Here is a 45,946-nt window from a genome sequence, read left to right on the forward strand (position 1 = left end):
ACTGCCCTGTTTCATCCGGATGGCAGCATTCAATGGATATGGTATCTACATTTCTGGAATTTGTGGCATAGGATATTTCTGAAGTGGGAATACATTGTACCACTTCTCCCTCCAAACCTATCACAAAATGACTGCTGACTTTGTTGTCCTGCGTTGTCGCAAGATTTTCAAAATAATTCCGGTTGGATATGGCAGTAGATCCCGGATTGGCCGTATAATGAATGGCTATATAATTTACCTGTTCGATAGAAATCTGTGGTCTGGAATAGGAATTCGGTGTCAGAAGCTCCACATCAATAAAAGGTGCTCCTTCTGCCTGCCATTGTTCCGGTCCGCCATTTCCGCTGGCATTCCCGGATATTTCTTCCTGTCCGGACTGAGTTTCACTCTGTTCCATGCGCATCTCAAAAAATGCGTATCCTAACGCACACGCAGCAAAAGCAACGATCACAATGATACATATCAGCACAATCCTCTGTAGGATCTTGATCGGGTTCTTTTTTCTCAAAGACTTCTTTTTTCTTCTGGAAGACCCGGAGGAAGTTTTCTTTACGGAAACAGGCCGCCCGCTATGGGACGGCCTGGGTGACTTTTTACCGGTCTTACCTTTTTTTCCTTTATTATTCATCTACACTGTAGTTTGGAGCCTCTTTTGTGATATGGATGTCATGTGGATGTGACTCCTTGAGAGATGCAGCGGAGATCTTAATGAATCTGCCTGTTGTTTTCAGCTTCTCAATGTTCTCTGCTCCGCAGTAACCCATACCGGATCTTAAACCGCCAATTAACTGGAATACGGTATCCTCAACGTGTCCTTTGTATGCAACACGTCCTTCAACACCTTCTGGAACAAGCTTCTTGGCGTTCTCCTGGAAGTAACGATCCTTGCTGCCGTTCTCCATAGCTGCAATAGATCCCATTCCACGGTATACTTTATATTTTCTTCCCTGATAGAGCTCGAATGTTCCCGGGCTCTCATCGCATCCAGCAAACATGCTGCCCATCATGCAGACATTGGCGCCTGCCGCGATAGCCTTGGTGATGTCTCCGGAATACTTGATTCCACCATCTGCGATGATCGGGATTCCGTAGCTGTTGGCTACTTCATAGCAATCCATAACAGCAGTAACCTGCGGTACACCGATACCTGCAACAACACGTGTGGTACAGATAGATCCAGGTCCGATACCAACTTTAACTGCATCTACACCAGCTTCGATCAGTGCCTTGGTAGCTGCTCCTGTTGCAACGTTACCTGCGATAACCTGAAGTTCCGGATATGCAGCCTTGATCTCGCGGACTGCTTTTAAGATATTCTCAGAATGACCATGTGCGGAATCAATTACGATTACATCCACATTCGCTTTCACAAGTGCATCTACACGTGCAAGTACATTGGCTGTGATACCAACTGCCGCACCACAGAGAAGACGTCCCTGTGCATCCTTGGCTGCAAGCGGATATTTGATCTGTTTCTCGATATCCTTGATGGTAATGAGTCCTTTTAAATTAAAGTCGTCATCTACAATGGGTAATTTCTCCTTACGGGATTTCGCAAGGATCTTCTTGGCATCCTCAAGTGTGATTCCTTCCTTGGCTGTGATCAGTCCTTCAGAAGTCATGCACTCCTTGATCTTTCTGCTGAAATCTGTCTCAAATTTAAGATCACGGTTTGTGATAATACCTACAAGCTTTCTGCCTTCTGTGATCGGAACACCGGAAATACGGTATTTCGCCATCAGATCATTGGCATCTTTCAGTGTATGCTCCGGTGAAAGATAAAATGGATCTGTAATAACACCGTTCTCAGAACGTTTAACCTTATCAACCTCTTCTGCCTGTGCTTCGATGGACATATTCTTGTGGATGATACCGATACCACCCTGTCTGGCCATGGCAATTGCCATTCTGTGCTCTGTAACTGTGTCCATTCCCGCACTCATCATGGGGATATTCAGCTTTACTTTCTTGGTTAAATACGTTGAAACATCTACCTGATTCGGAATCACTTTAGAATAAGCCGGAACCAGAAGGACGTCATCAAACGTAATGCCTTCACCAATAATAGTACCCATTGCATTTCCTCCCTTGTGTAAGATATTTTAAATTTGTGAACTAGTGTAACAAAAAACAAGATTCATGTCAATCCAAAAAAACTTTACTTGGTGCAGAATTTTTCATGGTATTTGCAAGTGCGTCATCCAGTTCCAGGATCACTTTGCAGGTTTCTCCACTGTCTCTTATGATCATTGCATAGCGTTTATGATCCTCAATTCCTGATGAAAAATCATACTCTTTCATCTTCTGATTGCCATTATAATAGTCCATTCTGTGGGACTTTAATGGTGCCACAAGGTCTGCCTCCGCAAGCTGGAGCGATTTCACTCTTTTCCTTTTTGATTTTGACATGATCATATCAATGTCCAGTTCTCCGTTAACAAACAGATACTCGTACTCCAGATCTGTCTTCGGTATTACAAAATAACATGCAATACCAAGTGCAATAGCCGGTACCAGCAAAAGTACATTCAGCACAAGGCCTCCCAGGACCATGATCACCGTCAGCGCTATCAGACCGTATTTCACAACCAGATCTTTCGCTGTCTGCTTCTTTTTTACCAGAAGCTCTGAATATAAGTCACTCATTTGTTTCTTCCTTTCGTAATTTACTGACTTTTTGATTATAACACAAAAAGAGAGCCGCGTCTATGGCGCAGGCCCTCTCATTTTGTGAATTAATTATTTCACCTGCTCAGCTGATAATTACATCATTCCCATTCCCGGGTTTGCAGCCGGAGCCGGAGTATCTTCTTTGATTGTGGAAACTACAGCCTCTGTTGTAAGGAGTGTAGATGCAACACTTGTAGCATTCTGAAGAGCACTTCTTGTAACCTTAGCCGGATCAAGGATTCCGTTCTCAACCATGTTTACGTATTTCTCATTGAGAGCATCGAAGCCTGTACCGATCTCAGACTCTCTTACTTTGTTGATAATAACAGCGCCTTCCAGTCCTGCGTTTGCAGCGATGTGGAACAGCGGAGCCTCAAGAGCTTTCAGGATCACATAAGCACCTGTCTTCTCATCTCCTTCAAGTGTTGTTGCAAGTTTTGCAACCTCTTTGGAAGCATGGATGTAAGCAGATCCGCCACCTGCGATGATACCTTCCTCAACAGCTGCTCTTGTTGCTGCAAGAGCATCCTCAAGACGAAGTTTTGCTTCTTTCATCTCTGTCTCAGTAGCAGCACCTACACGGATAACAGCTACGCCGCCAGCCAGTTTTGCAAGTCTCTCCTGAAGTTTCTCTTTATCAAACTCGGATTTTGTCTCCTCGATCTGCGCACGGATCTGTGCAACACGTTTTGCAATGGCATCTTTGTCACCGAGACCATCAACGATAACTGTGTTCTCTTTTGCAACTTTAACAGATTTTGCACGTCCAAGCTGCTCCATCTTAGCTTCTTTCAGGTCAAGACCAAGCTCATCGGAGATCACCTGTCCGCCTGTCAGGATCGCGATATCCTGAAGCATCTCTTTTCTTCTGTCACCATAGCCAGGAGCTTTTACAGCTACTACCTGGAAGGTTCCTCTCAGTTTGTTGACGATCAGAGTTGTAAGGGCCTCACCCTCAACATCCTCAGCGATGATGAGAAGTTTCGCACCGGCCTGAACAACCTGCTCAAGAAGTGGAAGGATCTCCTGGATATTGCTGATCTTCTTGTCTGTGATCAGGATGTACGGATCATCAAGAGTTGCCTCCATTTTCTCCATATCTGTGGACATGTATGCGGAAATATATCCACGGTCAAACTGCATACCTTCTACAAGGTCAAGCTCTGTATGCATGGTCTTGGACTCCTCAACAGTGATAACACCGTCTTTGGAAACTTTCTCCATAGCATCAGCAACAAGCTGTCCAACCTGCTCATCACTTGCAGAGATTGCTGCTACGTTAGCGATCTGCTCTTTGCCGTTGATTGCCTGGCTCATGTTCTTGATCGCTTCTACTGCAACATCTGTTGCTTTTTTCATACCTTTTCTGAGGATGATCGGGTTGGCACCTGCTGCCAGGTTCTTCATTCCCTCATGAACCATTGCCTGAGCAAGTACAGTCGCTGTTGTAGTACCATCACCTGCTACATCGTTTGTCTTGGATGCAACTTCCTTGATGATCTGAGCACCCATGTTCTCGAATCCGTCCTCAAGCTCGATCTCTTTTGCGATGGAAACACCATCGTTTGTGATAAGCGGAGCACCGAAAGATTTGTCAAGTACTACGTTTCTTCCTTTCGGTCCAAGTGTTACTCTTACTGTATCTGCAAGTTTATTTACACCAGCTTCAAGTGCTGCTCTTGCTTCTGCGCCATATTTAATTTCTTTTGCCATGATAAAATGACCTCCTATTTATATTGATATACGATAAGATGTTTATATTATTTAATAACTGCCAGGATATCTTCCTGTTTTACAATGATGTAATCCGTACCATCCATCTTAACTTCTGTTCCTGCATATTTGGAGTAAATAACAGTGTTTCCGACTTCTACTTCCATCTTTACTTCTTTGCCATTTACAACTCCGCCAGGACCAACTGCGATAACTTCTGCCTGCTGTGGTTTCTCCTGTGCCTGTCCCGGAAGTACGATTCCGGATGCTGTTGTCTCTTCTGCTTCAACCTGTTTTAATACTACTCTGTCGCCTAAAGGTACTAACTTCATGATCTATGTTCCTCCTTTATAAGTTTCATCTTCGTCTGCTAGCACTCACTTTATACGAGTGCTAATCACTATGGCTATATTAGTGAATTTCACATATTTTCGCAACCCTTTTAAGATATGGTTTTTCTATATTATTCTGGTTTTATCTCTTTTATGCTCTTGTTTTCTCTTGTTTTCTTAATTTCATTATTTATTTTAATTTTATGAAACAGACAAAAAAGAGACTCCCACGCTAGCGGGAAGTCTCTTTTGTCACGTTCTTTATCTTATATCAAGCATCTGACAGTGCTGATCACATTATGCCTTCTTGCTTCTCTGTGCTTTTATCTCCTCAAGCTCATCAAAGATCACTTCATTAAGAACTTTAATGTAAGTTCCCTTCATACCGGATGAACGGGATTCGATCACACCTGCACTCTCGAATTTACGCAGTGCATTTACGATCACGGATCTGGTGATACCTACACGGTCAGCGATCTTGCTGGCAACCAGGATACCCTCATCCCCATCCAGCTCATCAAAAATATGGATGATCGCCTCAAGTTCTGAGAAGGACAGTGTACTGAATGCCGATTTAACGATCTGCTGTTTTCTGTCTTCTTCTGCGTTCTCGTCATGAACCGCACGCATCATTTCCAGGCCAACAACTGTTGTACCATACTCGCTGACGATAATATCCTCAATATCATAGGGATGATCATTGCGGTACATGAATAACGTTCCCAGTCTCTCACCTGCAATATCGATCGGATTCACGATTCCCTGATAATTTCCGGGTACATGCTCAAAGCCAAGTGTCTGGAGATTGACATTCTCCTTTGTGGAAAGAACACCAAGAAATCTCTCATTCAATAACGGGTCGATATGTCCGCCGATCTTGTCATCGATCAGCTCTGTGATCTCATCCACACCCGGGCAGATACTGACTCCCAGAACCTTACCTTTCTTACTGAGTACCAGGATATTGGAACTTAAGGTTTCCATGAGCACCTGGCAAATGTCGTTAAACACTACCTTGCTTGAGCTGCTGTTATGCAGAAGCTTATTGATTTTTCTAGTTTTATCTAGCAACTGAACGCTCATTTTTCCTCCTTTCACTTTCGTACCTTGAAAGAAATCGTTTTTCTAGTCTAATATTACACGTTATTCTGGAAATTTACAAGACATTTTTATATTTTTTTTATTTTTAACGGGATTTTCTGAAAATTAATAGAAAAGCATTTATTCAATCAATCTTCATCTTTTGGTTTTTGTTCCACATATCCGCAGGTTTCCTGGCTGCAAACCAGCTTATTTCCCTTTTCGAGCATATAATTACCACATTTCGGACATTTCTTTGCAGAAGGTTTCTGCCAGGACATAAAATCACATTCCGGATTATTCTCACATCCGTAATATTTTCTGCCTTTTTTCGTTTTTTTCATGACAATTTCGCCGCCGCACTTCGGACATGCAACACCGATCTTCTCATAATATGGTTTTGTATTACGGCAGTCCGGAAATCCGGGGCATGCAAGAAATCTTCCATGAGGACCGTACTTGATCACCATGTTGCGGCCACAGTTGTCACAGATCACATCCGTAACCTCATCCTGTATATCAACTTTCTCAAGCTCTTTCTCAGCCTCATCCACATCATGCTTCAGATCCGGATAGAAGTTACGTACAACCGTTTTCCACTGTACGGTACCTGCTTCCACGCAGTCCAAAAGCCCCTCCATAGTTGCTGTAAAGTTTACATCCACAATACTTGGAAAAGCCTGTTTCATAATATTATTAACAACCTCTCCAAGCTCTGTGACGTAAAGATTTTTCTGTTCCTTGGATACATAGCGTCTGCTGATGATCGTTGTGATGGTCGGCGCATACGTACTCGGACGTCCAATTCCAAGCTCTTCCATAGTCTTTACAAGTGAAGCCTCTGTGTAATGTGCCGGCGGCTGTGTAAAATGCTGCTCCGGCTTCAGTTCTTTCAGCTTCAGCTCCATACCCTTTTCAAGACTTTGACTTAAAACATTGCCCTTTTTGTCATCGCCCTCTTCTGTGTACACAGACATAAAGCCATCAAAGGCAACCTTGGATGCTGCAACCGTGAACACATACTCACCTGCTCCGATCTTGACAGACGTGGTCTCATAACGTGCCGGTGCCATTCTGCTCGCCGCAAAACGTCTCCAGATCAGCTGATATAAACGGAACTGATCCCTGGTCAGGGATTCCTTCACCAGAACTGGTGTCCTCGCAATATCTGTAGGACGGATCGCCTCATGAGCATCCTGTATCTTCTGTCCGTTTTTGATTGCCTTCTCTGTCTGAGAAACATAATCCAAACCATACTGCTCAGAAATATAAGTTCTTGCTGCTGCATCTGCTTCCTCTGAAATTCGAGTAGAATCTGTACGCAGATAGGAGATCAGACCTACCGTACCACTGCCTTTTACATCCACACCTTCATATAACTGCTGTGCCAGGCGCATAGTCTTCTGCGTAGAAAAATTCAGTGTCTTGGCAGCTTCCTGCTGCAGAGTACTTGTGGTAAACGGAAGGGGAGCGTTTTTGATCCTCTCACCTTTTTTTACTTCTGTGATCTCATATTTACAGTCTTCCAGACTTTTCAGAATCTCATCCATTTCCTGACGGTTTCTGATCGGAAGTTTTTTATCTGTTCCATAGAACTTGGCTGTCAACGGTTTCTTCTCACCCTTTACCTGAAATTCACCCTCCAGGCTCCAATATTCTTCAGGAATGAATGCATTGATCTCATCTTCTCTGTCACAGATGATACGCAGTGCCACAGACTGTACACGGCCTGCACTTAAACCTCTTTTTACCTTGGCCCAGAGCAGCGGACTGATGGTATAACCTACCATACGATCCAACATACGCCTTGCCTGCTGTGCATCTACCAGATTCATGTCCAGTTCCCTGGCCTGCTTGATGGACGCCTTAACTGCTGTTTTTGTTACTTCATTAAATGTGATCCTGTGCATCTTTGCAGTATCTGTCTTCAAAGCCTGCATCAGATGCCAGGAAATTGCTTCTCCCTCACGGTCAGGGTCAGTTGCAAGATAGATCTTATCTGCTTTTTTTGCTTCTTTACGAAGTTTTGCAAGAAGCTCACCTTTTCCTCGTATTGTGATATACTTCGGTTCAAAATCATTGTCCACGTCAATACCAAACTGGCTCTTGGGAAAATCCCTCACATGACCGTTGGACGCTTCTACTGTATAATTTGCCCCCAGAAATTTCTTTACTGTCTTCATTTTAGCAGGTGACTCTACTATCACCAGATTTTTGGCCATTTTACCTCTCCTAATCTCATTCTGCCTTCCTGTCCGGCTTAAAAACTCCTGCTAAATCTCCGGGCAAAAAAGCATTTATTCAAGTCTGATATAATACTGTCTCCCGGTTTCCTTCACAAGCCCCATCAAAATAAGCTGTCCCAGGATCCCGGCTGTTTTTCCCGGTGAAAAACCGGTTTTTCTGATAATATGATCCAGATTTTTTGGTCGTAAATCGAGACAACTATACACCAAATCCAAATCCGTTGCAAGTCCCAACTTGCTTTTTTCAGACAAATTTGTCTTTTTTTTCACAGATAATCCCCACTCATCCAGAAGTATTTCCGGAGAGTATGCAATTCCTGCTCCGTCGTAGATCAGCTTGTGACAGCCTCTGCTCAGCGCATCATTTACCGCTCCTGGAATGGCGTATACCATCTTCCCCTGTTCCAGTGCACAGGCAGCTGTGATCAGTGATCCGCTCTTTTCTTTTGCTTCCACCACAAGCACCAGATCTGCCAGTCCGCTGATGATCCGGTTCCTTGCCGGAAAATAATATGCCCTGCCTTTGGTACCTGGTTCATATTCGCTGATAATCCCTCCGTTTTTTTCGGGGATCCTCCGGTAAATACCTCTGCTGGATGAAGGATAACAGATGTCCACACCATTTCCCAGCACGGCAAAGGTCGGGGTACCACCTTCCAGAGCACCCTTGTGGCCCTCAGCATCAATGCCGGCCGCCATACCGCTGATCACCTGTACCCCATGTTCGCTTAAGAATTTTCCGTAATTAAAGGCCTGTATCCGTCCGTAAGGACTGCACAGCCTTGCTCCCACGATCGCCGCTGTAGGTTTGGCATCATCCGGAAAGCTTCCAATGTAATATAATTGTTTTGGCATACCGGGAAGTTCCTTAAGTCTTGCCGGATAAACACTACTGTCCTTCCGGGCACACCGGATCCTTGTTTGCTGTATTTCTTCCATATAAAATACCTTCCTTTTTTCTGTTTTATGACCAGTATTTCTTATCATATGCCCGGTAAGCCAACGCCTCGCAGATATGTTCTTCCTTTATCTTTTCGGAAGATTCCATATCCGCGATGGTCCTGGCCGTTTTCAGGATCTTATGATATGCTCTGGTACTGAATTGAAACTGCTCATATGCCTGCTCCAGAAGTTTGTCTGCCCCTCCCGTCATTACACAGTATTTTTCCAGTTTTCTTCCGTCAAGCTCCCCATTGAAGCAAAATTTTTCCTTTTTGTAACGTTCTCTCTGGATCTCCTGTACTGCTTCCACCCTCTTTCTTATTTGAGCAGAGGATTCCCCTGCAATTTTCTTTTTCATTTTTGAAAAACTCACTGCCGGAACTTCCGTGCAGATATCAATACGCTCCAGGAGAGGCTGGCTGATCTTTCCAAGATAATGCGTGATCTCCCCTGATGTACAGCGACATCTGTTCATATCCGGGTAAAATCCGCAGGGACAGGGATTCATCGCTGCCGCCAGCATAAAACTGGCCGGAAAAACATAGGTTCCGGCAGCTCTGGACAGATGGATCTCCTTATCTTCCAGCGGCTGACGCAGGATCTCCAGGCTTTTTCTGGAAAATTCCGGCATCTCATCCAGAAAAAGAACACCTCTGTGTGCAAGAGTGATCTCCCCCGGCCCCGGTATCCTGCCGCCACCTGCCAAAGCCTGAGGGGAACTGGTATGATGCGGACTTCGAAAAGGCCTCTGCCGGATCAGCGGATCTTTTTCCGTGAGAAGTCCTGCCACACTGTATACCTTGGTGATCTCCAGGCTTTCCTCAAATGTCATCTCCGGCATAATGGTAGGCAGACGTCTTGCCAGCATGGTCTTTCCGGATCCTGGCGGTCCGATAAAAAGAATATTATGAAAACCGCTCACTGCGATCTCTGCCGCCCGCCTGGCTCCTTCCTGCCCGCAGATGTCCGCAAAATCAACCTTTGGTATTTCCGGTTTGTTTTCTATTTTTTCTTTTTCCTGATACGCAGCTGTATAAGTGATTGGGTCTCTCAGACACCGGATCATGTCATTCAGACTTTTTACTCCAAACACCGGCATATCCTTCACCAGATTCCCCTCCCGGATATTTTCCTCCGGAATAACGCAAAAGCGTAAGCCCAGCTCTCTTGCGCGGATCACCCGAGGCAAAACTCCGGCAACCCCATGGATCTCTCCATTCAGACTGATCTCTCCTACGATCATAACTCCTTCCAGAAGATCCGGTTCCAGAATTCCGGCAGCCGCAAGTACTGCAGCCGCCACAGGCAGATCAAAACCGGCTCCTTCCTTTTTCATATCGGCAGGTGCAAAATTTACAGTTACTTTTTTTGGTGGCAGACAAAGCCGGTTGTTCTTAAATGCAGTCCGGACTCTTTCCTGGGCCTCTCTCACCTGGGCAGAGGGAAATCCTACCATAGCAAAAGAAGGCAGACCATCACTGACATCTGCCTCAACCTGGATCTCACGTACTTCCATTCCGTAGATCGCTGCTGATAAAACACTCGCAAACAAATACATTCCTTTCTGCGAAAAAAACGGATCCCGATCTTCCATCTTTTCGTCTTTTCAGGTCAGTCGGATATTCGAAATCCGCATTGGTTAAAAACAAGGGAATTTTCAGATAGACATTTTCTGAATTTTAGAAGATAATAAATTTAGTATAGTCCATTTTGCTCTCTTTTGCAAGGGTGCATTTCGTTCTGTTTTATACTTTCAATAGAAAGAAGAGGTGAGCACAATGAAATTTCAGCGTATTCAGGATTTACGTACAGACGCGGATCTGTCCCAGAGAGAATTAAGTGAGATTCTTCATATCAGTCAGCGTTCTTATTCCCATTATGAAACGGGATCCCGTAATATTCCTATCGAAATGCTTATCCGGCTGGCAAATTATTACGACACCAGCATCGATTATCTCGTCGGCCGCACAGACCGCAAAAAAATGATCAAATAAAGAGATCCCCGGAAATGTGGAACAGTTTCGGGAATTCCTGTATCGGGATTCCCTGATTGCCAAAATCCGGGGATTCTTTATTTTACCGTGTTTTATTTTTTTTTGATCATTCCGTATAATAGGTTTCTTCTTCTCCGTAGGGAATCTCATATTCTTCTGTATTCTCATCAGAAGAATCTTCACTGCTCTCGCTGTAGGATTCCTGTTCATAGGAATTTTCGTTGCTTTCATTATAGGAAGCATCTTCTTCGGAATTTTCGGATACTTCCAGGGATGACTCCTGCCGGGTCATAATAGACTCTGTTTTCGGATAGGTCAGAGATCCATCTCCCCGTTCATATGTTTTTACCTTCACATAAAGCTCACCACTTTTATCGAAAACAAACTCTCCTTTTGCCTTATTCCCTTCGGAATCCTTAAAACGGAACTGTGTGGCATTTCCTGCTACCTCTGCAGTCACATCTGCTTCTGCGGTCATGGAAGGATCTTTTCCATTCACTCTCTTATAGGTAAAGGAAACAGATTTCAGACTGATATCATAAATATCGATCGTTGTCAGCCCGTCTTCGCTGTACCAGATCCCCTGATAATTTTCCGGTTCAAATGCCGGAAGGATTGTCGGGACCGGTGTCAATGACGGTGTCGGTGTCGCTGTCGGAACCGGTGTTGCTGTTGCTGCCGGAGTTGCTGTCACCTCCGGAATACTGTCCAATGCAGCCAATGCGGCCTCTCTTCGTTGTTCTTTTTCCACCTTATCCCTGTGGGAAACATACAGCATCCCTCCAAGTCCTGCCAGAATAAACAGGATGATCAACAGGACCAGAACCGCTCTCAGCCGTTTTTTTCTTTTTTTGTTTTTTCTCATCTGCATCACCTCTGTTTACTATAGCATACAGGAAACGCTTCTTGTATTTCTCAATTCTGCTTATTTTTTCTCTTTGATGATACCTTTTCTGTAAGCTTCCAGAAGCTGGATCAGCTCACTGATCCTTTCCTTCAGAGCAGTTCCGGTATCGGTATCACCGACCAGAGTACGTTTGTTATTGTAGTGAACTGCTACCCTGTTGGAAACAATATCCTGCTCCTGGGCTACCGCTTCTTCCGCAGAAGTAAAAGGCTCATGAGCAGACAGGATCAGCCCGTAGGAGTTATAAACCAGTGTATAGCCGGCAATCCCCGTAACCTTCTGATATGGTCTGGAAAAACCGCCGTCGATCACAAGAACTTTGCCATTGCATTTTACAGGACTCTCTCCCTCACTCTGGTGAACCGGCACATGCCCGTTGATGATGTGACCTTTTTCCGGATCCAGTTCAAATTCACGGAGCAGATCATCTACAACATTCTCATTTTCCAGAAGATGATAGTAGGCATTTTTAGTTTCTTTATGTGTTTCCTTATCTTTAATAAAATAACGTTCAAAGGTGGTCATTTTGTCTTTTCCGAACAGCGGTGAATTCGGAGCTGCCCAGATATACCACATAATATCCCTGCCTTTACGCTTTTCATCCTCATTTACAGAGAAAAACGCCCGGCGCACATAAGTCTCAAGAACATCGTACAATTCTTTTCCTTTGTAGGTTTTTCCATAAATCTGGACTTCTTTCAGACTTCCATCCTCATTAAGCGGAATACTTCCATGGAACAGAAGATTTCCATTATAAGTTTTATAAAGGCCTCCCTTGTCCAGAAGAAGCCGGACATGATTCTGCAGTTTCTCGCAGTTTCGGAACGCGGAATCCAAGCGTTCCATTACATCCTTTTCCTCTGTGGTAAGTTCATATGGCTTTTTCCAGTCAATAGTAGGAAAATATGTATCGGTCAGCTGATATTCTTTTCCGTCCGGAAGTGTGATCATTCCCTTTTTCGGATCGATCCTATGAAGCAAACAACGCTTTTCCATATGGAATTCTTTGTGCCGGCGGATCAGCTGACCCTCCAGCTTAAACTGGATAATGGCAATAGCCTTGTGCATTTTCCGTCCAAGCTCTTCTTCCAGAATACTATAGTTATTGGCATCTCCCTTCATCTCAAAAGCAGTACATGGATCATCCTTATAAGCCTCCATTGCAAAGGTTGCCAGAGGCATGAGATTGATCCCATATCCATCCTCAAGAATATCCATATTTCGGTAACGGATACTGTTCCGGATCACCGTTGCAATGCAGGCTTTCTGTCCTGTAGCAGCTCCCATCCAGACCACATCATGATTTCCCCACTGGATATCCAGCGAATGATATTTCATCAAACGATCCATGATGAAATGCGGGCCCGGACCTCTGTCATAAATATCTCCCAGCACATGAAGATGATCCACAACAAGACGCTGGATCAGTTCTGCCAGGGCAATGATAAAATTCTCTGCCCGGCCGATCTCAATGATCGTATTGACGATGGCATCGTAATATGCTTCTTTGTCCAGAACTTCCGCTTTCTCTGTGATCAGCTCCTCGATCACATATGCATAGTCTGCAGGAAGTGCCTTACGGACCTTGGAACGGGTATATTTGGATGCCGTTGTCTTGCATACTTCGATCAGACGATAAAGTGTGATCTTGTACCAGTTCTCCATGTCTTCTTCCTGTTTTTTTACAACCTCCATCTTTTCCTTCGGATAATAGATCAGTGTGGCAAGAGAACGTTTGTCGCTGTTGCTTAAGGTATGTCCGAATACATCATCGATCTTTTTTCGTACAGCCCCTGATCCATTCCGAAGAACATGGGAAAACGCATCGTATTCTCCATGAATGTCCGACATGAAATGCTCGGTACCTTTCGGAAGGTTTAATATAGACTGCAGATTGATGATCTCTGTTGAAGCCTTTGCTATAGTAGGATACAGCTCCGCAAGTCGCTGCAGGTATCTTAATTCTTCTTTTTTCATAGTATCTGGTATCCTCCTGGGAGTTCTCACTGCCAGATCAGCCTTCAGGATAAACGGCAGTATTTTTTATTTATTGTAAGCCCTTCCGGTATCATATATCAACCCGTAAAATCAAACAGTGACATCTGATTGGACTGCGGGATATCTCCGAAAAGATCCATATCATCCATCAGATCGATAACGGTCTTGCTGACCTTGGTACGATCACGGAAATCATCCTTGGAAAGGAATCTGCCTTTTGCGGCAGCATCCACAACTGCCTCTGCTGCCTTATCTCCAAGACCCTCTATGGTATCCAGAGCAGGCATCAGTTTATCTCCGATGATCTGGAACCGGTGTGCCTTTGCCTTATAAAGATCGATCGGCACAAAATCAAAACCTCTGGCGTACATTTCCTGTACGATCCTCATATCCTTCAGTGTATCCTGTTCCTTCTTGGATGCCTCATCACCTTTTTTCCGGATCTCCGCCATATAATATTCCAGACGTTCTTTTCCCATGCACATCAGTTCATAGGAAAAGGATGTGGCACGGATACTGAAAAATGCTGCATAATAAGCCAGTGGATGAAACACTTTATACCAGGCGATACGATACGCCATCATAACATAGGCTGCCGCATGGGCTTTCGGGAACATGTACTTGATCAGCTTACAGGACCAGATATACCAGTCCGGAACATCATGCTCTTTCATAGTCTGGATCCATTCCTCACGAAGACCCTTTCCCTTACGGACACTCTCCATGATGGTAAACGCCAGACCACTTTCCACTCCTTTTCCGATGAGATAGATCATAATATCATCTCGCGTACAGATTGCTGTAGAAATGGTAGCTGTACCATTCTGGATCAATACCTGGGCATTTCCAAGCCATACATCCGTGCCGTGGGAAAGTCCAGCAATACGTACCAGGTCGGAAAAATATTTCGGCTTGGTATCGATCAACATCTGCATGGCAAAGTCTGTACCAAACTCCGGGATCCCGAGGCATCCCAGCCTGCAGCCGCCGATATCCTCCGGGCTGATCCCCAGAGCCTGCGTTCCCGCAAACAGGGACATGACATCTCTCTGGTCCAGCGGAACTGTTCTTGCACTGATGCCGGTCAGATCCTCCAGCATACGGATCATGGTCGGATCATCGTGTCCAAGTATATCAAGTTTCAGAAGATTTCCGTCAATGGAATGGTAATCAAAATGTGTGGTGATGATATCACTGTTCACATCATTGGCCGGGTGCTGCACAGGTGTAAATTTCTCAATCTCCTCACCCATAGGCAGTACGATGATACCTCCCGGATGCTGGCCAGTGGTACGGCGGACACCGGTACAGCCCTTCACGATACGGTTGATCTCACAGTAACGCTTGTGCTGCCCCCGTTCCTCATAATAGTTCTTCACATAACCAAATGCGGTTTTTTCCGCAAGGGTACCAATGGTTCCCGCCTTAAAGGTCTGCCCTTTTCCGAAGATAACCTCTGTATACCGATGGGCATTGGCCTGATATTCACCGGAAAAGTTCAGGTCGATATCCGGCTCCTTATCACCTTTAAAACCAAGGAATGTCTCAAAAGGAATATCAAAGCCTTCCTTGTTCATCCTGGCACCGCATTTCGGGCAGATCTTATCCGGCATATCACATCCTGCCATACCCGCGTATTTTTTCACCTCAGGGGAATCAAAATCACTGTATTTACAGTCCGGATTCGGACAGAGATAATGAGGCGGCAGAGGGTTTACCTCCGTGATACCGGACATGGTCGCTGCCAGAGAAGAACCTACAGAACCACGGGATCCAACCAGATAGCCGTCCTCATTGGACTTCCACACAAGCTTCTGTGCAATGATATACATTACCGCATAACCATTGGAGATAATAGAATTCAGCTCCCTGTCCAGACGGTCCTCCACGATCTTCGGCAACGGATCTCCGTACATTTCGTGGGCCTTCGTGAAACAGATATTCTTAAGATCCTGCTCGGAGTTCTCAATGACCGGTGGAAATTTATCCGGATGGATCGGTGATATCTTCTCGATCATATCCGCGATCTTATTGGTATTGGTGATCACCACCTCTTCCGCCTTTTCACTTCCCAGATAGGAAAATTCCTCCAGCATTTCCTCCGTTGTACGAAGATAAAGCGGGGCCTGGTTATCTGCATCAGAAAATCCGTTTCCTGCCATGATGATCCGTCGGTAAACCTCGTCCTGAGGATCCATAAAATGCACATCACAGGTGGCAACCACCGGTTTTTTGAACTGTTCTCCAAGTTTTACGATCTTCCGGTTTATCTCTTTTAAGTCTTCCTCAGAATTGATCATATCGTGCTTTTCATCCGCAAGCATAAACGCATTGTTCCCAAGAGGCTGGATTTCCAGATAGTCATAAAAATTTACCAGTCTGGCGATCTCCTGATCCGGTGCATTGCGAAGAAGTGCCTGATAAAGCTCTCCTGCCTCGCAGGCACTTCCCACCAGAAGGCCTTCCCTGTATTTTTCCAGCACGCTTTTGGGAACCCTTGGTCTTCTGTGATAGTACTTTAAATGGGACTGGCTTACCAGCTTGTACAGATTGATCCTTCCGGTCTCATTTCTTGCAAAAACAATAGCATGGTATGTGGGCAGCTTTCGGATGGTATCCGGTGAAACCGCACCCTGCCTGTTCATCTCATCCACATCAAAAATATCTCTTTCTTCCAGCATCTTTACAAACCGCACAAAAATCTCTGCGGTACATGCCGCATCATCCACAGCTCTGTGGTGATGATCAAGAGAAACACCTACTGCCTTGGCTACCGTATCCAGTTTAAAACGGTTCAGGGCAGGAAGAAGGAATCTAGCCATACCAACGGTATCCACATAAGTAAAATCATCCGAAATCCCCTGCCGTTTACAGTTTTCAATAATAAAGCTCATATCAAAGTCCGCATTATGGGCCACCATCACGCAGCCCTCACAGAATTCCAGGAATTTCGGCAGTACTTCCTCTATCACAGGTGCATCCAGGACCATGGAATCATTGATGCTTGTCAGCTGCTCAATACGGAACGGAATGGGCACTTCCGGGTTTACAAAGGTGGAAAAACGATCTGTGATCTGTCCTTTTTCCACTTTTACCGCGCCAATCTCAATGATCCTGCAGGTTAGTGCTGAGAATCCCGTAGTCTCAATATCAAAAACAACAAAATCTCCATCCAGACGCTGCCCTTTGGAATTGGTGACCATACCCTTCAGATCGTCTACCAGATACGCTTCCATTCCATAGAGCACCTTAAAATCAGACTCCTTTGGAACACAACCGCCCCAGGCATCAAAGCAGTGATTTGCCTCCGGGAAGGACTGCACCACGCCATGATCCGTGATAGCGATAGCCTTATGTCCCCACTCATAGGCACGTTTTACCAATGCCTTTGCATCGCTGACACCATCCATATCGCTCATCTTGGTGTGACAGTGAAGCTCCACACGCTTCTGAGGACTGGTATCCATTCTTGTGCTGGTAAAATTGGCGATTTTCTTGATACCTGTAATATTTCCAATAGTAAGCTCACTGTCAAAACGGTCAATGGTGGTAACTCCCTTCAGCTTCAGGAATGCGCCTTTTTTTACACTTTCCGTCACTTCCGGAACCTGCTCGTTACGCAGAAACATCTTCACAACAATACTGTCCGTAAAATCGGTCACAGGGAAGATCAGGATCGTTTTCTCATTTCGGATCTCACGAGCTTCCACATCCATAACCTGACATCGGATGATAACCTCACCCATCTCACCGGTAATGCTCTCCAGCGGAATCGTTTCTCCATCAAAATCTCTGCCGTAAACCACATCCGGATTGCTGTCCCTGCGGAATCCGAAGCTGCCGCGGAAATCCCCCTTCTGAACCTTCTGCTGTTTTTTGTCAACGGATTTCTTCTCGTTTGTCTTTTCGCCGCTCTTATCTCCAGAGGTTTTCTTTGTCTCTTCCCTGGCTGTATCCTCCTGCTTCGGTTCGCTTTCCTGATCCCCGCTGAGTTTGGCATGCTTCAGGACATTTTCCACTTCCTGTTTGATCTGAAGTGCAGCATTTTTCCGGTATTTACTCTCTTTCACTTCCACAAAATCCAGTTCCACTTTCAGATCCATACCGCAGCGTTCACAGAAAACCTTATGAAAATATTCAACAAGTATTTCGCTTTTCTGTCTGGAAATAACCGTATCCGGAAGCTCCATACGCAAGGTATCTTTTCCTGTAAAAATGATTTTTGATCTACGGAACAGATTGTACTCCAGCATGTTATAGTTGCGCAGCTCCATCTCCATACTGGAACGGTAGCTTTCCAGAAAGTTCTCCGGTGTATACTGCTCGGAAAGATGAAATTTTTCCACAACTGTTACAGTCATGGGAATCCCCGGAAAGCACTGCCGTTCGATCTCATCCTCCAGCGCAAAAATATTCTTCTTGTGTATCCAGCGGCTGCTTTCGATATAAACCCTCAGATGAGTTCTTCCGGGGTTCATGGAAACCTTTGTCACAAATACCATGTCCAGAAGTTCTTCCAGCTCTTTCTTCACTTTAAGATGCGGAAATACATCAAAAAAATCTTTCTCCATTATGACTCCTGCTCATTCCAGGTAAGAAGTTCCTGACGAAGTGTATCCAGAAGATCCGTTTCCGGTACTTTTTTTACAACCTCTCCATGCCGGATCAGAAGACCAACACCATCGCCTCCTGCAATTCCGAGATCTGCTTCCTTTGCCTCTCCCGGTCCGTTTACCACACAGCCCATAACCGCAACCTTGATATCAAGAGGAATATCCTGTACCATGGTCTCTACCTGGTTTGCAAGGCCGATCAGATCGATTTTTGTTCTTCCGCAGGTCGGACAGGAAACAACCTCCACGCCTCCTTTGCGAAGTCCCAGCGTTTTCAGGATCCTTTTGGCTGATTTCACTTCTTCCAGCGGCGCGCCTGTCAGAGAAACACGGATGGTATCTCCGATTCCCTGATACAGGATGATTCCAAGTCCGATAGCTGATTTGATATTTCCCGAATACAGAGTTCCTGCTTCTGTAATTCCCACATGAAGAGGATACTGTGTTTTTTCTGCGATCAGTTCATGGGCTCTGGCGCACATGAGAACATCAGAAGATTTGATGCTGATCACAAGATTGTCATATCCCATCTCTTCAATGATGTGCACCTTATCAAGAGCACTCTCCACAAGTCCTTCGGCTGTAACACCGTGATATTTTTCTACCAGTTCTTTTTCAAGGGAACCGCTGTTTACTCCTACACGAATAGGGATATTCCGTTCCTTTGCTGTATCCACAACTGCCTGGATTCTCTCTTTGGAACCGATATTTCCCGGATTGATACGGATCTTGTCCGCACCGTTCTCCATGGCTGCAATGGCAAGGCGATAATCAAAATGGATGTCCGCAACCAGCGGAATATGGATCTGTTTTTTGATCTGGGATAAAGCCTTCGCAGCTTCCATAGTAGGAACTGCGCAGCGGATAATATCACAGCCTGCTTTTTCCAGTGAAAGGATCTGCGCAACCGTTGCTTCTACATCTTCAGTTTTCGTATTGGTCATGGACTGGATAAGGATCGGATTTCCTCCTCCGATAACACGATTTCCAATTTTTATTACTTTTGTATGATCTCTGTACATAAAAATCTCCTTTATGAATCCTGAAAGGCAGGTGTCTTCAAACGCCCTGCCTTTCCTTTCCGAACTATCTTTTTACTCTTACTCCTAACGTCGGATCTCCAGCAGCTTTGTTTTCAGTTCGTTTTCCATACGTCTCATATCTGCCTCTGCTGCCTGACGTTTTTCACGGCCTTCCTGCTGGATCTTCATCACATCATCCAGTGTCTGGATCAGTTCCTGATTGGTTTTTTTCAGAGTTTCAATATCTACAATACCACGCTGGGATTCCTTTGCAGTTTCCACAGATGCCAGGTGAAGCGTTTCCGCATTTTTCTTCAGAAGTTCATTGGTAAAATCCGTAACCTGCCGTTGTGCCTGTGCGGCTTCTGTGGAGTGCGCAATTCCTAGAGCCAGCACCATCTGGCTTTTCCAGAGAGGAATGGTATTTACAATGGTTGTCTGTATCTTCTCGATCATCGTCGTATCATTGTTCTGGATCATGCGGATCTGCGGTGCAGTCTGCATAGAAATGGTTCTGGTAAGCTCCAGATCATGAAGCTTTTTCTCAAAGCGGTCACATTTGCTTTCCAGATCATTGGCAGCCTGTGCATCTTCCGGAAGTCCGCTTGCCGCTGCCTTCTGATGCAATTCGTTGAGCTTGCCTTCTCTGACTTCCCTAAGCTTCTTTTTACCTGCAAGAATGTACATGGAAAGTTCTTTAAAGTATGCAAGGTTCTGCTCATACATTTTATCCAGCACGGCAGAATCTTTCATCAGACGCATCTGGTGCTGCTCCAGAGCTTCCGTGATCTTCGTCACATTTCCCTCGGCCTTTGTGTAACGGTTTTTCAGAGTTTCCACCTTCGCTGTCTGTTTTTTGAAAAAGCCGAAAAATCCCTTTTCCTCTGTGGCATCAAAATCCTTCAATTCTCCTACCACATTTGCAAGAAGCTCTCCTGCCTCCCCAAGATCCTGTGTCTTCACATTTACCAGCGCTGCATCAGAAAAATCTGCCATCTTCTTCTGAGTGCCGGCTCCGTACTGCAGGATCTGGTTTGTATTTTCAATATCGATCTTTGCTGCAAAATCTTCTACGATTTTCTGTTCCTGGGGAGATAACACCGGTTCCTCTACTGCAGGCTCCTGGGGTTTCTCCGGTTCTTTTTTTGCAATTTCTTCTTTTTCTTCCGTGAGATCCGGTTCCAGAGTCAGCACCGGTGCTTCTACCTCAAAGTCTTTAAATTCTTCTCCCATAAGCATTCTCCTTGATCAGCTGTACCTTCCGGCAGATGTCTGTATTCCAGCTTCTGATCTGCTCGTTGTACTTATTTCATTTCCGCATTCTGTTTCATTTTTTCGAAATCATCCTCTGTCAGTCCCTCCTGTGCCAGAACTGTATGCAGCACAGAAATATCGGTGGATACATCCCATGCGGTATCCCGGAATATGGAATCCAGAAGTTTCTCAAAAGCAATATTCAGTGTATCAATGGTTTCTTCAATTTCTTTCTTGGAAGCCGTGATATTCTCGCCCTGTACAGGCTGTCCATCCATATCCTCATAAGCATCCAGAAGCTTCACAGTCATGGGCAGATAGTAATCCATCATTTTCGTAAGATCCGGAATCACCTCCGGATGCTCTCCTGCACGCTCAAAAATTTTCTGAACGATCATTTCCATCCTGGAAATCTTTGCGGAAATTTCTTCCCCGGGAATGGCGTCATTGCTCTCACGGATCTTTACCAGAAATTCATTTCCTTTTCTCAGGACTTCCTGGGCTTCCGGACTCATATTCTCCTCCAGCTGAACCTTAGGATCTGCTTCCTGTTTACGAAGCTCCAGCTGCTTCTGTGTTTCCAGGTACTGCTGATAGGTCTCATTACTGGTGATCAGACAGGTTCCCTGCTCATCCACATGGCCTTCCAGAAACCAGCCCTTCTGGATCATTCTGCTGATATCTTTTTTTACAAATTTCTCGTTCTTTCCTGCTGCCTGGGCAAGCTTCTGAAAATTACAGTAGGTGTGGTCTCCCAGCGCACGGATATATTTCTGGAAACGTCCCAGTCTTCCGAGACGGCTTGTTCCTGCTCCCAAAAGAGCACCGCCACCTGCTGCGCCTGCACACATCACTCCAAGCACACCTGCTGCAAGTGCACCGCTGTGTCCAATGCCCATCCAGATCAGAAGCACCATGGCTCCAAGCCCCATGCCACTTAAAAGTATCCCACCGGAAACTGCCATCATCATGCCTTTGAGATTCTCACCGGTAGTCTTTCCGTAGAGCAGTTCCGACTGTTTCCTTGCAGCCTGCTGCTTTGCTTTTCTGTTTTTTCCGTAATAAGGGCTCTGGTATGTATAGCTTTTCTTACGGAATTCCGGATCAGCACCCGGATCAAACACGGAATTCAGCGCATTTTTTAGCGCTTCGCTTCCGGAATCAATGGCCTTATTTACTGTCTGGTTGATCGTATGGCTTAATTCGTGATAGCTGTTTGAATTCACTGCATTATCTACAATATCCTGAATCTTTTTTCCAAGGTCTTCAAATTCGTGATTGTCCATTTTTCCCTCCAGTCCATAGATATTTTTTATTATATCGAAATCATATTAAAATTACAAGCAAATGAAAAAAAGGAACAAAAAACTATTGAAGTCATCACGTAAAAGTTTTACAATGGTAAAAAGTAAAAATTGTAAACGGAGGAATCGTTATGGAAAAAAAGAACATCGACTGGTCCAGCATCGGATTCGCTTACATGCCAACCGACTACAGATACGTGTCTAATTTTAAAGATGGAAAATGGGATGAGGGTACTTTAAGCACAGACCCTAATATCGTACTCAACGAGTGTGCTGGTGTGCTTCAGTATTCTCAGAGTGTATTCGAGGGTCTGAAGGCATACACAACAGAAGACGGACATATCGTTACTTTCCGTCCTGACCTGAACGCAGAGCGTATGGCTGCATCTGCAGCAAGACTTGAAATGCCGGTATTCCCGAAGGAAAGATTTATCGACGCTGTTGAGCAGGTTGTTAAGGCAAATGCTGCATGGGTTCCGCCATATGGTTCCGGCGCAACACTTTATCTTCGCCCGTACATGTTTGGTTCCAACGCCGTGATCGGTGTTAAACCGGCTGACGAATATCAGTTCCGTATCCTTACAACACCGGTTGGTCCGTACTTTAAAGGCGGCGCCAAACCGATCACGATCCGTGTCAGCGACTATGACCGTGCCGCACCTTGCGGAACCGGTAACATCAAGGCTGGCCTGAACTACGCAATGAGCCTTCATGCTATCGTAGATGCTCACAAACAGGGCTTTGATGAGAACATGTACCTTGATCCCAAGACTCGTACAAAAGTTGAGGAGACAGGCGGAGCAAACTTCATCTTCGTTACTAAAGACGGCAAGGTTGTAACACCGAAGTCTGACAGCATCCTTCCTTCCATCACACGTCGTTCTCTGATCTACGTTGCAAAGGAGTACCTTGGACTGGAAGCTGAAGAGCGTGAGGTCTACTTCGATGAGGTTAAAGATTTTGCAGAGTGTGGTCTTTGCGGTACTGCTGCAGTTATCTCTCCTGTCGGAAAGATCAATGATCACGGCAAAGAAATCTGCTTCCCAAGCGGAATGGAGAAGATGGGTCCGGTCATCCAGAAGCTGTACGACACACTGACCGGTATCCAGATGGGACGCATCGAAGCACCGAAGGGATGGATCCACGTAATCGAGTAATTACCGGATTTTCGTCATTATACATAACATTAAGCACCAAAAAACAGACCGCCGTATTTTTTTCGGTGGTCTGTTTTTTTATTATTTCTTCATTGTTTTTCTGTACAAAGCGGGCAGTCTCATTCTGCTTTATGATCTGTGCTCACATTATCTATCTTTTCTCTCATATTTCACAAACGCATATTCCAGATCAAAGTATGTCTGTTCTTCACTCTCCGCTGTGATCTCCCAGTCCGGGTCCTCATCCAGGTTTGGAAAATACGCATCCGCTTCATATGCAAAATCGATTTTTGTCACATGAGCTGTATCACAGTACGGGAGCATCTGTTTGTAAATACTGTCTCCGCCGATACAGTACACATCCTCTGCCGGATATTTCTCCACTTCCTTCAGTGCTTCCTCGATGCTGTGAACGATCACCGCACCTTTTACCTGATAATCCCGGTTGCCGGTGATCACAATGTTGGTTCTGTTTTTCAGAGGAAGTCCGTTTGGAAAAGACTCCAGTGTTTTTCTTCCCATAACAACCACTTTTCCTGTAGTTTCCTCACGGAACATCTTCATATCTGCCGGAATACTTACCAGAAGTTCATTATTTCTTCCGATTCCCCAGTTTTTATCTGCTGCAACAATAATATTCATTCTTTCTTCCTTTCTTTCTTTATGCAATTATACTGCAATGGGAATATTTTTGATCTGTGGCCATGTCTCATAATTCTCCACGATCAGATCATCGGTGGTGAATTTATAAAAATCCTTTATCTCCGGATTCAGTTTTACTGTCGGTGCAGGATACGGTTTTCTGGAGATCAGTTCTTTAATTACCGGAATATGACGATCATAAATATGGCAGTCTGCGATCACATGAACAAGCTCTCCGGCTTCCATATCGCAGACCTGTGCGATCATCATGAGAAGAAGAGAATACTGACACACATTCCAGTTGTTTGCAGCCAGGATATCCTGAGATCTCTGGTTCAGCACCGCATTAAGGACCAGCTTGTCTTTTCCGGGTTCCTTGGTTACATTGAAAGTCATGGAATAGGCACATGGGTAAAGATTCATCTCGTGGAGATCCTGATGTACATAAATATTGGTCATGATCCTTCTGCTGTACGGATTGTTCTTAAGATCAAAAAGAACTCTGTCTACCTGATCCATCATTCCCTCTTTATACTGATGCTTCACACCTAACTGATAGCCGTAGGCTTTTCCGATGGAACCGTTCTCATCTGCCCAGCTGTCCCAGATGTGGCTGTGAAGATCATGGATATTATTAGATTTCTGCTGCCAGATCCATAGAATCTCATCCATTGCACTCTTTAACGCTGTTTTTCTTAAAGTCAGTGCCGGAAACTCCTTCCGGAGATCATAACGGTTCACAACACCAAATCTCTTGATGGTATAAGCCGGAGTTCCATCCTCCCACACAGGACGTACCTTCTCACCTTCTGTGCTGGTTCCGTTTTCTATGACATCTTTGCACATGTCAATGAATATATTATCTGCAAGACTCATTTGTTGATTTCCTCCTGTAATTTTCTTCTATTCGATCCCGGGCTGCTTTTTTTCTTAAAAATGCCCCTGAAATTTATTTTATATTCTAACACATTTCAGTCCTTACTGTCCACTTCCCCTTTAACCTCCTATCCCATTTAACCTTCTCTCCCTGTTTTTCCTTTTCCCTGTTCTTTTTCTGTATTTTTCTGGACTTTTCCATGCGGGAGTGCTATATTAAGAGCCATGAAAATACTGATTACATTATTAAAACCTTTTTCTTTTGCACCTGCGATCCTGATGATGTGCGTGATCTACTCTTTTTCCGCACAGACCGGAGATGTTTCCGGTGCCCTGAGCTACAAGATCAGCTACCAGATCGTAGAAACCAAAAACGAAATATTAGCTTCCGGCAAAAGCCTGGAACAGCTTTCCCAGGAAGCTGCCGGTATCGAATTTTATGTCCGTAAGGCTGCTCACATGACAGAATACTGCCTGTTGGCCATATCTATTTCCTTCCCCATCTATGTATACGGAGTTCGGGGAATCTGGCTGATGCTCCTTGCCGGATTTGTATGTGTAGGATTTGCCGGACTGGATGAATACCACCAGTCTTTTGTAGAGGCCCGCGGACCTTCCGTAAGGGATGTAGGGATCGACAGCTGCGGAGCAATGATCGGAATTTTGCTGGTACAGGCATTCTGCTGGTCTACCTTACATACCCCCGGCAGAAAAAAATCTCGAAAAAAGCGCAGAAACGCACAAAGACGCAGATAACTGTTTTGCGATCTGCCTGATCTAAAAAACGGAACATACATAAGGATTTTTTTGCCTTATGATGTTCCGTTTTTGCTATTACTAATCGTCATATCTCAGCAGGCATTTTACTCTCACCTGCATCCAGTTTTATTTTTCGTCTTTCTCCTCCGGTGCGTCATCCAGATTTTCCGCAAGATGCGCCCGCTCCGCAATTGACATTTTTTTCTTTGCCACGGTTTCCGGATTTTGAGAAGCTTCCTCTGCCGCTTTTTTCGCAGCAGCTTCTTCCAGCTCATGTTTCTGTGCGCCAGCCTTTGCAAGATTACGGATCGCCATGATCAGAAGCACTGCTCCGATCACAACAAAAATACCTCCCGCTGCCAGAAATACCACACCGGAGTCTTCTGCTCCGCTTATGACACTGGCACAGAGACGATATCCTGTATACACAAGATAACCGCCTGCAAAGATCCACAGAAGACTGCTTCTTGTGGAAGAATTTCCCTGTCCGGAATTCTTTTCCTCAGCAGTTTCCTGCTGCAGCTCTTCCTTATTTTCTCTTTTCTGTTCTTCCATGATGTATTTCTGTCCTTTCTGATATCCTTATATTTCTCTATTTGTCAGATATCTTTTCCCTGTCAGCTTCTGTTTTTTCCTTCTCTTCCGTTTCTTCTTTTACAAGTCTTCCATAAAGCTTTGTCATTTTATAAATCTTCTGAATAATTGTTTCATTGAGCTGGCCTTTTTTCATACGCCACTTCCAGTTGTCACCAAGAGTTGACGGTTCATTGATCCTTGCCTCATTTCCAAGGCAGAGATAATCCTGTACCGGGATCACGCAGCGATCTGCAACACTGGACATCGCCGCACGTATCATGCTCCACACTGCCGCAGTCTCATGCTTGCCCTCACAGCCAATATAGGCCCTGGCAAAATTTCGGTCATGCTGGCTCAGATTGCGGAACCATCCTCTTGTTGTCTCATTGTCATGAGTACCTGTGTAAACAATGCAATTCCTTTCATATCTATGCGTCAGATACGGACTGTCCTCATTCTCGTCAAAAGCAAACTGCAATACCTTCATTCCCGGGAATCCGGATTCTTCCACCATCTCGATCACACTGTCTGTAAGGAGACCAAGATCCTCTGCGATCACATCCAGCTTTCCAAGATTCTTTTCAAGCGCACGGAACAGATCCATTCCCGGTCCCTTTTCCCAGTGACCGAACTCCGCAGTTTTATCTCCGTACGGAATGGAATAATACTCATCAAAGCCTCTGAAATGGTCGATCCTTACCACATCATAAAGCTTCATACAATTTGCCATTCGGCGTGTCCACCATGCATAGCCTGTTTTCTTGTGATATTCCCAGTCATAAAGCGGATTTCCCCAGAGCTGCCCTGTGGCGGAAAAAGCATCCGGCGGGCATCCGGCAACGCCGATCGGAATATTTTCCTTATCAAACTGGAACAATTCCGGCTGTGCCCAGGCATCCGCACTGTCAAACGCAACGTAGATCGGGATGTCTCCGATCATCTCCACTCCCTTAGCATTTGCATAAGCTTTCAATGCTGTCCACTGTTTAAAAAAGCAGAACTGCTGAAAACAGTAAAATCCCACTTCTTTTGCAAACTTCTCCCTTTTTTCAGCCAATGCAGCTTTTTCTCTGTTTTTGAGTTCCGTAGGCCATTCGATCCAGCTGATCCCATTCAGGCTGTCCTTGATTGCCATATACAGGCTGTAATCTTCCAGCCAGGCAGCATTTTCTTTTACAAACTTCCGGTACTCCTGATCTGTCTCACAGTCATAATTTTCAAAGGCTTTTCTCAAAAGCCGAAATCTGGAATTATAAATCTTCTCATAATCCACATAGCTCTCGTTTGTACCCCAGTCACAGTCCTCGCAATCACTTTTATCCAGATATCCCTCTTTTACAAAAGCCTCCAGATCAATAAAATACGGATTTCCCGCAAAGGTAGAAAAAGACTGGTATGGTGAATCTCCATATCCGGTAGGTCCGAGAGGAAGAATCTGCCAGTATTTCTGTCCTGCTCTTGCCAGCTGGTCTACAAACTCATATGCTTCCTCAGAAAAGCATCCGATCCCATATTTCGATGGCAGACTGGACACTGGAAGTAAAATCCCACTTGCTCTCATAATTTACGAATCCTCCTGTTTTCTCAGTAGTTGCGCCCTCTCACAGATGTCTGCAGGAGCACTCAGATTTTTATTATATCACTCTGTCACAGAGCGTTCAAAGTCCTTTTTTGCAGATATATGTAAATATATCATGATAAACCTTTTCCCTGTCTTTCTCATTCAGGATCTCGTGGCGCATTCCCGGATATAATTTTCCCCGGACATCCCGGTATCCTGCACAACGCATGGCACGGACAGACTTCGCAAACTGTCTCACATTTCCCATGCAGGGATCCTCCGCCCCACTAATAAACAGCACCGGCATTTCCGGCTTTGTACACTTCCAGTGCTTCACATCATAGGCTCTTTTCATCAGGTCAAAAAGTGCCAGATATGCATCATCCGTAAAGGTAAATCCACAGTATTCTGAATCCGAATAATCCTGCACAACCTGCGGATCAGAGCAGATCCAGGAAAAACGGTTTTTTTCTTTTTTAAAGTGCATTGCATAGCTTCCAAAAGACATCATCTCGATCAGACCCGCACTGTGTTTAGGCCCGAAAACAGTCTTTCCCGCCTTTGCCAGAGCTACTCCGACCGGCCGAAATGCATTATAGCTGGGTGAGCCGCAGACGATCAGCATATCCATACAGCTGTCATGATGCGCTGCATAGGCACGAACTGCCAGAGAGCCCATGCTGTGTCCGAAAAGGATCAGCGGAATACCTGGGAAATGATCCTTGATCAAGCAGTTCACCGTATGGATATCCTGCAGCATGGCATCCGCCCCACCACCGTACATATATCCAAGATCCTCTTTACTGCGTACGCTTTTCCCATGGCCACGGTGATCATGGATCACACTTATATATTTTCGCTCTGCCATATATTCCATAAAAGGAATGTAGCGTTCCTTGTACTCACTCATTCCGTGAACGATCTGTATAATCCCACGGTATTTCTCATTACGTTCCAACTCCGGCACTACTGCCAGGCAGGAAATTTCCAATCCGTCTGCTTTTGAAGGAAATGAATACTGAATTGTCCGTAACATATATTTCACCTCACCTTTTCTGCTGCATAAAGCGGGCATTCGCATTCCGCTTTGTCACCTGTACTCAACCACTTTTTCTGTGTCTTCCAGTATATCATAACACAGGGGGTTTCTCAAACAGTAAACCTATGATATAATCGTTACGGTAACATAGGGTGATGCTGTTTGCCCGCAAATGCAAACAGATATCCTCTGACCCACCCACCCGAAAACCAGAATGACTTATTGTAAGGAGGAATAATGAATACAGAAGACAATAATGATTTTTATGACGATGAGCTCTCCAGATCATTGATCTCCAATGATTTTGAAGACGACACTCCCCACAGAAAGAAAAAAAGCAAAAAGCCTCTTGTGATCTGTCTGATCATCCTTCTGATCGCTGCCGCAGCCGGCGGAACCGCCTGGTATATGATGCAGCGCCATAAACCGGTAGAAGCCACAGAAGAATTTCTCACAGGCATGCAGAACATGGATTTTACCACAATGGAGAACCTTCTCCAGAGTCATGATCTCAGTGCTCTGGATGATGCAGATATCCGTGATTCTGCTTACACAGATTTCTTCACTACCGTCAACAAAAAAATGACCTACAAGATCACCAAAAACAAATTTGACATCCAGAACGGAACTGCCAGGATAACGGTTCACATGAAATATATTGACGGAACCAATATCTATGCAGCAACTATTCAGGAATACACCCGTAAGGTTGCTGTCGCAGCCTATGCCGGAAAGGAAATGACACAGGATGATATCCAGGAAATGCTCGCTGCACTTCTTGCCGAAAATGCTTCCACAGCTGATGAGAAATACAGTGAGATCGATATTACCTATCCTCTGATCAAAATCGGCAGCGACTGGAAGATCGTTTCTCTGGATGACACCACAGTCAAGGTTATGTGCGCAAACTTCAAAAGCGTAAAAGACGAAATATCATCCCAGCTTACGGATGACAGCACAGATAGCAGTTCTGCCGCTGCAGAGGATTCTTCCACCCCAGGCAGCACGGCCTCTGCTGAGGGTACAAGTGCATCCATTGATATTACAACTGACAAATTCTCCGTCCGTTTCAAACAGTTTGCGATTTCCAAGGACTACGGCGGAAATCCCTGTCTGATGATCTACTACGACTATACAAACTCCGGCGATTCCCAGTCCAGTGCATTTGTAGACTTCACCCTGCAGGCTTCCCAGAACGGAGAAGTTCTGGAAGGAACTTATCCGGAAGCCAGCGATGATGCTGTAGATAACTACATGAGCACCATTGATCCCGGAAAAACCGTCACTGTATGCCAGGTATTTCTTCTGAAGGATACTACCAATGATGTAACGCTTCAGGGCAAAGAAACTCTGAATGTAAGCGGCGGACAGACAACCTCTCAGATTCTGAAGCTGAAGTAAGATATCGGAATCGCCTGGCGGATATTTACGATCCAAATTCGATAAACCGGAAATTTACATTTTATCTTGCATATGAAAGGAAAACGGAAATTTCTCCTTCATGATTTTTTCATGGCTGGCAGAAATTTCCGTTTTTCTTTTTCTCATTCCTGTGTATATTTTTTCGATTCCATGAAAAACTATTTCCTGTATAACGAAAGGATGGTGACTTATGTCAAATAAATGTCTGCAGTACTTCACCCTGACCATTGCTGTGGTCGGTGCCATAAACTGGGGTCTGATCGGCTTCTTTAATTTTAATCTGGTAGCATTCCTGTTCGGAAGCATGAGCTGGCTCTCCCGGATCATCTACGGACTTGTAGGCTTATGCGGGCTTTATCTTCTGACCTTCTATACTCTGATCGATCAGGGTGAAACAACTGAATAAGCTACGCAGTAACACATAACGCGAAAAATCCTCTGCTGCATAAAAATAAAGCAGAGGATTTTTTCGCAACAAAAAAGAACTCTGATCATCCTCAGAGTTCCGAAGAGCGATAGACGGGGCTCGAACCCGCGGTCTCGACCTTGGCAAGGTCGCGCGTTACCAACTACGCCACTATCGCACAAGCGGGTGATGGGAATCGAACCCACGTATCCAGCTTGGAAGGCTGGTGTTCTACCATTGAACTACACCCGCAGTTATGAAATTATAAATCTTCATCCTTCGATGAGAGCGATAGACGGGGCTCGAACCCGCGGTCTCGACCTTGGCAAGGTCGCGCGTTACCAACTACGCCACTATCGCATAAGCGGGTGATGGGAATCGAACCCACGTATCCAGCTTGGAAGGCTGGTGTTCTACCATTGAACTACACCCGCGCATCGTCGCTTCGGTGATTACCGATCGCTTGACCGCTGCAACGATGATTAGTATATAGCATGCTGTTTTATTTGTCAACAGGTTTTTTGAAATTTTTTATTTTTTTTATTTATTGGATTTTTTATCAATACTCCCATACATTTGTGGCAGAAACCTGGGCCTTCGGTTTCTTGATCACAAGCTCCGGACTTTTTGCACTGACCTTGGTATTTGCAGGAATGGATTCTGTGATAAAGGTATTACCACCTATAATCGTATTCTCTCCTACAACCGTCTCACCACCGAGCACTGTGGAATTAGAATAGATCGTTACATTATCACGGATCGTCGGATGACGTTTTACATTGGCAAGCTGCTGTCCCTTTCTTGTGGAAAGCGCTCCCAGTGTCACTCCCTGATACAGTTTTACATTATTTCCGATTTCTGTAGTCTCACCTACAACCACACCGGTACCATGATCGATAAAGAAATACTCTCCGATGGTCGCTCCCGGGTTGATATCGATTCCTGTACGGCCATGAGCATATTCCGACATCACGCGCGGGATAAATGGGATCTCTTCTTTATAAAGAACATGTGCCAGACGATACACGTAGATAGCAAATAATCCCGGATATGAAAAAATGATCTCTTCCTTGCTCTTGGCTGCGGGGTCACCATCAAAACCAGCCTGTACATCTGTCAGAAGCAGTCTCTGGATCTCAGGAAGCTGCTCAAAAAATCCACATGCAGTTCTGTCTGCATGAGCTGCTGCTTCTTCCGGTTCCTCTCCGTGATAAAGAAGTGCGATCTCGATCTGATTCTTCAATCTGTCATAAAGATCATTCAGTCTGTGTCCCACATAATACTCCGGAAATACGGTAGCACTGGTATCCGTACTGAAATATCCCGGAAATACAATAGATTTCAGATCTCTTACTATATCAATGATCACCGAACGGTTCGGCAGACGTCTGCCGCTCTTCGGCATAAAAAGTTCTTCTGAAGCATAATTCTCAGTAAGACCCTTCGCCGCTCTGAGAATCGCTGATTTCTTATCGCTCATAATTCCCTCCATTTCTGCACATCCACTTCTGTCTGTACACTTTATCTCATTATCATATTATAGTCTGGAAGATTCGTCAATAATACAAAAAAGAAAAGTTTTAAAAAAGATTGACCTTTCTCCGGATACCTTATATAATAATAAAGGTTTGCATCCGGAGATGTACCCAAGTGGCTGAAGGGTCCGCACTCGAAATGCGGTAGGTCGGGCAACCGGCGCGAGGGTTCAAATCCCTCCATCTCCGCTTTTCTGCCGATTTATGACAGGAAGAATTTTATTTATATTTTATTATACAAAAAGCACTCTCATCTCTTGACAATTGTATATTTTATATGTATAATTGCAACAGTGATGAAAACACAATTTAATATAGGGGATTGGTCAAATGGTATGATAGGGGTCTCCAAAACCTTTGGTGGGAGTTCGATTCTCTCATCCCCTGCTATTAGAATCGCTGAAAAACCTTAATTAAGGATTTTCAGCGTTTTTTATTGTATGGCAGAAAAAGTGATCGCCCGGCCTGTCATATCAACATCCGGGCGATCACTTTTCAATATTTTACTTCTCACTGCATTCATATCGTGAAAATCTCTGCACGTATCCACATGCGCTTATCACTTCAGTTTCTTCAGATTATCCGGTCCAAATCCAAATGGCAACAGTTCCTTTAACGTAAAGATATCATATTTTTCTCTGCTGACTGCCAGTATGATCTGAAAGGTTTCCGGATCACAGAACTCCATCATAACCTGTCTGCATACTCCACAGGGTGCTGCATACTCTGTAGGAACACCATCCTTGCCGCCAACGATACAGATTGCCTGAAAGTCTCTCATGCCTTCACTGACCGCTTTGAAAAAAGCAGTTCTTTCCGCACAGTTTGTTGGAGTATAGGCAGCATTTTCTATGTTACACCCGGTATAATAGGTACCGTTTTTTGCAAGAAGTACCGCCCCTACATGAAAATGTGAGTATGGCGCATAGGAATAGTCCATCTGTCTGATCGCCAGATCGATCATTTCTTTGATCTGTTTTTCTTCCATAATTTTCCCACCTTTCCTGAATCAGGCATGTATACGTTATTCTTCTTTTTTCTGTGCCTGATCTGCACGAATCAGTTCACGGATCGCCTGTACTGCAACCTGGATTGCCTTATCGGTATCATGTACCACAGGATTATCCAAACCCAGCTTTTCTCTTTCCTGATTTGCAAGCACCAGGAAGCAGGAGCCCACACGTACTTTTAAATGGCTTGCCACTATAAAAAGAGCAGCGGATTCCATCTCCGACGCAAGACAGCCGAGACGTTTCCACGCTTCCCATTTATTCATCAGTTCATAGCTGACCGGCTTGGTTTCCGGCTCATGCTGGCCATAAAAGGAATCCTTACATTGTACCACACCTGTGTGGAATTCACATCCTTCTTTCTTTGCTCCTTCCACAAGTGCATTGATCACTTCCAGATTTGCCACTGCCGGGAATTCAATAGGTGCATACTCTTTGCTGGTGCCCTCCATGCGGATCGCGCCCGTTGCAACAACAATATCACCACTTTTTACCTCCGGCTGCATTCCACCGCAAGTTCCGATGCGTACAAATGTGTCAGCCCCGCACCGATAAAGCTCTTCCATTGCGATAGAAGCGGACGGTCCGCCGATTCCGGTAGATGTCACACTTACCTTCACTCCGTCCAGTGTTCCGGTGTATGTTACGTATTCCCGGTTATCTGCTACCAAAACCGGATCATCAAAATACTGTGCGATCTTTTTGCAGCGTTTCGGATCTCCCGGTAAAATAACGTAACGTCCCACTTCTCCTTTTGCTACCTGAATGTGATACTGTCTGTCCGCATCCTCTGAATAATTTTTCATGTTTGTTTCCCCCTTTCTCAGCTAACAGTTTACCTATTCCTTATGAATAAAAAAAGACTGCATTTTCATACAATCCAGTCCTTTATTCTTTTATTTTAACCTTGCTTCCCGTCGATCCCTGCAAAACTGTATTGTCTTACATTACAGTCAGATTTTCGTATTTGCTCAGTCAATGTCAAACCTCTTTTGTCTTTATCCCATTATAACATAGATTCATTTTCTTCAAAAGCTTAATATAAACATGTTCCACAAACCACGGTTCTGTTGATCTCATCAATGCTTCTTCCGGTGAAAACCAGGCTACACCGCTGTTTTCATCTGCTTTTATGGAAACAGCCTCTTCTGAATCTGCCTCAAGGAGATATGTTAGGTTAAAGTGCAAATGGCTGGATACATATTTTCCTTTTTTCATATGGCCGTCTACAGTCAGAGATTCCAGGGAAAAAATCTCTTCTGACACCGGATGAACATTGGAAATCCCTGCCTCTTCTTTTACTTCTCTGACAGCAACGGACAGTAAATCCGTCTCACCATCTGCATGTCCTCCAAGCCAGGACCAGGAATTGTATATGTTGTGATATACCATAAGGACTTTCGTCCGTTCTCTGTTTACTACCCAGGCAGAAGCTGTCATATGGGCTACTGCATTTTCCCTGGAAAAAGCATTCTCATTATTTCTGATCCAGTTCAGGATCAGGATTTTATCTTTTTCTTCCTGCTCATTGTATGGCTTGTATTTTTCTATCTGATCGATCAGTTTCTGGCGTGTTATCATTATGCACTCTGTCTCTTTCTTAAATATCCATAAATGTATTTTTAGTCAAGCGGATAAAAGCATCCGCTTCGCTACTTGCTCATAACCGGATAACTGCTTCACAGTTTATCAGAAGGAGCTTGTAACTATCTTTTTTATTTAATACCCATCCTTTAACCGGACAATATTTTTTAAATTTTTTCCATTCAGATATCGTTCCATATTTTCCATGCAGATGTTCCAGATCATATCCTGGACTTCAGCGTTTCCACCGAAGCTCGGTCCTGCAATGTGTGGAGTGATAAGGACGTTTTCCATATTCCAAAGAGGTGATGTCTCCGGCAATGGTTCTGTTTCAAATACATCCAGGACCGCTCCTTTTAAGTGGCCTTCCTCCAGTACTCTGATCAGGTCTTCTGTTGGAATGAGGCTTCCTCTTCCTACATTAACCAGAATTGCATCTTTTTTCATGGAATACAGCCGTTCGTAATTCAGAAGGCCTTTTGTTTCCGATGTTCCCGGGAGACAGCCGATCACAATATCCGCTTTCTGAAGCTGCTGATCCAGCGCTGTCAGATCATATACCTCATCAAACTCTTTCATCTGCTGCAAATGCTCCGGGACTGCAGTTCTTTTTATTCCAGTCACATGCGTTTCAAACGCTTTCATTCTATGGGCAATATTTCTTCCTATATCCCCGATTCCCAGGATGAGAATGTTTTTTCCATATATGGTTTCTGATGGTCTATTCTGTACCCAGAGGTGTTTCTGTTTGTTCTTCCAGTAGTTCGGAAGTTCACGGTACAGCGCAATAATATTCCCGATCACATATTCTGATATGATCTTTCCAAAAGCGCCGGAAGCATTGGTTAATGTAACTCCTGTCGGGAATGCTTTCATTTTTGTATATTTGTCCGCACCGGCCCAGGTCAGCTGGATCCAGCGAAGATTTTCTGCTTTCAGGATTTCTTCTTCCTCTGGCTCTCCGATCACTACTTCTGCTGCTGCGATCGCATCCTCAGTTTCTTTGCCCTGAAATGTAAATTCGCACTGATCTCCGAATTTTGTTGCAAACTGATTTTGAATTTCTGCATTGCATTGTGGTTTTATTAAAACTTGTATTTTTTTCATGTTTTTCTCCGCAAATCATCTTTATCAGCTATATCCTACCATAATTAACAGCCATCTGCTATTATTTTCTGTTATTTCTGCCGCTGATACCTGGTCACTGCCAGGATCATACAGACAAAAACTACCGCAAACATAGCTTCCAGTCCAATGCCTTTCCACACCGATACAGCTGCCTCACCTGTTAGGTGGCTGTAACTTCCAAGAGTCTCATTTACGTTTTCATACCAGTACACAGGAAGAAACTGAGACACCTTCAGGACGTTTCTGTCCATAATATTCATGGGAACAAACACACCACACAGAAAGCACATTCCAAGAGACAGGATATTTGCGATCCCGCTTAACATGTTGCTGTTTTTTACAAAAAGACCGATCAGATAGGAAAGTGAAAGTGCCACTGCCATCATTACCAGAGTGTTCAGTACATAGTATCCGAAATTTTCTGAACTGAGAAATGTTTTTCCATACATAAGGATAGCTCCAGCCATACCGATTCCCCATAAGCCCCCACCCATCACAAACATGGCCAGAAGCCCTTCCAGACTCTGTCGTCTTGCAGAGATCGCAGATGCCTGCATTCTCTTTGGTATATCGTCTTTTTTGAAAGCCATCAGAACATATCCCATCACATAGCAAAGTAATGCAAGAAACAGATATGGAATATATCGGAAATAATAGAGCCATCCGGACGTACCACTGTTTTCATCTGTATCCAGCATGGTGACTTCTCCTCTTTTTTTATCCAGGATCGCTGTTGCCGCTTCCTTCTGGGAAAAACCGGCTTTCAGATATGTCCGCATTGTATTCAGACAGCTCTCCAGCTGCTGATCCACATAATATGCCGAATAAGATCCGGGCACCTTGGTCACAGAAATACTTTCGCCGTTTACCATACAGTTCTCATAAAAATCCTCAGGAATCACCACGATGTATTCTACATTTCTGTAAAAAAGCTCTTCCTGAAGCTTCTCCCTGTTATCCTCCAGCATGGTCACGTGATGCGTACCTTCAAGCCATTTTACCAGTCCTTCTGCAAGTGGTCCGTTGTCTTTATCCACCACTCCGATCTTTATTTTTTCGCTTTCATAGCTGGTATAAGTTTCCTTACCGGCCGCTGCCTGAAGTGCCATTGTCACTCCGAAAAAAATGCCCAGATACAGGAGGATCAGACCTGTATTTTTTTTCATGATCCTCATATAGCCTTTAAATACTGTCATAACGTTCCCTCCTGACCATGAAAAAGGATGCCATCACCAGCACCACGCACATTACCGCCAGTGTGATCAGATTTCTATAGTATCTGGTCATATCATCATATACATTGATACAGTAAAACGCATCTGAGATCAGTGATGCAGGATTGATCCGGTTCACAAACGGAACACTTTTTTCCACGATATCCTTCATATTTCCGTTCATCAGTCCGGCAAGAAAGCTGCTTACCATAGAGATTCCAAGCATGAGCCCGATTCTGACGCCTTCCTGCATTTTTCCGAAGCTGCCTATAAACATTCCCATAGATACACCAATGAGACTTCCGAAAAAAGATACCACCAGCATTTTTCCCATCTGTCCCTGAAAATCCAGATTGAGAATATACCGGAGATACAGGATCAGAATGATCACGTCCACATAGCCCAGAGCAAAAGATGTCAGCTGGTCTGTAAGGATCAGCTTCAGCTTGTGGGTCGGCGTTACACACCTTCTGGCTGCCAGAGGTGTGATATTGGCCTGGATCCCGATCGCAGAGCCAAATCCGATAAAGCATCCATACAGGCAGGCCATGGCGATCAGTGCGTAAAAGAACTGCACATTTCCGTCAATGGTCCGGCCGCCAAGAGAGACTTCCCTTACCAGGCTGTCGGAACTTAACAAGGATTTCATGGTTTCCATATCCATCTGCGGATTTTTTTTCATGATATTGGTGATGGTCGTTCTGGTGTTTTCACAGCTGTCGAGAACTGTCTGAAGGATACTTTCTTCTATTCCGGTTCCTGCTACTGTAAGGGAAGGTTCTTTTCCCACATAATAAATCCCTTCTACTTTTTTATCCTGCAGTGCTTCCAGCGCTTCCTTTTCCGACATTTCTTCTGCTTTTAAAAGATCCGGACTGCTTTTTTCCACTTCATCCAGATAGGTCATAAAAAACGTATCCGCAGAAGCTTCCTTCACCACTGCCACCGGAACCGTCTGAAAATCTGCCTCATTGATATTTCCGAATGCAAAATAGAAAAAAGTTCCAAGCACAAGCGGAAAGACCAGCGGCCAGAATACAATGTTAAAATTCCGGATCTTGGAAAGAAAACTGTATTTCAGTAAATGCAACATCTCCCATCCCTCCTAATCTCTTAGCTGTTTTCCGGTGATCTCCAGAAAGACATCATTTAATGTAGGCAGTTCGGAAAAGACTCTTCCAAAAGAAATATCCTGGCTTTGCAAATAATTAAGAAGACGGATCAGGTTATGCTTCGCATCGGTACAGCGCACGACCAGCACCTGTTTTTCATACTGCACATCAAACACATGCTCCAGTGTGCGGATATCCCGGAGATTTTTTTCTTCCAGGGCAATGGCTTCTACGGTGATGGTCTCTCCTGTTTTGATCATCTGCTTCAATTCTTCCTTTGTTCCCTGAGCGATGACTCTTCCGTGATCCATGATGGCGATCCTGGTACAGATCTGCTCCACTTCTTCCATATAATGGGATGTGTAGATAATGGTGGAGCCCTGGTGGTTCAGCGTCTGGATCCCTTCCAGGATCTTGTTTCTGCTCTGTGGATCTACAGCTACCGTCGGCTCATCCATAATGATCAGTCTTGGCTTGTGGGCAATCCCGCAGGCAATGTTCAATCTTCGTAAAAGGCCCCCGGAAAGCTTCTTCGGGTACATTTTGCGGAAATCTTCAAGACCTGTAAATTCAATGGCATCCTCCACCAGCTCTTTTCTCCGTTTCCTGTCCCGTATATAAAGGCCGCAGAAATAATCGATATTTTCCTGCACTGTCAGCTCATCAAAAACGGCTACATTCTGAAGCACGATCCCAATCTGTTCCTTGAGCTTATAGCTGTCCGGCTTCATCTCTTCTCCGAATATCTTTATTTCACCTCTGTCATATTTCAGAAGTGACAAGAGGCAGCTGATGGCCGTTGTCTTTCCCGAGCCGTTGGGACCAAGTAATCCGAAGATCTCACCCTCCCGGATATCCAGTTCCAGATGATTCAGTGCGGTAAGATCACCATATCGTTTTACCAGATTTTCTATGTGGACCATACTCTGTGGCATATGTTTTCCTCCTTTTTTACAGTCCGTTAAGCAGGACTTTTATGTCTTTTTCGCAGAAATTCATATTTCTTCTATGATGCCATTATATCCTTTTCTTCTGTCTGCTCCAAGTGTTGAATGTCACCACCTGCAAATGACAAATGTCATGTCTTTTTCAGAAGGATAGATTTTTCTTTGCAGGGAAGGAACCGGTATATTATAATAAAGGCACATTGATTTCAGAAATTTGTGCAGCAAAAGGGGTTCTCCCGGAACAGGATACGATAATTTTAGCCGGTTATCTGCCTGACTTTCGGAAAAGGCTGTAATTCTGAGAAAGGAGGGTATATTTTTTATGCGTTATTTTACAGATTCCATACTATTGCTTTTATACAGTACTTTAACATTTTTTTATGTGCCTGCAGATCAGGCTCTTGTGTTTGCCCTCCTTTTTGCGGTGATCCTTTGCTGCATTACTTATCTGGGCAGGGTATGTAAAACAGAATCCTGTTCACACAATTCTTTGCCAGTATTGAAACCCGCCGGAAATATCATTCCGGTTCTTGCAGGAAGTTATGTGATCTTTGGATTATGTTCCCTGTGGTTTTCGGATCTTCTTCTATTTTTCCCGCTGCTGCTGTATCAGACCTTATCTGCTGGGCTTTTTCCTCTGGCAGTGGCTGCGCTTCCACTTTGGGGATTTCTGGTTTTTCAGATCAATAGATTTCCGGCAGTTCTTTGTCTGCTTGGGATTTTTGGTTTCGTTCTCTCATTTTTTCTCTGGCTCTATGCCGGAAAATATCAGGCTCTTTACCAGGATTTTCATCAGATCCGGGATGACAGTGAGGAACATACGCTTCTTCTTTCTGAAAAAAACAAGGCACTTCTGGAAAAACAGGATTACGAGATTTATGCTGCTACATTGCGCGAGCGAAACAGAATTGCCAGAGAGATCCATGATAATGTGGGACATGTACTATCCCGTTCTATCCTTATGACTGCTGCCTGCAAAACCATCAACAAAAATGATTCTCTTGATCCTCTGCTTGGAAATCTGGAAGAATCCCTGAACGGTGCTATGAACAGCATCCGTTCCAGTGTACATGATCTTCATGATGATGCGATAGATCTGGAAGATGCCATAAAAGGACTTGTAAAGGATTTCACCTTCTGCCCGGTGAATCTTACTTATGATATGTCCAGGCAGATTCCAAGAGAGGTGAAATACAGTCTGATCAGTATTACAAAGGAAGGGCTTTCCAATGTGATGCGGCATAGTAATGCGGATTCTGTGGATATTCTTCTGCGGGAGCATCCTGCACTTTATCAATTGTGCATTGAGGATAATGGGACACCGGAAAATGAAATTCCGGATATTCAAACTGGATCTGACAGCAATAAGGCCAAAAATACTTCCGGTGGTATGGGACTGTCCAATATCCGTGACCGTGCAAAGGCGCTGGGCGGTACGGTCCAGATTACGCAGGAGAACGGTTTTCGGATCTTTGTGACGATCCCGAAATCTGTTTCTAATTGAATCAGACAGATATTTCTCACTTTGCCGGAAACCTTCCTGATTTGATCAAAGTACTTTCCCGGCATATTGGATCCGTCTGTTTTTTCTGATCTGTAAATTTACTTTTTATAACTCATAAACAGGAGATTTTGACATGAAAATTATAATCATAGACGACGACTGCCTGGTTGCAGGAGCACTAAAAACCATTCTTGAAGCAAACCCGGATATCGAAGTGACTGCCACCGGCTCTGATGGTGAAGAAGCCTGCTCTCTGTACAGAGAGTATCTTCCGGATATTCTTCTGATGGATATCCGTATGAAAGGAATGGACGGACTGGAAGCTTCCAGAAAGATCCTGGGCGAATTTCCGGAGGCAAAGATTCTTCTTCTGACTACTTTTTCCGATGATGAATATATTGTAAAAGCCCTCCGCCTCGGCACAAAGGGTTATCTTCTGAAGCAGGATCATAACAGCATTCTTCCGGCTCTTCAGGCGGTTTACTCCGGACAGACCGTATTCGGCACAGAGATCATATCCAAAATCCCTGAACTCCTGCAGTCTTCCGACGGATTTGATTATGCTTCCAGAAACATCAGCGAACGGGAGCTGGATATCATCCGGCTGATCGCCAACGGATACAGCAATAAGGAGATTGCCACAGAACTGTTTCTCAGTGAGGGAACGGTACGAAATTATCTCAGTTCCATTCTGGATAAACTGCATCTGAGGGATCGGACTCAAGTTGCTGTTTTTTATTATCAGCATAAGTAAAAATCTCCTGCATCCAAATTCCTGTAAATATTTATTAATTTAATAGAATCGGAGGATTCCTCACAATGAACCGCTATCTTACTATCTATATCCCGAAAACAGCTGTTCCGGCACCTGTCTCCCGCTTTCTTCGCACGCAGGCAGGTCTTACAAAAAAGCAGATCAGCCAGGCGAAGTTCCGTCCCGGTGGTATCCGAAAAAACGGACAACAGTGCCGGGTAACGGAAACCGCTTATCCCGGGGATCAGATCATAGTATGCCTGGAAGCGGACGATGTGGATTCTGCCCAGCTGGAATCTTCATCCTTTACCGTCTATTCGTCCAATCACAATTTCCAGTTCTCCGCAGACGCAATTTCATATTCTGATTCCGCAGCTTCAGAATTTGCAGGTTCTGATGTCAATTCTCACATTTATCATTCACTGGCTGCAACGTCACAGATTCTTCCTGAGTTGGCGATCATATACGAAGACCAGGATATCCTCGCCATAAATAAACCTGCCGGGATTGTCACTCATCCTTCCGGTTCTCACTACAGTGACAGTCTCGCCAACCAGGTGGCTTCCTATTTCCGTTCCAAAGGAGAGCCTACCAAAGTCCGGTCTATCGGACGATTGGATAAAGAAACCTCCGGTATCCTGCTCTTTGCCAGGAACCAGACTGCTGCCGCCAGATTACAGAACCAGCGTGAAGAAGGGATTTCAGAGAAAACCTATCTGGCTGCAGTTTCCGGTTTCATGCCTGTGGATGAAGATGGAGCTTTTCACAGGATCTCCGTTCCCCTTGCACCTGACCCGGATAACTGTCTGAAAATGGTCGTATCCACAGATGGCACGCTTCCCGGAAGCAAACATGCAGAAACCCTTTATTCTGTTCTGAAATCTAACGGCCCTGACGCAGCAGCTCCGGCTTCTCTTGTAATGCTCCGTTTGAAAACCGGCCGTACCCATCAGATCCGTGTACACATGGCATCTCTCGGGCATCCTCTTCTGGGTGATTCTCTGTACTGTTTATCGGACATATCGAATCCGTTTTCCCGGGCTGCACTCCACGCATGGAAGCTTAAATTTCAACTTCCATTTTCAATTGATGAATCTGCTTCCGACACCCGGGCTTCCATGCATCATGACAAAAATGCCAAAAAAGAAATCTCCCTGGAAGCACCCCTCCCGGAAGATTTCAAAAAATTCTATGAAACGATATTCTGAAGCCATACGCCTTTTTTTACAAGGATAAATCCAATGACACATTTCATCATATCCGCTGCCTGGACCATTGCGTAGATCACAAGTACAGGCAGACCTGTAAAACGGCTTAAGGTAAATGCGATCGTTACACTTACCACCCAGATAAACACACTGTCAAACAGAAATGTAACGATGGTCTTTCCACCGGAACGCAAAGTAAAATATGTTGCATGCAAGAATGCATTCTGCGGCATGAAAAATGCTGTGAGCATAATAAAATATTTCGCCAGAGTACGTGCCTCAACATTGGTATTGTAAAGCCTTGGAAACAGTGGTGCCATTACAAACATCACAGCTGCCACGCAGGTACAGCAGAACACAGAAAATGCGATCATCTTGTTGTCCGTATCTCTGGCTTCCTTCATCTTACCTGCCCCCAGAAGCTGTCCTACAACAATGGCTACCGAATCTCCAAGTGCGATAAATATGATATTAAATACATTGTTGATGGTATTGGAAATATTTAATCCCGCAACCACGTTCAGTCCACGGACTGAATAACATTGTGTCAGCATGGCCACTCCGGCTGCCCATAAAGTCTCATTCAGAAGCAGCGGGGTTCCCTTAATAAGTATCTTCTTTGTCAGGTTCGCCGGAACCTTTAATGTTGAATACAGACCCTGTGCAAAAATATTCTTTTCTGTATGCTTATGTGTCCAACTCAAGACAATGCAGGCTTCCACATATCTGGAGAGCACTGTGGCAACAGCCGCACCTCTTACTCCCATTTCCGGGAATCCGAATTTTCCATAGATCAGAAGATAATTAAATATCAGATTGATCAGCACTGCCACGATCCCGGCCTTCATTGGAAGTACGGTCTCACCGCATTCACGTAAGGTACTTGCATAGACCTGCACCATCATAAATGGCGGAAGTCCCAGAAGCATGATCCATAAATACTGTTTCCCATAAATAAGAGTATCCCTGATCTCCTGTGCGGTTCCGTCACCTTTTAAATACATGCTGATCAGTGAACCCCCTGCTGTCAGAAACAGTATAATGGTGATCGCTGTCAGAATCACTGCCATCCACAGTTTATAACGAAGTGTCTGGCGGACACCCTCATGATCCTTCTGTCCGAAATACTGTGCTGTAAAAATTCCCGCTCCGGACACCCCGCCGAAAATACATAGATTATATACAAAGATCAGCTGATTGACGATCGCCGCTCCAGACATCTGTTCGGTACCGATACGACCGATCATAATATTGTCCAGAAGACTGACAAAATTTGTGATCCCGTTCTGTACCATGATCGGTACTGCAATAGACAGGACCATCAGATAAAACCTCTTATCTCCTACGAACTTTCGGAAAAAAGAAGATTTCTCTTTTACCTTCTCCATAAATTCTTCCCCCTTGTTTTTCGTTTTCCTTCATCCAAAATTCTCCACAAAAAGGAGACTGCCCACCTGAAACATTCTTCCCTTTCGTAAGCGTTGTAGCTACTACCTTACTACAAACTTCTTTTATTTTCAATAGTCTTTATAACGATAAATCTCCGCTTTTTTTGTATCTTTTTACTCCACCATACGACTCTCGTCTGCAATATCCTGATCTTTGAACTTTTATTCCAGCTGTGTCACAATTTCAGTGTCAAAATTTTTCAAAGTGATCTAAGCCGGCAGAAAAAAGATCTGGACCGACTGAATCTGGTGCTGAATTATATTTCTGAGAATTACAAACGGCCTATTTCTCTGGATGAGATCGCAGGTGTTGCTTATCTCCAGACTGGATATTTCTGCCGTTTTTTCAAGAAAAAGATGGGGGTTACATTTCTGGAATATCAGAATGAATACAGACTTTCTTTTATCTACAAAGATCTGATCAATACGAAAGCCCCCGTGCATGTGATTCTGGAACGCCATGGATTCAACAATTATAAGCTGTTTCGACGGATGTTCCAGGAGCACTTCGGGTGCACACCTACGAAGGTGCGGGAGAATATGCGGAAATAACAGTACCTTCTCTTACACCATCCAGTCTTCCCGCAAATACGAAGGAAAGTACCGCAGCAATCACTGCCATGGATACGTCAAAACAGATCTTGGTTGTTCCGAAATTTGTTTTCTATGTGCGGATAACCATATAAAAAATGATCCTATACCCGCATAAAAAGACAGCGAAATGGATTTTAACTTCCATTTCGCTGTCTTGTGTTATTTCTTGTTTTCTATTATTTTTTTAGTATGTCGTTTTACGCAACCTGATTTTTGTTGTTGGTAACTGTGATCAAATGACTTTTGATCAGTACCGGACGTACTGCATTATAGATGATCGCTACCAGAATTACAGATACAACTGCATTGATAAAGGTTGCCGCCGCACTCATTTTTGCAAGTGCCTGTGCCAGTTCCTGTGGCTGTCCCAGAATGTACTGTTTGTAGAAATATCCTACGATAGGATCTGCAATTACGTTAAATGCAAGTCCTGCGATAGATGCGATCACACTCCATTTGAAAACATATTTTTTATCTGTACTCTCATTGATCTTTGCAACCTTGTGTGCCACAAGACCTACGATCAGACCGATACAGAATTTCAGTACAAAGGTTTTCGGTGCGCCTGTGATATAAACAGGGTCCATGATATCTGCAATTCCCATTCCGATAGCTCCGGCAAGTCCGCCATATACGCCACCCAGAAGCAGTGCTGCAAGTACGCAGAAAGCATTTCCGATATGAATGGATGTTGCGTCTCCGCCCGGCACCGGGATCTTGATCTGCAGAAATGTGAAGGATACATAACATAAAGCTGCTAATAACGCAGTTTCTGCAAGTTTAACTACTGTGTTGTTCTGTGTGTTCATAATAATTCCCCTCTCGTTTCGTTATTACCTTTGTTATTACTTTAATGTATGATTGTATTAATGTAGGAATGTAATAACTTGGATGTTATAGTACCGCTTGTTTGGGTATATTACAAGGGGCAATTTTTATGTTTTTTTAGGGGACAGTTTTTATGGGTAATAAAAAAGTGGCTGTTTAAGCCACTCTTTCATGATTGTATATTCAAAACTACATACATGTTCTATTGATGATCGTTAATCTTTTTTGAATCAATTTTAACCTGCGTACCGATCCGTAGCTTTCTTCACGGGCTCGCAGCTAAAGCTGCATCACCTGTTCTTTTGGCTACTCCAGCGGTGGTCATCTCACGACTCCGTCGTTCGATGTCATTTGCTTCGCAAATGTTCAGTCTGTACCATAAATGGTTCTCCACAAGCAAGCTTGTTCCGCCCCATTTCTGTTACATCCTGCCCGCTTCCTCGGCTTTTTGGTCAAGCCCTCACCCGATTAGTAACAGTCAGCTCCATGTGTTACCACACTTCCACCTCTGCCCTATCTACCTCGTCGTCTTCAAGGGGGTTTACTTCACTAAGAATGGGATATCTC

Annotated in this window: 39 protein-coding genes, 6 tRNA genes and 1 rRNA gene (1 of these 46 running past the window's edge); 11 read left to right on the forward strand and 35 right to left on the reverse strand. The window is 44.5% G+C overall.

Features of this window, described 5'->3' with window-relative positions:
• The 9 genes from DMI82_RS12045 to DMI82_RS12085 form a co-directional block, all read right to left on the reverse strand.
• Positions 1–508, reverse strand: the 5' portion of a protein-coding gene (locus DMI82_RS12045; RefSeq protein ID WP_044961668.1) for a peptidoglycan recognition protein family protein. The gene continues 209 nt to the left of window position 1, outside the view; 508 of the gene's 717 nt are visible here — the first part of the coding sequence; the start codon lies at positions 506–508; the stop codon falls past the left edge of the window.
• A 112-nt stretch (positions 509–620) separates the two neighbouring features.
• On the reverse strand, positions 621–2,075 hold the full coding sequence (gene guaB / locus DMI82_RS12050) for an IMP dehydrogenase (protein ID WP_021975900.1): 1,455 nt from the start codon (positions 2,073–2,075) through the stop codon (positions 621–623).
• Between the two features lie 67 nt (positions 2,076–2,142).
• Positions 2,143–2,646: a DUF6106 family protein gene (locus DMI82_RS12055; RefSeq protein WP_021975899.1), complete on the reverse strand. Its 504-nt coding sequence runs from the start codon at positions 2,644–2,646 to the stop codon at positions 2,143–2,145.
• Positions 2,647–2,763: 117 nt separating this feature from the next.
• Positions 2,764–4,383 (reverse strand): chaperonin GroEL, encoded by a 1,620-nt coding sequence (groL, locus tag DMI82_RS12060; protein WP_021975898.1) that lies wholly within the window; start codon positions 4,381–4,383, stop codon positions 2,764–2,766.
• Positions 4,384–4,430: 47 nt separating this feature from the next.
• Complete coding sequence (gene groES / locus DMI82_RS12065) at positions 4,431–4,715, reverse strand: co-chaperone GroES (protein WP_021651813.1); 285 nt, start codon at positions 4,713–4,715, stop codon at positions 4,431–4,433.
• A 297-nt stretch (positions 4,716–5,012) separates the two neighbouring features.
• Positions 5,013–5,798 carry a GTP-sensing pleiotropic transcriptional regulator CodY gene (gene codY / locus DMI82_RS12070; RefSeq protein WP_015524350.1) on the reverse strand — a complete coding sequence of 262 codons (786 nt, stop codon included), beginning with the start codon at positions 5,796–5,798 and terminating at the stop codon, positions 5,013–5,015.
• A gap of 146 nt (positions 5,799–5,944) precedes the next feature.
• The gene (gene topA / locus DMI82_RS12075) at positions 5,945–8,017 is read right to left on the reverse strand and encodes a type I DNA topoisomerase (protein WP_021651815.1); all 2,073 of its coding nucleotides are present in this window, start codon (positions 8,015–8,017) and stop codon (positions 5,945–5,947) included.
• 75 nt (positions 8,018–8,092) lie between these two features.
• Positions 8,093–8,980, reverse strand: a complete 888-nt coding sequence (dprA, locus tag DMI82_RS12080; RefSeq protein ID WP_110103465.1) for a DNA-processing protein DprA — start codon at positions 8,978–8,980, stop codon at positions 8,093–8,095.
• A 25-nt stretch (positions 8,981–9,005) separates the two neighbouring features.
• Complete coding sequence (locus DMI82_RS12085) at positions 9,006–10,577, reverse strand: YifB family Mg chelatase-like AAA ATPase (protein WP_242981834.1); 1,572 nt, start codon at positions 10,575–10,577, stop codon at positions 9,006–9,008.
• A 184-nt stretch (positions 10,578–10,761) separates the two neighbouring features.
• Between DMI82_RS12085 and DMI82_RS12090 the strand changes: the two genes are divergently transcribed.
• On the forward strand, positions 10,762–10,977 hold the full coding sequence (locus DMI82_RS12090) for a helix-turn-helix domain-containing protein (protein WP_015524345.1): 216 nt from the start codon (positions 10,762–10,764) through the stop codon (positions 10,975–10,977).
• A gap of 106 nt (positions 10,978–11,083) precedes the next feature.
• On the opposite strand, the gene DMI82_RS12095 is transcribed toward DMI82_RS12090, so the two are convergent.
• The 6 genes from DMI82_RS12095 to DMI82_RS12120 all read right to left on the reverse strand — a co-directional run bounded on the left by DMI82_RS12095 (position 11,084) and on the right by DMI82_RS12120 (position 22,057).
• Positions 11,084–11,842 carry a hypothetical protein gene (locus tag DMI82_RS12095; protein ID WP_110103452.1) on the reverse strand — a complete coding sequence of 253 codons (759 nt, stop codon included), beginning with the start codon at positions 11,840–11,842 and terminating at the stop codon, positions 11,084–11,086.
• A 60-nt stretch (positions 11,843–11,902) separates the two neighbouring features.
• On the reverse strand, positions 11,903–13,861 hold the full coding sequence (locus DMI82_RS12100; RefSeq protein ID WP_110103453.1) for a fructose-1,6-bisphosphatase: 1,959 nt from the start codon (positions 13,859–13,861) through the stop codon (positions 11,903–11,905).
• A gap of 98 nt (positions 13,862–13,959) precedes the next feature.
• Positions 13,960–18,453, reverse strand: coding sequence for a PolC-type DNA polymerase III (locus DMI82_RS12105; protein WP_021651820.1), 4,494 nt, complete (start codon positions 18,451–18,453; stop codon positions 13,960–13,962).
• Positions 18,453–19,517, reverse strand: a complete 1,065-nt coding sequence (gene ispG / locus DMI82_RS12110; RefSeq protein ID WP_021651821.1) for a flavodoxin-dependent (E)-4-hydroxy-3-methylbut-2-enyl-diphosphate synthase — start codon at positions 19,515–19,517, stop codon at positions 18,453–18,455. Before ispG ends, DMI82_RS12105 begins: the two co-directional genes overlap by 1 nt.
• An 84-nt stretch (positions 19,518–19,601) precedes the next feature.
• Entirely contained in the window at positions 19,602–20,750 is a 1,149-nt protein-coding gene (locus DMI82_RS12115; protein WP_059085427.1) for a toxic anion resistance protein, read from the reverse strand.
• Between the two features lie 71 nt (positions 20,751–20,821).
• Complete coding sequence (locus DMI82_RS12120) at positions 20,822–22,057, reverse strand: 5-bromo-4-chloroindolyl phosphate hydrolysis family protein (protein WP_110103454.1); 1,236 nt, start codon at positions 22,055–22,057, stop codon at positions 20,822–20,824.
• A 149-nt stretch (positions 22,058–22,206) separates the two neighbouring features.
• Here DMI82_RS12120 and DMI82_RS12125 point away from each other — a divergent pair, with 149 nt between their 5' ends.
• The gene (locus DMI82_RS12125; protein ID WP_059085425.1) at positions 22,207–23,232 is read left to right on the forward strand and encodes a branched-chain amino acid aminotransferase; all 1,026 of its coding nucleotides are present in this window, start codon (positions 22,207–22,209) and stop codon (positions 23,230–23,232) included.
• 147 nt (positions 23,233–23,379) lie between these two features.
• Here the strand turns inward: DMI82_RS12125 and DMI82_RS12130 are convergent, their stop codons facing one another.
• Positions 23,380–23,874, reverse strand: a complete 495-nt coding sequence (locus DMI82_RS12130) for a dihydrofolate reductase (protein ID WP_015524334.1) — start codon at positions 23,872–23,874, stop codon at positions 23,380–23,382.
• A gap of 27 nt (positions 23,875–23,901) precedes the next feature.
• On the reverse strand, positions 23,902–24,750 hold the full coding sequence (thyA, locus tag DMI82_RS12135; RefSeq protein WP_059085424.1) for a thymidylate synthase: 849 nt from the start codon (positions 24,748–24,750) through the stop codon (positions 23,902–23,904).
• 225 nt (positions 24,751–24,975) lie between these two features.
• Between thyA and DMI82_RS12140 the strand changes: the two genes are divergently transcribed.
• Positions 24,976–25,506, forward strand: coding sequence for a VanZ family protein (locus tag DMI82_RS12140; RefSeq protein ID WP_059085423.1), 531 nt, complete (start codon positions 24,976–24,978; stop codon positions 25,504–25,506).
• Positions 25,507–25,635: 129 nt separating this feature from the next.
• Here the strand turns inward: DMI82_RS12140 and DMI82_RS12145 are convergent, their stop codons facing one another.
• The 3 genes from DMI82_RS12145 to DMI82_RS12155 form a co-directional block, all read right to left on the reverse strand.
• The gene (locus DMI82_RS12145) at positions 25,636–26,064 is read right to left on the reverse strand and encodes a hypothetical protein (protein WP_092071388.1); all 429 of its coding nucleotides are present in this window, start codon (positions 26,062–26,064) and stop codon (positions 25,636–25,638) included.
• Between the two features lie 37 nt (positions 26,065–26,101).
• On the reverse strand, positions 26,102–27,646 hold the full coding sequence (gene malQ, locus DMI82_RS12150; protein ID WP_110103455.1) for a 4-alpha-glucanotransferase: 1,545 nt from the start codon (positions 27,644–27,646) through the stop codon (positions 26,102–26,104).
• A 97-nt stretch (positions 27,647–27,743) separates the two neighbouring features.
• Positions 27,744–28,682 (reverse strand): alpha/beta fold hydrolase, encoded by a 939-nt coding sequence (locus DMI82_RS12155; protein WP_110103467.1) that lies wholly within the window; start codon positions 28,680–28,682, stop codon positions 27,744–27,746.
• 240 nt (positions 28,683–28,922) lie between these two features.
• On the opposite strand from DMI82_RS12155, the gene DMI82_RS12160 reads away from it, so the two are divergent.
• A complete protein-coding gene (locus DMI82_RS12160; protein WP_227574214.1) occupies positions 28,923–30,086 on the forward strand; it encodes a DUF5067 domain-containing protein in 1,164 nt (387 codons plus the stop codon).
• Between the two features lie 211 nt (positions 30,087–30,297).
• A complete protein-coding gene (locus DMI82_RS12165; RefSeq protein WP_015524323.1) occupies positions 30,298–30,513 on the forward strand; it encodes a DUF378 domain-containing protein in 216 nt (71 codons plus the stop codon).
• Positions 30,514–30,618: 105 nt separating this feature from the next.
• On the opposite strand, the gene DMI82_RS12170 is transcribed toward DMI82_RS12165, so the two are convergent.
• The 5 genes from DMI82_RS12170 to epsC form a co-directional block, all read right to left on the reverse strand.
• Positions 30,619–30,691: transfer RNA gene (locus DMI82_RS12170), tRNA-Gly, on the reverse strand.
• Positions 30,692–30,694: 3 nt separating this feature from the next.
• A tRNA-Gly gene (locus tag DMI82_RS12175) sits at positions 30,695–30,765 on the reverse strand.
• Between the two features lie 35 nt (positions 30,766–30,800).
• Positions 30,801–30,873 (reverse strand) — tRNA-Gly (locus DMI82_RS12180).
• Between the two features lie 3 nt (positions 30,874–30,876).
• Positions 30,877–30,947 (reverse strand) — tRNA-Gly (locus DMI82_RS12185).
• Positions 30,948–31,072: 125 nt separating this feature from the next.
• Positions 31,073–31,993: a serine O-acetyltransferase EpsC gene (gene epsC / locus DMI82_RS12190; protein WP_022426729.1), complete on the reverse strand. Its 921-nt coding sequence runs from the start codon at positions 31,991–31,993 to the stop codon at positions 31,073–31,075.
• Between the two features lie 156 nt (positions 31,994–32,149).
• Between epsC and DMI82_RS12195 the strand changes: the two genes are divergently transcribed.
• Together DMI82_RS12195 and DMI82_RS12200 are read left to right on the forward strand one after the other, a co-directional pair.
• Positions 32,150–32,237 (forward strand) — tRNA-Ser (locus tag DMI82_RS12195).
• A 127-nt stretch (positions 32,238–32,364) separates the two neighbouring features.
• Positions 32,365–32,435, forward strand: a tRNA-Trp gene (locus DMI82_RS12200).
• A gap of 172 nt (positions 32,436–32,607) precedes the next feature.
• Here DMI82_RS12200 and DMI82_RS12205 read toward each other — a convergent pair.
• The 7 genes from DMI82_RS12205 to DMI82_RS12235 all read right to left on the reverse strand — a co-directional run bounded on the left by DMI82_RS12205 (position 32,608) and on the right by DMI82_RS12235 (position 39,019).
• Entirely contained in the window at positions 32,608–33,036 is a 429-nt protein-coding gene (locus tag DMI82_RS12205; RefSeq protein WP_015524321.1) for a cytidine deaminase, read from the reverse strand.
• Between the two features lie 36 nt (positions 33,037–33,072).
• Complete coding sequence (gene udp, locus DMI82_RS12210; RefSeq protein WP_059085420.1) at positions 33,073–33,864, reverse strand: uridine phosphorylase; 792 nt, start codon at positions 33,862–33,864, stop codon at positions 33,073–33,075.
• A 175-nt stretch (positions 33,865–34,039) separates the two neighbouring features.
• Positions 34,040–34,639, reverse strand: a complete 600-nt coding sequence (locus DMI82_RS12215) for an NUDIX hydrolase (RefSeq protein WP_110103456.1) — start codon at positions 34,637–34,639, stop codon at positions 34,040–34,042.
• 138 nt (positions 34,640–34,777) lie between these two features.
• Positions 34,778–35,749: a D-2-hydroxyacid dehydrogenase gene (locus DMI82_RS12220; RefSeq protein WP_110103457.1), complete on the reverse strand. Its 972-nt coding sequence runs from the start codon at positions 35,747–35,749 to the stop codon at positions 34,778–34,780.
• Between the two features lie 71 nt (positions 35,750–35,820).
• Positions 35,821–36,966 carry an ABC transporter permease gene (locus tag DMI82_RS12225; protein WP_015524317.1) on the reverse strand — a complete coding sequence of 382 codons (1,146 nt, stop codon included), beginning with the start codon at positions 36,964–36,966 and terminating at the stop codon, positions 35,821–35,823.
• The gene (locus DMI82_RS12230; RefSeq protein ID WP_022426839.1) at positions 36,953–38,077 is read right to left on the reverse strand and encodes an ABC transporter permease; all 1,125 of its coding nucleotides are present in this window, start codon (positions 38,075–38,077) and stop codon (positions 36,953–36,955) included. The genes DMI82_RS12225 and DMI82_RS12230 overlap by 14 nt, the downstream gene beginning before the upstream one ends.
• Before the next feature lie 12 nt (positions 38,078–38,089).
• Complete coding sequence (locus DMI82_RS12235) at positions 38,090–39,019, reverse strand: ABC transporter ATP-binding protein (RefSeq protein ID WP_059086850.1); 930 nt, start codon at positions 39,017–39,019, stop codon at positions 38,090–38,092.
• Positions 39,020–39,365: 346 nt separating this feature from the next.
• On the opposite strand from DMI82_RS12235, the gene DMI82_RS12240 reads away from it, so the two are divergent.
• The 3 genes from DMI82_RS12240 (at position 39,366) to DMI82_RS12250 (ending at position 42,509) form a co-directional block, all read left to right on the forward strand.
• On the forward strand, positions 39,366–40,547 hold the full coding sequence (locus DMI82_RS12240) for a sensor histidine kinase (RefSeq protein ID WP_110103458.1): 1,182 nt from the start codon (positions 39,366–39,368) through the stop codon (positions 40,545–40,547).
• A 133-nt stretch (positions 40,548–40,680) separates the two neighbouring features.
• The gene (locus DMI82_RS12245) at positions 40,681–41,301 is read left to right on the forward strand and encodes a response regulator (protein WP_110103459.1); all 621 of its coding nucleotides are present in this window, start codon (positions 40,681–40,683) and stop codon (positions 41,299–41,301) included.
• Positions 41,302–41,366: 65 nt separating this feature from the next.
• On the forward strand, positions 41,367–42,509 hold the full coding sequence (locus DMI82_RS12250; protein WP_110103460.1) for an RluA family pseudouridine synthase: 1,143 nt from the start codon (positions 41,367–41,369) through the stop codon (positions 42,507–42,509).
• Here the strand turns inward: DMI82_RS12250 and DMI82_RS12255 are convergent.
• Positions 42,491–43,897, reverse strand: coding sequence for an MATE family efflux transporter (locus DMI82_RS12255; protein WP_110103461.1), 1,407 nt, complete (start codon positions 43,895–43,897; stop codon positions 42,491–42,493). The two genes, DMI82_RS12250 and DMI82_RS12255, sit on opposite strands and share 19 nt — an antisense overlap.
• A gap of 309 nt (positions 43,898–44,206) precedes the next feature.
• Here DMI82_RS12255 and DMI82_RS20320 point away from each other — a divergent pair, with 309 nt between their 5' ends.
• The gene (locus DMI82_RS20320) at positions 44,207–44,509 is read left to right on the forward strand and encodes a helix-turn-helix transcriptional regulator (protein ID WP_242981835.1); all 303 of its coding nucleotides are present in this window, start codon (positions 44,207–44,209) and stop codon (positions 44,507–44,509) included.
• A 239-nt stretch (positions 44,510–44,748) separates the two neighbouring features.
• Here DMI82_RS20320 and DMI82_RS12265 read toward each other — a convergent pair whose 3' ends face one another.
• Together DMI82_RS12265 and DMI82_RS12270 are read right to left on the reverse strand one after the other, a co-directional pair.
• Positions 44,749–45,360: an ECF transporter S component gene (locus tag DMI82_RS12265; RefSeq protein ID WP_022426832.1), complete on the reverse strand. Its 612-nt coding sequence runs from the start codon at positions 45,358–45,360 to the stop codon at positions 44,749–44,751.
• Between the two features lie 467 nt (positions 45,361–45,827).
• A 23S ribosomal RNA gene (locus tag DMI82_RS12270) occupies positions 45,828–45,946 on the reverse strand; the annotation flags it as partial.

The organism is Blautia sp. BCRC 81119 (assembly GCF_003184505.1).
Lineage (GTDB): Bacteria > Bacillota > Clostridia > Lachnospirales > Lachnospiraceae > Blautia_A > Blautia_A fusiformis.

Coding starts and splice junctions, on each gene's coding strand:
- DMI82_RS12235 (WP_059086850.1), bottom strand. CDS start 39,019: ATGGTCCACATAGAAAATCTGGTAAAACGATATGGTGATCTTACCGCA.
- DMI82_RS12220 (WP_110103457.1), bottom strand. CDS start 35,749: ATGAAAAAAATACAAGTTTTAATAAAACCACAATGCAATGCAGAAATT.
- DMI82_RS12130 (WP_015524334.1), bottom strand. CDS start 23,874: ATGAATATTATTGTTGCAGCAGATAAAAACTGGGGAATCGGAAGAAAT.
- DMI82_RS12120 (WP_110103454.1), bottom strand. CDS start 22,057: ATGGACAATCACGAATTTGAAGACCTTGGAAAAAAGATTCAGGATATT.
- guaB (WP_021975900.1), bottom strand. CDS start 2,075: ATGGGTACTATTATTGGTGAAGGCATTACGTTTGATGACGTCCTTCTG.
- groL (WP_021975898.1), bottom strand. CDS start 4,383: ATGGCAAAAGAAATTAAATATGGCGCAGAAGCAAGAGCAGCACTTGAA.
- DMI82_RS12095 (WP_110103452.1), bottom strand. CDS start 11,842: ATGAGAAAAAACAAAAAAAGAAAAAAACGGCTGAGAGCGGTTCTGGTC.
- DMI82_RS12215 (WP_110103456.1), bottom strand. CDS start 34,639: ATGATAACACGCCAGAAACTGATCGATCAGATAGAAAAATACAAGCCA.
- DMI82_RS12105 (WP_021651820.1), bottom strand. CDS start 18,453: ATGGAGAAAGATTTTTTTGATGTATTTCCGCATCTTAAAGTGAAGAAA.
- thyA (WP_059085424.1), bottom strand. CDS start 24,750: ATGAGTCTTGCAGATAATATATTCATTGACATGTGCAAAGATGTCATA.
- DMI82_RS12140 (WP_059085423.1), top strand. CDS start 24,976: ATGAAAATACTGATTACATTATTAAAACCTTTTTCTTTTGCACCTGCG.
- malQ (WP_110103455.1), bottom strand. CDS start 27,646: ATGAGAGCAAGTGGGATTTTACTTCCAGTGTCCAGTCTGCCATCGAAA.
- DMI82_RS12240 (WP_110103458.1), top strand. CDS start 39,366: ATGCGTTATTTTACAGATTCCATACTATTGCTTTTATACAGTACTTTA.
- DMI82_RS12115 (WP_059085427.1), bottom strand. CDS start 20,750: ATGGGAGAAGAATTTAAAGACTTTGAGGTAGAAGCACCGGTGCTGACT.
- DMI82_RS12230 (WP_022426839.1), bottom strand. CDS start 38,077: ATGTTGCATTTACTGAAATACAGTTTTCTTTCCAAGATCCGGAATTTT.
- udp (WP_059085420.1), bottom strand. CDS start 33,864: ATGAAAAATTATTCAGAGGATGCGGACAGACAGTATCACATTCAGGTA.
- codY (WP_015524350.1), bottom strand. CDS start 5,798: ATGAGCGTTCAGTTGCTAGATAAAACTAGAAAAATCAATAAGCTTCTG.
- DMI82_RS12085 (WP_242981834.1), bottom strand. CDS start 10,577: ATGGAAGATCGGGATCCGTTTTTTTCGCAGAAAGGAATGTATTTGTTT.
- DMI82_RS12145 (WP_092071388.1), bottom strand. CDS start 26,064: ATGGAAGAACAGAAAAGAGAAAATAAGGAAGAGCTGCAGCAGGAAACT.
- groES (WP_021651813.1), bottom strand. CDS start 4,715: ATGAAGTTAGTACCTTTAGGCGACAGAGTAGTATTAAAACAGGTTGAA.
- DMI82_RS12125 (WP_059085425.1), top strand. CDS start 22,207: ATGGAAAAAAAGAACATCGACTGGTCCAGCATCGGATTCGCTTACATG.
- DMI82_RS12055 (WP_021975899.1), bottom strand. CDS start 2,646: ATGAGTGACTTATATTCAGAGCTTCTGGTAAAAAAGAAGCAGACAGCG.
- DMI82_RS12255 (WP_110103461.1), bottom strand. CDS start 43,897: ATGGAGAAGGTAAAAGAGAAATCTTCTTTTTTCCGAAAGTTCGTAGGA.
- DMI82_RS12250 (WP_110103460.1), top strand. CDS start 41,367: ATGAACCGCTATCTTACTATCTATATCCCGAAAACAGCTGTTCCGGCA.
- DMI82_RS12165 (WP_015524323.1), top strand. CDS start 30,298: ATGTCAAATAAATGTCTGCAGTACTTCACCCTGACCATTGCTGTGGTC.
- DMI82_RS12245 (WP_110103459.1), top strand. CDS start 40,681: ATGAAAATTATAATCATAGACGACGACTGCCTGGTTGCAGGAGCACTA.
- topA (WP_021651815.1), bottom strand. CDS start 8,017: ATGGCCAAAAATCTGGTGATAGTAGAGTCACCTGCTAAAATGAAGACA.
- ispG (WP_021651821.1), bottom strand. CDS start 19,517: ATGTACAGAGATCATACAAAAGTAATAAAAATTGGAAATCGTGTTATC.
- DMI82_RS12160 (WP_227574214.1), top strand. CDS start 28,923: ATGAATACAGAAGACAATAATGATTTTTATGACGATGAGCTCTCCAGA.
- DMI82_RS12090 (WP_015524345.1), top strand. CDS start 10,762: ATGAAATTTCAGCGTATTCAGGATTTACGTACAGACGCGGATCTGTCC.
- DMI82_RS12225 (WP_015524317.1), bottom strand. CDS start 36,966: ATGACAGTATTTAAAGGCTATATGAGGATCATGAAAAAAAATACAGGT.
- dprA (WP_110103465.1), bottom strand. CDS start 8,980: ATGGAAGAAATACAGCAAACAAGGATCCGGTGTGCCCGGAAGGACAGT.
- DMI82_RS12155 (WP_110103467.1), bottom strand. CDS start 28,682: ATGTTACGGACAATTCAGTATTCATTTCCTTCAAAAGCAGACGGATTG.
- DMI82_RS12100 (WP_110103453.1), bottom strand. CDS start 13,861: ATGAAAAAAGAAGAATTAAGATACCTGCAGCGACTTGCGGAGCTGTAT.
- epsC (WP_022426729.1), bottom strand. CDS start 31,993: ATGAGCGATAAGAAATCAGCGATTCTCAGAGCGGCGAAGGGTCTTACT.
- DMI82_RS12265 (WP_022426832.1), bottom strand. CDS start 45,360: ATGAACACACAGAACAACACAGTAGTTAAACTTGCAGAAACTGCGTTA.
- DMI82_RS12205 (WP_015524321.1), bottom strand. CDS start 33,036: ATGGAAGAAAAACAGATCAAAGAAATGATCGATCTGGCGATCAGACAG.